General features: G+C 65.3%; 48 protein-coding genes (1 of these 48 running past the window's edge). 13 read left to right on the forward strand and 35 right to left on the reverse strand.

Features of this window, described 5'->3' with window-relative positions; genetic code table 11:
- From KF785_13650 to KF785_13690, 9 genes are all read right to left on the reverse strand, one after another.
- A partial coding sequence (locus KF785_13650) for a carbohydrate binding family 9 domain-containing protein (GenBank protein ID MBX3147806.1) occupies positions 1–1,259 on the reverse strand: 1,259 nt, incomplete at its 3' end.
- Positions 1,256–2,698: a DUF3526 domain-containing protein gene (locus KF785_13655; protein MBX3147807.1), complete on the reverse strand. Its 1,443-nt coding sequence runs from the start codon at positions 2,696–2,698 to the stop codon at positions 1,256–1,258. The genes KF785_13655 and KF785_13650, both read right to left, overlap by 4 nt.
- Positions 2,695–4,101: a DUF3526 domain-containing protein gene (locus KF785_13660; GenBank protein ID MBX3147808.1), complete on the reverse strand. Its 1,407-nt coding sequence runs from the start codon at positions 4,099–4,101 to the stop codon at positions 2,695–2,697. The genes KF785_13655 and KF785_13660 overlap by 4 nt, the downstream gene beginning before the upstream one ends.
- A 2-nt stretch (positions 4,102–4,103) precedes the next feature.
- Positions 4,104–4,808 (reverse strand): ABC transporter ATP-binding protein, encoded by a 705-nt coding sequence (locus tag KF785_13665; protein MBX3147809.1) that lies wholly within the window; start codon positions 4,806–4,808, stop codon positions 4,104–4,106.
- A 533-nt stretch (positions 4,809–5,341) separates the two neighbouring features.
- Positions 5,342–7,333, reverse strand: coding sequence for a hypothetical protein (locus KF785_13670; protein ID MBX3147810.1), 1,992 nt, complete (start codon positions 7,331–7,333; stop codon positions 5,342–5,344).
- Positions 7,333–8,058: a glycosyltransferase family 2 protein gene (locus KF785_13675; GenBank protein ID MBX3147811.1), complete on the reverse strand. Its 726-nt coding sequence runs from the start codon at positions 8,056–8,058 to the stop codon at positions 7,333–7,335. The genes KF785_13670 and KF785_13675 overlap by 1 nt, the downstream gene beginning before the upstream one ends.
- Positions 8,055–8,780: a class I SAM-dependent methyltransferase gene (locus tag KF785_13680; GenBank protein ID MBX3147812.1), complete on the reverse strand. Its 726-nt coding sequence runs from the start codon at positions 8,778–8,780 to the stop codon at positions 8,055–8,057. The genes KF785_13675 and KF785_13680 overlap by 4 nt, the downstream gene beginning before the upstream one ends.
- The gene (locus tag KF785_13685; protein MBX3147813.1) at positions 8,773–10,155 is read right to left on the reverse strand and encodes a sigma-54-dependent Fis family transcriptional regulator; all 1,383 of its coding nucleotides are present in this window, start codon (positions 10,153–10,155) and stop codon (positions 8,773–8,775) included. Before KF785_13685 ends, KF785_13680 begins: the two co-directional genes overlap by 8 nt.
- Positions 10,152–11,810 carry a PAS domain-containing protein gene (locus KF785_13690; protein ID MBX3147814.1) on the reverse strand — a complete coding sequence of 553 codons (1,659 nt, stop codon included), beginning with the start codon at positions 11,808–11,810 and terminating at the stop codon, positions 10,152–10,154. The genes KF785_13685 and KF785_13690 overlap by 4 nt, the downstream gene beginning before the upstream one ends.
- Before the next feature lie 150 nt (positions 11,811–11,960).
- Here KF785_13690 and KF785_13695 point away from each other — a divergent pair, with 150 nt between their 5' ends.
- Positions 11,961–12,389 (forward strand): RNA-binding S4 domain-containing protein, encoded by a 429-nt coding sequence (locus KF785_13695; GenBank protein MBX3147815.1) that lies wholly within the window; start codon positions 11,961–11,963, stop codon positions 12,387–12,389.
- Positions 12,390–12,403: 14 nt separating this feature from the next.
- Here the strand turns inward: KF785_13695 and KF785_13700 are convergent, their stop codons facing one another.
- The 5 genes from KF785_13700 to KF785_13720 all read right to left on the reverse strand — a co-directional run bounded on the left by KF785_13700 (position 12,404) and on the right by KF785_13720 (position 17,388).
- Positions 12,404–13,063 (reverse strand): hypothetical protein, encoded by a 660-nt coding sequence (locus KF785_13700; protein ID MBX3147816.1) that lies wholly within the window; start codon positions 13,061–13,063, stop codon positions 12,404–12,406.
- Positions 13,064–13,091: 28 nt separating this feature from the next.
- The gene (locus tag KF785_13705; GenBank protein ID MBX3147817.1) at positions 13,092–13,958 is read right to left on the reverse strand and encodes a c-type cytochrome; all 867 of its coding nucleotides are present in this window, start codon (positions 13,956–13,958) and stop codon (positions 13,092–13,094) included.
- Between the two features lie 43 nt (positions 13,959–14,001).
- Positions 14,002–14,256, reverse strand: a complete 255-nt coding sequence (locus tag KF785_13710; GenBank protein MBX3147818.1) for a metal-sensitive transcriptional regulator — start codon at positions 14,254–14,256, stop codon at positions 14,002–14,004.
- A gap of 86 nt (positions 14,257–14,342) precedes the next feature.
- A complete protein-coding gene (locus KF785_13715; protein ID MBX3147819.1) occupies positions 14,343–16,700 on the reverse strand; it encodes a copper-translocating P-type ATPase in 2,358 nt (785 codons plus the stop codon).
- Between the two features lie 85 nt (positions 16,701–16,785).
- Positions 16,786–17,388: a hypothetical protein gene (locus tag KF785_13720; GenBank protein ID MBX3147820.1), complete on the reverse strand. Its 603-nt coding sequence runs from the start codon at positions 17,386–17,388 to the stop codon at positions 16,786–16,788.
- 422 nt (positions 17,389–17,810) lie between these two features.
- Here KF785_13720 and KF785_13725 point away from each other — a divergent pair, with 422 nt between their 5' ends.
- The 3 genes from KF785_13725 (at position 17,811) to KF785_13735 (ending at position 19,588) form a co-directional block, all read left to right on the forward strand.
- Positions 17,811–18,137 carry a hypothetical protein gene (locus KF785_13725; protein MBX3147821.1) on the forward strand — a complete coding sequence of 109 codons (327 nt, stop codon included), beginning with the start codon at positions 17,811–17,813 and terminating at the stop codon, positions 18,135–18,137.
- 66 nt (positions 18,138–18,203) lie between these two features.
- Positions 18,204–18,368, forward strand: a complete 165-nt coding sequence (locus tag KF785_13730; GenBank protein MBX3147822.1) for a hypothetical protein — start codon at positions 18,204–18,206, stop codon at positions 18,366–18,368.
- 2 nt (positions 18,369–18,370) lie between these two features.
- Positions 18,371–19,588 carry an RtcB family protein gene (locus KF785_13735; GenBank protein MBX3147823.1) on the forward strand — a complete coding sequence of 406 codons (1,218 nt, stop codon included), beginning with the start codon at positions 18,371–18,373 and terminating at the stop codon, positions 19,586–19,588.
- Between the two features lie 32 nt (positions 19,589–19,620).
- Here KF785_13735 and KF785_13740 read toward each other — a convergent pair whose 3' ends face one another.
- The 7 genes from KF785_13740 to KF785_13770 all read right to left on the reverse strand — a co-directional run bounded on the left by KF785_13740 (position 19,621) and on the right by KF785_13770 (position 28,479).
- Positions 19,621–20,073, reverse strand: coding sequence for a DMT family transporter (locus tag KF785_13740; protein MBX3147824.1), 453 nt, complete (start codon positions 20,071–20,073; stop codon positions 19,621–19,623).
- A gap of 107 nt (positions 20,074–20,180) precedes the next feature.
- The gene (locus KF785_13745) at positions 20,181–20,738 is read right to left on the reverse strand and encodes a VOC family protein (GenBank protein ID MBX3147825.1); all 558 of its coding nucleotides are present in this window, start codon (positions 20,736–20,738) and stop codon (positions 20,181–20,183) included.
- A 42-nt stretch (positions 20,739–20,780) separates the two neighbouring features.
- Positions 20,781–22,079 carry an MFS transporter gene (locus KF785_13750; protein ID MBX3147826.1) on the reverse strand — a complete coding sequence of 433 codons (1,299 nt, stop codon included), beginning with the start codon at positions 22,077–22,079 and terminating at the stop codon, positions 20,781–20,783.
- Between the two features lie 27 nt (positions 22,080–22,106).
- Entirely contained in the window at positions 22,107–23,126 is a 1,020-nt protein-coding gene (locus KF785_13755) for an SDR family oxidoreductase (GenBank protein ID MBX3147827.1), read from the reverse strand.
- Positions 23,127–23,551: 425 nt separating this feature from the next.
- The gene (locus KF785_13760; GenBank protein ID MBX3147828.1) at positions 23,552–25,327 is read right to left on the reverse strand and encodes a Kef family K(+) transporter; all 1,776 of its coding nucleotides are present in this window, start codon (positions 25,325–25,327) and stop codon (positions 23,552–23,554) included.
- A 99-nt stretch (positions 25,328–25,426) separates the two neighbouring features.
- Positions 25,427–28,135, reverse strand: coding sequence for an ABC transporter permease (locus tag KF785_13765; GenBank protein MBX3147829.1), 2,709 nt, complete (start codon positions 28,133–28,135; stop codon positions 25,427–25,429).
- A complete protein-coding gene (locus KF785_13770; GenBank protein MBX3147830.1) occupies positions 28,135–28,479 on the reverse strand; it encodes a PadR family transcriptional regulator in 345 nt (114 codons plus the stop codon). The genes KF785_13765 and KF785_13770 overlap by 1 nt, the downstream gene beginning before the upstream one ends.
- 248 nt (positions 28,480–28,727) lie before the next feature.
- Between KF785_13770 and KF785_13775 the strand changes: the two genes are divergently transcribed.
- Positions 28,728–29,984 (forward strand): hypothetical protein, encoded by a 1,257-nt coding sequence (locus KF785_13775; GenBank protein ID MBX3147831.1) that lies wholly within the window; start codon positions 28,728–28,730, stop codon positions 29,982–29,984.
- 66 nt (positions 29,985–30,050) lie between these two features.
- Here the strand turns inward: KF785_13775 and KF785_13780 are convergent, their stop codons facing one another.
- From KF785_13780 to KF785_13795, 4 genes are all read right to left on the reverse strand, one after another.
- Positions 30,051–31,259: a type II secretion system F family protein gene (locus KF785_13780; GenBank protein ID MBX3147832.1), complete on the reverse strand. Its 1,209-nt coding sequence runs from the start codon at positions 31,257–31,259 to the stop codon at positions 30,051–30,053.
- Positions 31,260–31,277: 18 nt separating this feature from the next.
- Entirely contained in the window at positions 31,278–32,468 is a 1,191-nt protein-coding gene (locus tag KF785_13785) for a type IV pilus twitching motility protein PilT (protein ID MBX3147833.1), read from the reverse strand.
- Positions 32,465–34,201, reverse strand: coding sequence for a type IV-A pilus assembly ATPase PilB (gene pilB, locus KF785_13790; GenBank protein MBX3147834.1), 1,737 nt, complete (start codon positions 34,199–34,201; stop codon positions 32,465–32,467). Before pilB ends, KF785_13785 begins: the two co-directional genes overlap by 4 nt.
- Positions 34,202–34,319: 118 nt before the next feature.
- Positions 34,320–35,051, reverse strand: coding sequence for a helix-hairpin-helix domain-containing protein (locus KF785_13795; GenBank protein MBX3147835.1), 732 nt, complete (start codon positions 35,049–35,051; stop codon positions 34,320–34,322).
- Positions 35,052–35,242: 191 nt separating this feature from the next.
- Between KF785_13795 and KF785_13800 the strand changes: the two genes are divergently transcribed.
- Positions 35,243–37,147, forward strand: a complete 1,905-nt coding sequence (locus tag KF785_13800) for a hypothetical protein (protein MBX3147836.1) — start codon at positions 35,243–35,245, stop codon at positions 37,145–37,147.
- Positions 37,148–37,197: 50 nt separating this feature from the next.
- Here KF785_13800 and KF785_13805 read toward each other — a convergent pair whose 3' ends face one another.
- The gene (locus KF785_13805; protein ID MBX3147837.1) at positions 37,198–38,118 is read right to left on the reverse strand and encodes a M28 family peptidase; all 921 of its coding nucleotides are present in this window, start codon (positions 38,116–38,118) and stop codon (positions 37,198–37,200) included.
- Positions 38,119–38,244: 126 nt separating this feature from the next.
- On the opposite strand from KF785_13805, the gene KF785_13810 reads away from it, so the two are divergent.
- Complete coding sequence (locus KF785_13810; protein MBX3147838.1) at positions 38,245–39,780, forward strand: LptF/LptG family permease; 1,536 nt, start codon at positions 38,245–38,247, stop codon at positions 39,778–39,780.
- Positions 39,781–39,782: 2 nt separating this feature from the next.
- Positions 39,783–40,868, forward strand: coding sequence for an LptF/LptG family permease (locus KF785_13815; protein ID MBX3147839.1), 1,086 nt, complete (start codon positions 39,783–39,785; stop codon positions 40,866–40,868).
- A gap of 131 nt (positions 40,869–40,999) precedes the next feature.
- Here KF785_13815 and KF785_13820 read toward each other — a convergent pair whose 3' ends face one another.
- Both KF785_13820 and KF785_13825 read right to left on the reverse strand, forming a co-directional pair.
- Positions 41,000–44,164 carry a TonB-dependent receptor gene (locus KF785_13820; GenBank protein ID MBX3147840.1) on the reverse strand — a complete coding sequence of 1,055 codons (3,165 nt, stop codon included), beginning with the start codon at positions 44,162–44,164 and terminating at the stop codon, positions 41,000–41,002.
- Positions 44,165–44,364: 200 nt separating this feature from the next.
- Positions 44,365–45,693 (reverse strand): amino acid permease, encoded by a 1,329-nt coding sequence (locus KF785_13825; GenBank protein ID MBX3147841.1) that lies wholly within the window; start codon positions 45,691–45,693, stop codon positions 44,365–44,367.
- Positions 45,694–45,716: 23 nt separating this feature from the next.
- Here KF785_13825 and KF785_13830 point away from each other — a divergent pair, with 23 nt between their 5' ends.
- A complete protein-coding gene (locus tag KF785_13830) occupies positions 45,717–46,763 on the forward strand; it encodes a heme o synthase (protein ID MBX3147842.1) in 1,047 nt (348 codons plus the stop codon).
- A gap of 112 nt (positions 46,764–46,875) precedes the next feature.
- On the forward strand, positions 46,876–49,011 hold the full coding sequence (locus KF785_13835; GenBank protein ID MBX3147843.1) for a PBP1A family penicillin-binding protein: 2,136 nt from the start codon (positions 46,876–46,878) through the stop codon (positions 49,009–49,011).
- 10 nt (positions 49,012–49,021) lie between these two features.
- Here the strand turns inward: KF785_13835 and KF785_13840 are convergent, their stop codons facing one another.
- The 3 genes from KF785_13840 to KF785_13850 are packed head-to-tail and all read right to left on the reverse strand — an operon-like array spanning position 49,022 to position 52,241.
- Entirely contained in the window at positions 49,022–50,404 is a 1,383-nt protein-coding gene (locus KF785_13840) for a GWxTD domain-containing protein (protein ID MBX3147844.1), read from the reverse strand.
- 7 nt (positions 50,405–50,411) lie between these two features.
- Entirely contained in the window at positions 50,412–51,596 is a 1,185-nt protein-coding gene (locus tag KF785_13845; GenBank protein MBX3147845.1) for an aminopeptidase P family protein, read from the reverse strand.
- A gap of 12 nt (positions 51,597–51,608) precedes the next feature.
- On the reverse strand, positions 51,609–52,241 hold the full coding sequence (locus tag KF785_13850) for a hypothetical protein (protein ID MBX3147846.1): 633 nt from the start codon (positions 52,239–52,241) through the stop codon (positions 51,609–51,611).
- Positions 52,242–52,295: 54 nt separating this feature from the next.
- Here KF785_13850 and KF785_13855 point away from each other — a divergent pair, with 54 nt between their 5' ends.
- Both KF785_13855 and KF785_13860 read left to right on the forward strand, forming a co-directional pair.
- On the forward strand, positions 52,296–53,075 hold the full coding sequence (locus KF785_13855; GenBank protein ID MBX3147847.1) for a DUF92 domain-containing protein: 780 nt from the start codon (positions 52,296–52,298) through the stop codon (positions 53,073–53,075).
- Positions 53,076–53,172: 97 nt separating this feature from the next.
- Complete coding sequence (locus KF785_13860; GenBank protein MBX3147848.1) at positions 53,173–53,655, forward strand: flavin reductase family protein; 483 nt, start codon at positions 53,173–53,175, stop codon at positions 53,653–53,655.
- Between the two features lie 152 nt (positions 53,656–53,807).
- Here KF785_13860 and ccsA read toward each other — a convergent pair whose 3' ends face one another.
- Genes ccsA through KF785_13880 form a run of 4 tightly spaced genes read right to left on the reverse strand, consistent with a single transcriptional unit; the run spans position 53,808 to position 56,243 of the window.
- A complete protein-coding gene (gene ccsA, locus KF785_13865) occupies positions 53,808–54,491 on the reverse strand; it encodes a cytochrome c biogenesis protein CcsA (GenBank protein ID MBX3147849.1) in 684 nt (227 codons plus the stop codon).
- Entirely contained in the window at positions 54,488–55,165 is a 678-nt protein-coding gene (locus tag KF785_13870) for a heme exporter protein CcmB (protein ID MBX3147850.1), read from the reverse strand. The genes ccsA and KF785_13870 overlap by 4 nt, the downstream gene beginning before the upstream one ends.
- The gene (locus KF785_13875) at positions 55,162–55,908 is read right to left on the reverse strand and encodes an ABC transporter ATP-binding protein (protein MBX3147851.1); all 747 of its coding nucleotides are present in this window, start codon (positions 55,906–55,908) and stop codon (positions 55,162–55,164) included. Before KF785_13875 ends, KF785_13870 begins: the two co-directional genes overlap by 4 nt.
- Before the next feature lie 26 nt (positions 55,909–55,934).
- Positions 55,935–56,243 carry an STAS domain-containing protein gene (locus KF785_13880; GenBank protein ID MBX3147852.1) on the reverse strand — a complete coding sequence of 103 codons (309 nt, stop codon included), beginning with the start codon at positions 56,241–56,243 and terminating at the stop codon, positions 55,935–55,937.
- A gap of 373 nt (positions 56,244–56,616) precedes the next feature.
- On the opposite strand from KF785_13880, the gene acs reads away from it, so the two are divergent.
- Positions 56,617–57,671, forward strand: partial view of an acetate--CoA ligase gene (acs, locus tag KF785_13885; protein MBX3147853.1) — the 5' portion only. Its footprint extends 901 nt past the window's final position; 1,055 of the gene's 1,956 nt are visible here — the first part of the coding sequence; it begins with the start codon at positions 56,617–56,619; its stop codon lies off the right edge, out of view.

Below are 57,671 nucleotides of genomic sequence, written 5' to 3' on the forward strand. Positions count from 1 at the left end.
GCCGGCGACCCTGACACAGCGGCGTCATGTCGGTGAATGATCTGCGCACCAACCCGATTCCCCGACCCTACGTTCTGGCTGAACCTCGCCAATGCGAAGTGCGAGGGACCGCTCCGGTCCGTTCCAGCCTGACGCATCAGGAGCCCGCCGGCGCCGCGACGGCCAGAGCGGTGCACCAGCCGGATCCCCCCATCGATCGGGATCGGAAGCCCTGCCTCGTCCAAGCCGATGCGGCGCGAGTAGAACGGCCGAAGATTGCCGCTCTCTCGCCCCGTCTCGAACAGGCCGGCACCTTCGAGAAAGAACTGGCGGCGTTCGGGAAACAGCGTCGAGAATCGACTGAGATTTACGACCTGCCGGTCGACATCGGCCTCGGCAAAGTCCGTGTTAACCGTAAGATCGACCACCGTGTTCGGTGTGACCGCCCATTTGAGGTCGCCACCAAGCTCGGGGTCGGTGGCGTCGACCGCACCACTCGGCAGCTGGGTACGACGGTAACGACCTGTGGCGTATGGCTGCAGCCGAATGTTGCGAGAAGGTGGCGGCGGTTCGAGCCCCTCGAGCCGGCCGGCATACTCCATTCGCATGTTCGTTGCTGCCCGCGGCCAGGGAGACCACCCGGACTGTTCGTTGATCCGACGGGCGATCCGAACAAAGTTGACCCCCCAGGCATTCGCCTGCGGTCGGTAGCGCAGCGTCGACCAGGGAATCGCGAACTCCGCCGTCCAGCCGGAATCGCTCACCTCGGTTCTGACGCGCCACGACGCCGACCAGTCGCGGTCAAACAAGTTGTCGTCGAAGGCGAGCAAATCGCGCTGCACCCCGTGCGGGTTGGTCTGAAACCCAACCGCGTTACGCCGATCGAGAAACGGGTCGAGCGTGATTCCGAACAGGTCGTTCGAGAAGAAGTCGAAATCGCGATCGAGGCTGACGACCCGCACCCCCGCACGACCCATCGAATCGCGCGCAGTCGCGCCGACATAGAGGTATCGGTCGTCAAACAGAATCCGCACCTCAGTATCGAGGCTGGCCGGCGCACCGTGCGCCGGGTCGACCTGACGAAAGCCCGACACCGGGCTGGCAAGGTGCCAGGCCGCATCGTCCAAGCGACCATCGACCCGAATCGGAGTAGTCGCCCGCTCCGCACGAATGGTCATGGCTGCAGCCGAATCCGCACTCTGCGCCGCCGCAGCCCGACTGCCCGTCACCAGCAACCCGACAGCCAGCACCCCCACCCCGCACCGCGACCGCACGATCATCCCGCGACCTGATATCGCCTGAGTCGCGGCGCGGCATACAGCGCGAGCAGCACCGTCGGCAGAAGCAGGACGAGGAGCGCGACCCCCACTCGACCGAGAACGGCACTGTGGGATTCCTCCGTGTACGCAAAGCGCGGAATCGCCGGATAGATCGATGCATCCAGCCACTCACGCCGGAAGGCCCGCGGAATGAAGAACTCCTGCCACGTCTCGTGGTAGCTCGCCACCTGATCCCGCCAGTGCCGATACCGGGCCGGGCCGGTGCCGGCCAGGTCGGCAAGGGCAAAGGACGCCACCAGGGCCGGACTCGCAAGCTGGTACCGAGCGGCAAGCGCATGCTGCCGCCCGAGTTGCTCGTCGAATCGATCGGCCAGGGGCGCCAGCTGTCGGTCGACCTCCTCCTGAACAGCATAGGTGCGCGACATGAAATCGGCCGTCGTCACCGTTCCCGTCGGAGCGAGGTCTGGGTGGTCCCCGTATACCTGCGCCAAGAGCTGCGCGCCCCGGGCACTCGCGTCGTTCGACGCGGTCCGCATCGCACCGATCAGTTCGACCCGCGATGGCATCGGGTGCAGGGTGTTGACGAGGGTGCCTGCAACGGCGGGAACGACGACAACGAGCAGAAGCCAGACGCCGGCGAGAATGGTGGCGTTGGCCGCCGACGATCGCGGCACGGCATTAACGACGACGGACACCGCGAACCAGAACGCACCATACGCCGCGAGCACGAGAAACCAGAGCCCGAGTTTCGCGGGCGCCATGCCGGCCAGCGCACCAGTGAGTAGCAGGCCGAGCAGCGTCACGAGCATCGCCAGGCCGAGAATGAAGCCACCCCGGACCACCACCTTGGCGCCAAGGTGCGAGGCCAGCGACACCGGCTGCGCCGCGATCATTCCAAGCGTTCCGCTCTCCCGCTCAGCGGCAAGGAGATTGAAGCCGAGCGCCAGGATGAATAGCGGAAAGAGATAGACGACGACGAAGGCGAGGTCGAAGCGTCCTTCGAGCAGGTTGGAAGGATTTTCGAGCTCCTGAGCGGCCGCCAGCGTCAACTTGCTCCGCATTGTGACGCGGAGGTACTGCGGCAGCAGGTCGGTCTGGCCGACCGCGAGCGGAGCCAGCGCCTGCGGGCGCAGGGTCGCAAACTGAGCGCCATCGATATTGCCGACACTCGCGGGACTGCGGGGGTCGCGGCCAAAGGCAGCCGGCGGTGGCGCGTCGGCCGGAATCGAGTCGAGCGCACCAGCAAGCTGGGTCAGGCGGCGGTGGCTGTCCGTCTCCACGGAATCGAGCACCGTCCCCTGCGATCGAACCCAGCCCACCCCATTGCCCACCGCGTACAGGATCAGCAGCCCAAAGATGATCGATACCAGCCAGACGGTCCGATCCGCCGTGAGCGATCGCCATTCATGGCGAACCATTCGCCCGAAGACGCCCTTCATACCCGGACCCTCCGCGCGCCGACCAACGCGAGGCCGATTCCAAACACCAGCCACCCCCCGAGCGCCGCGAGGTCACGACCATGGTGCGCCAGCACGAAGCCGATCTGAGGAGTCTGATAGTCGAAGGGCTCGACCGATGCCCAGAGCGCGTGGTCACCGGTATACTGGAACCCGGCCGCTTTGCCGTGCTCAGCGAGATCCTCGTTCATCACCCGAACGAGGTGGCGGCGGTACTGCTCAGCCGCCGCGGCAAACTCTCGATGGTGGTAGAAGTCGGTGCCGGCGAATCCCTGCGATAAGGCACGCACCGCCACAAAGGGAAAGGCAAACCCGAAGGTGCTCCGCGCCCGATCCTGTCGGGTGTAGGTTGCCCACAGGCGGCCGTAGTTGCGATCGAAGACCGCGTCACTCCAGCGCTCGCTGGCATCGAGACTCATTCCAGCGAAGTTGACCGGAAGGTCCGCAATGCTGTCGACCCGATAGCGCGCCAACACCTCCCGCTGATACGCTTCCTGATACTCGGCATAGGTCCGGCCGGTCGAATCGGCGCGCTGCTCGGCAGCCAGCCTACGCTGGAACTCGAGCGCCGTCGGCGTCGGATGAAGCCGCCGTACGAGGTCCGTCGCTGCCCTCGGTGCCAGCAGGCTGTTGACCATCCAGAGACCGAGCAGCGTGATCAGCGCTGCCCGAGTTGTCGGCGCCCACGCCGACACCGCGAACGACAGGGTAATCCAGACGACGAAGTACCCGAGATACACGCCCGCCAGCAGGAGAAATCGGGTCCCGCTCCCCGCGCCATCCGTTCCGATCAGCAGGGCCGCGACGCCGATCAGCGTTGCCGGAACGAGCAACAGCATCAGCGCGGCACCCAAGCCGAGCATCTTGCCGATCGCCAGGTCGCGACTCCGAGCGCCGACGCTCAAGAGCTGTCGTAAGGTCCCCTGCTCCCGCTCGCCGGCAATCGTGCCAGCCGCGAGCACCACGATCAGGAGCGGAACGAGTACCTGCAACACGCCGGCCGCCGTCAGAGCCCCGAATCGCGAGAGAGCGGTTCCGTCGGCAGCCGGGCGGTGGGTGAAGTCGTTCTGAATGTGCGCCTCCAGGTACGCCAGCACACCCGCATACGGATCGATGCCGTCATCGACGAAGGCAAGCGGCGTCTTCGGCTTGAAAGCATAGACTCCGTAGTGTGCAGCCGAGTGTGGGTTTTTGGCCGGCTGATTGACCCAGTGCGACCGCGTCAGATCTGCCGCTGCTTTCCGCTCGGCCTGGGCAGACGATGCCGCCCGCCAGCCCACCGCCAGCGCAGCCAACAGGAGAATGAGCACAGTCGCTGCCGCCACACGGAAACGACCATCGCGAGCCATCTCACGGATCTCTTTCCTGACGATTGCTCCGATCATGGCTAGTCCCTCATGTGCTGGAGGTAGAGTTGCTCGAGGTCGGCGTGCCCGATCTCATTCGCAGCCACGGTGCTGACGAGCCGACCCTGTTTCATGATGCCCAGCCGATGACCCGACTCTTTCGCGCGGAAGAGATCGTGCGTTGCCATCAGGACCGCGACCCCCTGCCCGCTCAACAGGCCAAGCAGGGCCGAGAACTCGTTCGAGGCCTTGGGATCGAGCCCGCTGGTTGGCTCGTCGAGCAGCAGGGCCTTGGCCTTCTTGGCAATCGCGATGGCAATGCCGACCTTCTGCCGCATGCCCTTCGAGTACCCCCCGACCCGCCGCCGGGCCGCGTCCTCGTCCAGCCCCACGTGCTGGAGGAAGTTGAGAAGTTCCGTCTCCGTGTATCCGGATTGTCCGCCAAGCACCGAGAAGTACTCGAGATTCTCGAGGCCGCTCAGGTGCCGATACAGGGTGACCTGCTCCGGGATGTAGGCCAGCATTCGTTTCGTCTCGAGGGGTCGTTCCGAGGCGACGACACCATCGATCCGCGCAACTCCGCCCGAAGGTTCGACGAAGTTGAGAAACAGATTGATGGTCGTCGTCTTACCGGCGCCGTTGGCACCTAGGAGGCAGAAGATCTCACCAGGGCGAACCGTCAGGTTCAACGGGTGGAGTGCCACGGTGCCGTTGTACGACTTCGTGAGATTGATCGCTTCGAGCATGCGGTTGTTCCCCCCGGGTAGACCGGTGGATAGCGGAGGACACGCCACGATGCGAACAACGGGGCGCTGCGGCAGCTGGCCGCAATCTGCTGATGTGAAGAGGTGCTACAGAGTGGCGGGAGGACCGCGGGCAGGTGCAGCGAGCACACGGTACGAACGGCTGGACGTCGAACCCGTCAGCCCAACCTCAAACCGCTGGACCATGCCCTCAGTGAAGGCGTAGGAAGATCCTGGTAGTGCAACGCCCAGCGCATGACCAGCGACGCACACCGCACAGTGGTGGCCGGTCGACAGATCGTGAGCACGGTGCACAGATCCCGCAGTGGCCGACCAGCCGAACGCAACCAACAGGACGAGCCGAATCGCTAACGCGATTCGACGCAGCCTGGAGAGTCGCATCCGACGGTGGTACGCTGGAACCATGAAGCAAGCCTGCTTCGAGAATGATATTGCGTTATTGATACTGAAAAGAAAGGCCCGTGTCAATAGTGCGGGCGCGCAACCGCAGGTGGTGCCCTGTGGAGAGACGGGGACTACCGAAGAGAAGTCACCGAATCCCGGGAGACCGGCTCGAGCACCATTTGTCCAGAGTCTGGATGTCGCCGGAGGAGATACACCCCACCGGTGCCGCCCGATCGGACCGCCGCAGCACTCCGCTCCTGCAGATCGCGCACGAAGGTGAGGTCAGGTCGACGCGAGAGCAGCGCCGGCGGAAAGACGGCAAACCCCGCACGATCCTCGTTGAACCGCGCGATACACCGCGCCCCGTACTGCGCCCCGGGCAAGGCCCGCTCGGTCGTGTCCGGCGAAAGCGGCGACGCGATCAGACGCGCGGAGTCCGCCTGCAGCGGCGCCAGGCGCGCCAGCGCCACTGCTGGAGCGACCTGCGCCGCGTCGAGGTCCCGGATGACCCCGTCGAGTACGCAGGTATCGATGTTGCGATACAGCCGCTCCGCATCCGGACGGGATACGCCAAGCGCCCAGAGCCGAGCCAGAGTCTGCGCGCCCCAGCTCTCCCGAACGAGAATCGTGGCGTTGCTGACTCCGGCCGCCGCCGCCAGCGCATCCGGATTCCAGCGCATCGACTGCATCGCATGGCTGTGCTGCGTTGCCCGCACCGGTACCCCGGTCAGCCCGGCTAGAATCACCGCCAGGCCGAGACCGAACCCAACCCCTCGCACGGCGCGCCCCTGGCCGACCCACCCCTCGATCAGGCCAGGCAGCCGGGCGGTCCAGAGCGCCGCCACAGGGGCGAGGGTGGCCATGAAGCGCGGGCCGAGATAGAAACCGTCGAACCAGTAGGCAAAGTAGAGCACGAGAACCCCGCTCACTGCCGCGAGCAGATACCGGTCTGGCGACGCGAGCCGAGGCGCCAGCGCCAGCGCAACGAGCGCCGGCAACAGCGAGGGAATCGGAAACTCGAAGAGGTAGACGTTGAGTCGGTAGAGATAGACCGACAGCAGCTCGAACCCGCGCAGCACCGTATGGTCAGGACCCCACGGCGCCGGATGAAAGCCCAGCCCGACGTTCGGACCCCACATGAGCGCATACGCCGACCGAAACGGCGATCCGGTGGTCTCGAGCTGCACCCAGCCGGCCACGAGCAGCGGCACGAGCCCCGCCACAATGGCAACCCCGATACTGCGTACCAGGCGTCGGTCGGACCGCGCTTTGATCAGAAGCCAGATGCCGGCAGGTGCGCCCCAAGCCAGCGCATCAGCAGGACGCACGATCGCGGCAAAACCGAACGCAGCCCCTGCCAGCAAGCCCGGCATGACCCTGCCCGGCGCCGCCAGCATTCCAAAGAGACCGACCGCGCCGAACAGCACCGCCATCAGCACTGTCGTATGGTTCATGTGGGAGCCGGCGAGAAACGCCGGCATCGGCGCAAAGGCAAAGAGGAGGAGTGCGCCGGCGCGAACCGATGGCCGGGACTCGACCTGTCGCAGGAGCAGGCCCCAGGCCGTCACCGCCATACCACCCGCAATCGGTACCGCCAGCCAGGGCGCCCGCACCAGCTCACCAAGCACGAGCCAGAGCGGTCCGCCCGGCGGAAAGTGCCCGAACCGACGGCCCTCGTGCTCGACGAGATGCATGATGCTCGTCAGCGCGGCATCATCGGGCACCGGTAACCAGGTGCGCCCAGCGATGTACATGCGCGCCTGGTACGCCTGCACGACCTCATCGATATGGAGCGGCAGGCCATCGAACACGACGCGGGCGATCACCACATAAACGACCGTTGCCACAGCACCAACGCCCAGCAGGACCGGGGCCGAGACCGGATCGAGCTGCCGAAGGGCACGGCCCAGGGCCCCAGGGTTCCAGAGCCAGGGCAGGCGCTCCGACAGCATTGCGAGAACGATCCCACCGCCAACAACGATGGCCCCTCCGGACAGCCAACCGCCCGCAGTGTCGGCGTACCCGGCATTGGCCGGACCGCCCGACACGAGGTCGGCAATCGGGAGCAGGCTGGCCACCCCGATCAGCACGACGACGACGCGCCGGATCGAGGCGGCAGACATCACGGCGTGTCCGCCGGCCGTTTTCTGGGAGGAAAGAGATTGAAGCGAACGATATGAAAGAAGGCGGCAACCCCGTCTTTCCAGCCGATCTTCTTGCCTTCTTCATAGGTGCGGCCGGAGTACGAGATCTGAATCTCCCAGATCCGCGCCTTGGCCTGTGCCAACCGCGCCGTGAGCTCCGGCTCGAACCCGAAGCGATCGGTCGTCAGGATCAACGACTTCATGATCGGCGCCCGCACCATCTTATAGCAGGTCTCCATGTCCGTAAGATTGAGATTCGTGAACATGTTGGAGACCAACGTGAGCAACTGGTTGCCGATCGAGTGCCAGAAGTACAAGACGCGCCGCTCGCCGCCCAGGAAGCGGGACCCGAACACCGCATCCGCCTTTCCCTCCAGGATCGGGCTCAACAGTCGACCAAACTCGGCCGGGTCGTACTCGAGGTCGGCATCCTGGATCACAATGACGTCGCCCGTCGCATGCTTGATGCCGGTGCGAATCGCGTAGCCCTTGCCACGGTTGACCGGCTGGTGCACCAGCACGTCGACCAACCCCTGCGCTTTGAGCTCATCGAGGATTTCGCTGCTGCCGTCGGTGGAGCGATCGTTGACGGCAATGATCTCCATCGGCAGGGGAATGGCGTGGAGTCGATCGATGATGATACGCAGCGTGGCCTTCTCGTTGTAGACCGGAACGATCACGCTGAGCTTCGGCAGTTCGTTCATGCCGGACTCCCGATTGCAATCAATGACTGACCGAACGGAAGCGGCAGGTACCGCTCCAGCCGGAGCAACGGTACCAGCCGGTCGAAGCGCTCCAGCTGACCGAGCGGAATCCGACTCACCTTGCGGATCCGACCGTTGAACCACCAGCCCGCCACCCCGACCCGATTCCACCACGCCATGTGGTCCACGCGAAAACCGGCCCGTCGAAAGACCTCGGCCAAACCTCGCTTGCCGTAGCGGCGGAAGTGCCCCAGCTCGCGATCCATCTCGCCGTATATGGCTTGGAGCGCAGGCACCAGGATGACGATCCGACCCCCGGGCACCAGCATGCCGCGCATAGTCTGGAGTGCGCCGATGTCGTCTTCGATGTGCTCGACGACGTTGAGCGCCACGATCGTGTCGAGTCGATCATCGCGAAAGCGTGCTGCCGCGTCGGGATCAGGCAGCATCAGCGAGTCGACCCGCACCTCCGGTCGGTCCGCAAACCTGGACGCCAACTGCTCGCGATACCACGGGTCCATGTCGGTCAGCACCAGGCGATCGACGCCGCGCTTGAGCATCTGCTCCGACATGTTCCCGATCCCCGAACCAACCTCGAGCACGCTCCGACCCAGGTACGGCGCAATCGCGTCGTACATCCAGGTGTTGTAGTTCGGAGCCGCCGCCATGATCTCGAGCGTCTCCGCACCGGCCTGGTCGCCGGGTGCAAGCCGCTCAGGCACTGGCGCTCTGCTCCTCATAGCGCGATAGCTTGCGATAGAGCGTCGACGGGTCGATCCCCAATACCTCAGCAGCGCGAGTCTTGTTGCCGCCCTCGGACTGCAGCACCCACATGATATAGGCGCGCTCCACGATCTCGAGCGACGGATTGGGCGAGGAACGCTCCGCAATCAGCGGCTCACGGCGCCGGCGGGTGATCCGCTCGGGCAGAGCCGTCGGATCGATCACATCTCCCTTGGACAACACCACGGCATGTTCGAGTGCGTTCTGCAACTCCCGAACGTTGCCAGGCCAGTCGTAGACCATCACGGCATCCAGCGCTTCAGAGGACAAGGCTCTCGGGTTGTCGCTCCGCTCGACGCTCAAATCCTGGAGGAAGGCGTCGATCAGCAGGATCAGATCGTCACGCCGCTCCCGCAAGGCGGGCAAGTCGAGCGCAATCACGTTGAGGCGATAGAACAGGTCCGATCGAAAGTGACCGCGCCGGACCTCTTCCTCGAGATCCCGATTGGTGGCGGCCACAATCCGGACGTCGACCGGGATTGCCTCGGTGGCGCCGACAGGAATGACCTCCCGCTCCTGCAGCACGCGCAGCAACTTGATCTGGAGTGAGGGCGGCATTTCGCCGACTTCGTCCATGAAGAACGTTCCACCCCTCGCCGCGGCAAAGAGGCCCTGCTTGTCACGCACCGCGCCGGTAAATGAGCCCTTCACATGGCCGAACAGTTCGCTCTCGAGCAGGTTCTCCGGCAAGGCGCCGCAGTTGATCGAGAGGAATGGCCCATCGGCACGAGTCGACAGGTTGTGGATGTAGCGGGCCAGCACCTCTTTACCCGTGCCGCTCTCACCCTGGATCAGCACCGTCGAATCCGTTGGCGCCACCACCTCGGCCAAACGCAGCACGTCGAGAAACCGGCGCGACTTGCCGATCGGGCGCGACACCGACGGGCGGTCGTTGCCGCGACGCCGGATGTCCTGACGGAGCAGGCGGTTCTCGACACGCACCTGGCGGAACTCACACGCGCGTCGCAAGATGGCCAACAGCTCGTCGTTGGAAAACGGCTTCTGGATATAGTAGAACGCCCCGGCATTGACTGCCGCGACTGCCGTCTGCAGCGATGCCTGCGCGGTCATCAGGATGACCGGTGTCATGGCATCCTGATCCTTGGCGGCCTGCAGGATGTCGAGCCCGCTGACCTGAGGCATCCGGACGTCCGTCAGGACGATGTCATGATTGCCGGCCCGGATCTGCTCCAGGCCAGCCTTACCGCCCTGCGCCGTGGTAATCTCGAATCCCTCTTTGCGAAGCAGAATCCGAAGAGTGTCCAGGATTCCGGATTCGTCGTCCACAATCAGGATCGAGGGTTGCTGACTCATGCCGCGTCCTCCATCGTCATCTTCGCGTGCAGCAAAATGGTAAATGTGGTGCCCTGTCCAGACTCCGAGTCGACCAGCACGAGACCACGATGCGATTCGACGGCGCGCTGAACGATTGCTAGGCCGAGTCCGCTGCCGCCCGGACGCCCCGAGGCAAAGGGCTCGAACAGGCGATCCCGAATTTCCGGATCGATCCCGGGCCCGTTGTCCGACACCCGAAGTCGTACCGCCTGCTCGAACTCCGACCCGCTGGGCAATTCCCCCGAGGGCGGTACATCGATCGTCACCTCGACCCGACCGGGCCCGTGCAATGCCTGGACGGCATTTAGCATCAGGTTCCAGACGATCCGATGCACCAGGTCTTCGTCCGCTTGCACCAGCACCGGTCCGCCAGTGACGATCAGCTCGACGCCGGAACCGAAGTCGGGATGCTCCCGAACCAACCGCGCCGCATCCGTCGTAACCGCAAGTAAGTTGACCATTCGAAAATGGCTGGCCCGCACCCGGGAAAAGTCCAGAAACTCGCCCAGCAACCGACTCAGGCGATCGCTCTCCCGCAACACCAGATCACCGAGGATCCGCTCGTCCGGGTCGGCGCTCCCGGACCGAACCAGCTGCTCGACAGCGCTCCGGATCGATGCCAGCGGATTCCGAATCTCGTGCGCCAGCGATGCCGACAACGCGGCCACCGCCTCCAACCGCTCGGCCCGCAGGTGGAGCTCACGGAGGTGCTGCGCATCCGAGATGTCCGTAAAAATCGCCGTCACCGACGGAACTGTCTCGGACTCACGCCGGAACGTGGTGGTGCTCAGCCCGATCGGAAACGCCCGGCCACTCGGCCGCCGAACCTGGCCCTCCGCACGCGGCACCCGCCGCCCGGTCTCGATCCCTGCCGTCACCGCCTGGTGAAGCTCGGGGGCACGCTCTTCCAACGTCTCCAGTATCGGCCGGCCCAGCCAATCTTCTGAGAGATCGAGAATCGCCTCCGCCGTCGGGTTAATGAAGGCCAGTTCGCCCCGCCCGTTCACGGTCAGCACCCCGGACCGGATGTTCCGGAGAATCTCGTCGGCCTGAAACCGAACCTGCTCCAGCTCACTCTCGAGCTGGGTCTGCTCTTCGGCCACTCGGCGGAGCCGCTGGCCGAGGAACGTGACGAAGACGAAGACGAGGGTGAAAACCAGGACCTGGCCCCAGAGCCCGGGGGCGGTGGCGCGCTCCGGATAGGCCCAGCTCGCGTTGGCCAGGAACAGGACCGACCCGAACACCGCCATCACGATCCCGGACCTGAGCGGCATCATCAGGCCGTACATCGCGATCACCAGCACATAAAGGGCTGCCCAGCCGCTCTGCTCCGCACCGGCAAAGTGAACCAGCGCCGTAACCAGGAGCAGATCCATCGCGGCCTGCGTCTGCAGGAACCCGAGCCCGGGCCGGCCTCGCCTAACGAAAACCACATACGCGGCATAGCCGGTTACCGCCAACGCCAGCAGCACCGTAATGACGGCAAGGAACGCAACGTATCGCGCGGCATCCCCGTCGACCGACTCGGGCGCTCGCGAAAAGGCGAGTGCCGCCTGAACCAGCGTCAGCACCGCCAGCACGGTCCGCCCAACCAGCAGCCAGCGCACCAGAACCGGAAAGCCGGGCAGGCTCACGCGAGCGTCGACCAGAACCTCGTCGGACCGGTCAGACGCGCGTGTCTGGAAGACTGGCTCCGAAGGTCCCCGTTGGGTCATATCCGCATTCGGATTCGGTGGCAACCTGCTAAGTTAATAGGAACGCCAGGGCGGGCACGAGGCAGCAAGGTGACAAAACGGCCGACAACGAGCGCACTAGAACCCGAACCCCCTGCGCCAGGCGGGGTCCGGCTCGACCTCTGGCTCTGGGCCGCACGATTCTACAAGACCAGGACGCTCGCAGCCGCAGCCGTGGATGGTGGCAAGGTCGAGCTCAACGAGTCTCCGGCAAAGCGCAGCAAGCTGGTCCGCGTCGGCGATCGGATCAGTCTCCGCAACGGCCCCTATCGCCACGACCTCGAGGTCAAAGGGCTGGCCGAACGCCGCGGATCTGCCAGCGTGGCGGCCACCCTGTATCTCGAAACGCCGGAAAGCCTGGCCGCGCGCCAGACCGTTGCCGACCGGCTCCGCCTGCAGAACCCCATTTTCTACGACGGAGCCGGGCGGCCAACCAAGAAGCAGCGTCGTGCCATCGAACGATGGAAGGGGCGGGAATAGCTCCCGCCCGACCGCTAGGTCCGCGAGTACGTCAAACCGTGGCGATGAGCCACCTCGAACGCCACCACCATCGCCGGCACGACGACCACCCCGGGGAGCAGGTTCGCACGCAACTCCGCGTCGATGGCAGCGGCGTTCCCGCCGCTGCCCGCCAAGCGGCTTACCCAGACCCGCAGCGCGTTGTTGCACAAGAGGAAGGTCGCCCCGCGGCTGTGCAGGCTCGCAATGTTGGCGTCCCTGAAGTAGCCGTTCATGAAGACCGGATCACCCTCGGCGGGTCGGTTGAACCAGTTCCGGACCAGCGGTTGCTTGGTAGCCGGATCCTCGATCCCAAGCGCGGCCCCGGCGTTGTACTTGGCCCACATGGCATCGTTCCAAGCCAGCGGGACCGTCCCCCCATAGAACGTCCCGACCACGCTGATGTCGGAGCCCGGCACCTGGTAGACCGATTTGAGGGTCTCGATGAAGTTGTGCATGTGGATCAGCGGCAAGCCCCCGCCATGGGCATTGAAGTCGAAGAGCTGCCGATGGCTGCCTTTGACACCGAGAACCCAGCGATCCGCCTCATGCACCTTCGGCTGCTGCGCGCCGACCGGGTCGGCCGCTACCGCCCCCGCAGCGAGAGTACCCAGTCCGGCCAGAAACCCTCGTCGCTTGATCCGTTCGAACAGCATCGGTTCCTCCTTCGCGCCGCGGCGCGTGCTAACGACCGGCCGGCGCTCTGCCGGCCTTGGTCGGATATGCTACATCCGGGGGAGGATCTCCCTTGGGCCAGTCCTCGGCCTTACGCGCAAAGTCGGGCCGAGATCGGGACACCATGTACCCCGCAATGTCGAACGCCTCCTGGTCGCTCAGCGACCCCTTGGCGTCAAAAGGCATATTAGCCCGAAGGAAGGCGGCTGCCGTGCGAAGCCGCGCCATACCCGCGCCGATCGAATAGGACTCGGCACCCCAGAGCGGCGGATAGTACGCCGGGAAGCTGTCTGGATGCGGGTTGACCATGCCCTCCCCATTGGCCCCGTGACAGCGGGCGCACTGCTGGACATACAACAGGCGGCCGCGTACGGTATCGGGTACCAGTGGCTCCAATTGACGGAACCCCTGCCCCGGAACCTCCCCCGGCGGAGCAACGTCGCGTGAGAGGAATGCCATATATGCGATGATATCGGTCATATCCCGACCATCCCGAGGTAGACCCTTCCCCACCAGGCTTCGCTCGAAGCAGTCGTTGATCCGGTCCTCGATCAGATTGACCTTGGCGTTCCGAGACCGGTACTGGGGGAACCTGCTGTAGATCCCGACCCAGGGCGCTGCATGGGGAAGCGTCCCGTTCTCGAGGTGGCAGCTGGTGCAGTTGAGGCGGTTCCCGACGTAGTCGGGGAGGCTGTCGCGCGTCGAGGCCAGGATGGCCCGGCCCCGCCGAATCGAGACGCCAACCGGTCCCTCGGGAATCTCGGCATCGGTGGGGACCCGGAAGGCGAGCGCCTCCGCTACCGGTGGAGCCGCTTCGGGAGGCGACCCGCACGCCGCCAGCCCCGCCAGGACGAGACAGAATGTGGTTCGGCGCATGCATTCAAGCTACGGACCGCTCGAGGACCGCACAACTGCGGCGTCAGCGAGAATGACTGTAGATCAGATCGATCAGCTCGTCGTACATCGCATCGGCTTTGGCGCCGTCGGCGCGGATCGCATGCGTGGCGCAGTGCCGGAGATGGTTCCGCATCAGCTCGCGACCCACCGACCGGAGCGCCTCATGCACCGACGCAATCTGCGTCATGATGTCGGCGCAGTATCGCTCCTCCTCGACCATCCGGGCCAAACCGCGGACCTGCCCTTCGATCCGCCGCAGCCGCTTGAGGTTGCGCATCTTGCGTTCGGGGTCGACCGCGATGGCCTTGCGCCCGTCGCCGGGCTGCGCCGCACAGCCGCATTCGGCTGCCTCGATTGGTTCCGTCATGCCACCGCTCCTTCAGGTACCCTCCGGCTGCGCGGCCACCAGCCCCGCAGCCGGAGGGAATTGGACACCACGCTCACCGACGACAATGCCATCGCGGCACTCGCAATGATCGGACTGAGCTGCAGCCCGAATACCGGGTAGAGGACTCCGGCCGCAATCGGAATACCGACCACATTGTAGATGAACGCCCAGAACAGGTTCTCACGCATCGTCCGCACCGTCCGCCGCGACAACGCCACCGCATCCGCAACGGCGTCGAGGTCGGCGCGCATCAGAGTCATGTCGCCGGCCTCGATGGCAATGTCGGTTCCCGACCCCATCACGAGCCCGACATCGGCCTGGACCAGCGCGGGCGCATCGTTGATGCCGTCGCCCACCATGGCCACCACCCGACCCGCCCGCTGACGCCGCGAGACCTCCTCGATCTTCTGATCCGGCAAACGATCGGCCATCACGTCGTCGATCCCAACCTGAGCGGCTACCGCACGCGCCGTTCGCTCCGCATCGCCCGTCAGCATCACGACCTCGAGGCCCATGCCCCGAAGCCGCTCAACCGCAGCGCGTGAGCTCTCGCGCGGTCGATCGGCGACGGCAATCAGCCCCACCAACTGCCCGTCGACGGCGACATAGCTCACCGTGGCGCCCTGCCCGGCCAGGAGGGCCGCATCCTCACCGAGCGGGGCGACCCGCAAGCCGTAGTCGTCCATCAGCTTCGCATTCCCCACCGCCACGGCGCGACCATCGACCAGCCCCACCGCGCCCTTCCCGGCAATCGCCTCGAACTGCTCCGCACCTGCGAGCACCCGACCGCCAGCCTCGGCGTGGCGAACGATCGCCTCGCCCAGCGGATGCTCGGATCCCTTCTCGAGCGCAGCCGCCATGGTCAGGACCTCATCCTCGCTCCCGGCCTCGGCCGCCACCACCGCCGCGACATCGGGACGGCCCTGCGTAATCGTCCCGGTCTTGTCGAGAATCACCGTGTCGAGCGCCTGCGCCCGTTCGAGCGCCTCGCCCCCTTTGATGAGCACCCCAAGCTCAGCACCCTTGCCGGTAGCAACCATCACGGCTGTCGGAACCGCCAGTCCCATGGCGCAGGGGCAGGCAATGATCAGCACCGAGATGGCTGCAGTCATGGCCCGCACAAATGCCGCGTCGTCGACCAGTACGAACCAGGCGACGAAGGTGACGACGGCAATTGCCACGACAACAGGTACGAAGACGGCACTGATCCGGTCGGCCAAACGCTGAATCGGGGCCCGCGTTGCCTGCGCATCCCGCATCAGCTTGACGATTCGCGCCAGCACCGTGGCCGATCCGATCGCCGTCGTTTCGAGGGTGACACTGCCCGTCCGGTTGATGGTTCCCCCGATCATCGACTCGCCCGGACCGCGCGACACCGGCAACGGTTCACCCGTGACCATCGACTCGTCGACCGCAGTCGTGCCCGATCGAATCACACCATCGACCGGCACCCGCTCGCCGGGACGAATGACGACCCGATCGCCGACGACGACCTGATCGAGAGGAACTTCGATTTCGAGCCCATTGCGAATTACCCGGGCCTGCTTGGGACTGAGATCGATCAGGCTGCGAATGGCGCGACCGGTTTGCCGCTTGGCGCGCGCTTCGAGCGCCTGCCCGGCCAGCAGAAAGCCGAGAATCAGGATCACGGCTTCGTAGTAGACGTCGGCCATCAGGCCGCGCGTCAGGTAGACGTCGGGGGCCACCGTCGCAACCAGACTGAGCAGAAACGCCGCCCCGGTGCCCAGCGCCACCAGGGTGTTCATGTTGGCGGTCCGGTGGCGCAGTGCCGTCCAGGCTCGGGTGTAGAAGTGACGTCCTGCCCAGGCCACTACCGGCACGGTCATGCCCAGCAGGCTCCAGCGAAGCAGGTCGGCCGGGGCGGCATAAAGCGCCGGAAACCACGCCGCCAGCGGCCCCCCGATGACCCGGTCGGCCCACGCCATGATCGGGTCGACGGCGCCGTGGTGCCCGCCCGTCGCCATCAACGGCATCGATACCAGCATCGCAATTGCGCCAAGCGCGAGACTGATCAGTGCCTTGGTGCGGTAGGACCGGTACTCGCGGTCCTGGGCATGGTCGAGCGCCCGTTCGGCCGCCTCTGCCGTCTCGTCGACCGCCGGCAGCGTCGCGCCATAGCCGGAAGCCTCGATGACCTCGATCAACCGGTTCGGGGAGACGGCGGCCGGGTCGAACTGCACGGTCGCGGCGTGGGTCATCAGGTTGACCGAGGCCGATTCGACCCCAGGAGTCCGGTCGAGCGACCGCTGAACCCGCCCCTGACAGGCCGCGCAGGTCATGCCTTGAACGGAAAGAGTGACAGTGTCAGACATGATCGAACGATAGCATACCCCCCTACCCTATACAACCCCTGGCAAAACGAAGGGCGGGCTCGCAAGGAACCCGCCCATAGGACGACTAAAACTGAATCGAAATGCCGCCGCTCAACAGAATGTCATGACGCAACTTCTTGCCGAGCCCGAAATCCGCGCTGTACAGAAAGTCTTCCGCGTCGCCACGGAGGGCGACATTCTGCCCGACGTTGAGACGAAGGGTGGCTCCGGCCACGCCGCCCACGTAGGAGTCTTTCTCATTGGCCGCGGTGACCGACTTCCCGAACATCACGAGAGCCGGCCCGCCCCCGATGGCCAGACCGAGCAGCGAACTCTTCGGCGTCAGGTTGAGCATCAACTTGCCGCCACCTGCCCCGAAATAGGTGCCCCGGGCAAACTGCCCCCCATTGTTGAGGGTCACCCGCATCCGGGCCTGCGAGAACGCCCCAACCGCCTCAAAACCGAGGAGGCCGCCGGACCAGTAGCCCAGGCGCCCACCAAAGGCGAGCGAGCCGCGCCGTACCGCCTCCCGAGACCCTTCGCGACCGTTCACGTCCAGCGGCGCATAGAGCCCGGCAAAGCCGTTGAGTTCGACACCCTTGTTCTGCGCGGCGGCCGGCGCCGCCATGACCAGTCCGATCACGATTGCGAGACTGGCCCGCACGGATCGGTTGTTGCTCGCCCCCATGGACTCTCCCCCTCTGACTGTTTCGATGACCCGCCGTTTTCCCCGGCTGGAAGATAAGACCCGCGCTACCCGGCGCGCACTGCCAGCGTACGCCTACTTCGCAGGCAAGAAGGCGGCCAGATGCCTCAGTGGCACCCGTTGACAAACGGGGCGTCGGATCGTATCGTGTGCCTCCCCGTGAAACCAGCCCCGATGGTCGGGCGCACGGACAACGAGGTTTGACTTGTGACGCAGATCACCATGTCGAGAGACAGCTTCAACCCAGACGCTCGCCGGACCCGGATACCGGGCAGCTTGGCGCGTTTGGAATCCCGGTGGAGGCCTCGTCACAGTTAGCATTGCCATCGCTACGCTGTGTTCGATGCCCCACCTCGCATCCCGATCGAGGTGGGGCGTTTCGTTATTGCGGAGGAGGAGACTCGATGAGCGAGTCCAACGAGAAGATCGACCATGAGGTATCCGACTCGTCCGATCTCGACCACTTCGAGGTCGAGACCCGGGGACCGAGCTGGTTGGTGAGCACGGCCATGGCGCGGCACATCGAAACGCAGCTCGATGCCACCCCGCCGGCTGACTGGATCACCTTCGTCGATCTTTCGGGCGCCCGGATCCGAGTCCGAGCCCGGGCCATCTGGTCGATCAGCCAGAGTACGGAAGCACAACGCGCCGACAGCCACGCCCGCTGGAAGCGCTTGCGAGAGGAACAACGGGCGCGGGGCGAAGACGGCGACGACCGGCTCGATCTCTGATCGGATGGCAGTGCCGAACGTCGGCTGCGCACCGACGCCCGAACAGCACAGGAAGTGAGCTGCATCATGTTGAAGCCAACCATCTATCTCCCGTCCCGCCGGCTGATCCTGAGCCCGGCCCCGACGGCTGGGAACGCCGCACCGGCGCCGGTGCGGGAATCCGGCGATGGTGGACACCGGACCGCGGGGGAGCCCACCTCCCCCGCCACGGCCGCACTGACCGAGGTCTGACGATGCAGATTTTTGGTGCCCACGACGAAAGGACGCTGGCCCAGATCGCGGATGTCGCCTCCCGCGCGGAGCGGGTTGCCCTGATGGCTGACGGACACGTCGGCTATGTGATGCCGATCGGCGGTGTCGCAGCGTACCAGAACCAGGTGTCGGTGGTCGGCGTGGGGTTCGACATCGCCTGCGGCAACGCAGCAATCCGTACCGACCGCCGCCTGGAAGATCTCGATCCGGACTCGGCCCGCCAGCCGGCAGTGCTTGCTGCGCTGGCGGACGCCATCGCGGAGACGGTGAGTTTCGGGGTCGGCCGCAAGAATCGGGCGGACGATGCGCCGGTGGACCATCCGCTCTTCGAGGACGAAGGATGGGAGGCCGTCCCCGCCCAGCATCGTGACGCCCTGCGCGAGAAGGCCAGGCGCCAGCTCGGCACCGTGGGCAGCGGCAACCACTACGTCGACGTCTTCGTCGACGAAAGCGATGCCATCTGGGTTGGGGTCCACTTCGGCAGCCGAGGCTTCGGCCATACCGTAGCGTCCGGGTTCCTGGCATTGGGACAGAACGAGGCATGGGGTGCGCGGGTCCCCGAACGCGAAGTCCTGCTCGACCTGTCGAGCCCGATCGGCCACGACTACTGGGCCCTGATGACGTTGGCAGGCCGGTACGCCTATGCCGGCCGCGAGTGGGTGGCACGCAAGGTCGTGTCCCTGCTCGGTGGGCAGGAGCTGGAGCTGGTCCACAACCACCACAACTTTGCCTGGCGCGAGGAACATGGCGGGCGGGCGCTGGTGGTGATCCGAAAGGGCGCAACCCCGGCGTTCCCGGGTCAGGCCGGCTTCGTCGGCGGCTCGATGGGCGACAATGCCGTGATCGTTCGCGGGCGAGCCACCGACGATGAACGGGTCCAGGCGTTGCAGGCCGCCGCCCTCTTTTCGACCGTCCACGGCGCAGGGCGGGTCATGTCACGGTCTCAGGCAGCAGGCAAGCGCGACCGAAAGGGGAAAGTCCTTCGCCCCGGACTGGTCACGCCGTCGATGCTGCACGGCTGGGTGCGCGAGAAAGGGGTGGTCCTGCGAGGAGGCGGCCTGGACGAGAGCCCGCACGCCTATCGGCGCCTGCCTGAAGTGCTCGCTGCGCAAGGAGAGACGATCGACATCCGGCACGAACTCCGACCCCTGATCGTCGTGATGGCCGGCGCCGACGAGGTCGATCCCTACAAAGACTGACCCGAATCCGGCCGGCCGACGAGCATACCTCGCTAGCCGCGCCGGATCAGCACCACGCCAACCACCAGGAGCAGCGCCCCGGCAATCCGCATCGGCGAGACCTGTGCCACCGGAAACCCGAGCCACCCGAAGTGATCGAGTGCCAGGGCCGCCAGGAGCTGCCCCGTGACGACCAGTGCCATCAACGTGGCTGCACCAAGTCTGGGCGCCAGCACGATCATCCCGAGCACATAGACGGCACCGATCACCCCGCCCATGAACATCCATGAAGGGGTTCGGCCCAGCGCGGCCAGCGTCGGGGCGCGGGCCCCCGACAGTAACGACGCCCCCGCCACGGCAAAGACGACGGCCGTACCGATGACAAAGTTGACGACCGTCGCATGCAGCGGACTGCCAAGCGCCGTCCGCAGGGAGGTATTGACCCCGGTCTGCACGGACAGGCCAATCCCGAGCAAGAGGGCCACAATGATGCCGAGGACGACCATTGATGACTCGTGGCGGAGGACACCCCGAAGCTGGGAGACCAGGCCGCGAAGCGCAACAGCCGCCCCCCAACCCGCCGGGCGACCTGCGGAGTTCGCGGTGCCGCGTGCTAGCTGGATCCTTGCGCCTCGGCCGACCCGCCGAGGACGGGAGCCGGCTCCGCCAGAAGACCCTCGAGATCGAGCGGGCGGGAGTACATGCCTAACGCACCGTCCGGACCGCGCGGCCAGGCCTCCTGCGCCCGGTCCCAGTAGAGTTCGATACCGTTCTGATCCGGATCGCGCAGGTAGAGAGCCTCGCTGACACCGTGATCGCTGGCGCCGTCGAGCTCGATCCGCGCCGCGATGAGACGCCGCAGCGCATCGGCCAGCGCGGCACGGGTCGGGTAGCGGATTGCCACATGAAAGAGTCCGGTCGTCCCTGCTGCCGGCGGAGGGCCGCCCCGGCTTTCCCAGGTATTGAGGCCGATATGGTGGTGGTACCCGCCCGCCGAGACGAATGCGGCCTGGCTGCCATAGCGCTGCGTCAGCTCGAAGCCGAGCACCCCGATGTAGAATCCGAGTGCTCGTTCGAGATCAGCAACTTTGAGATGGACGTGCCCGATGTCGGTGCCAGGTGGAATCGGACCGAAGGCGGGGTTCGAGACAGGATCGGATGCAGGTGCCATCCCAAATTGTACCCGAACCCCTCAGGGCCGGAAAGACGTGCTTTACGCGCCGGTCTGGGCGGACCGTTCCGCAGCGAGCTGACCCTGCCGCCGCCCGAGCCAGAGCGCCAGGCTGCCCCAGACCAGCGCCAGCGGCACCGCCACCGACGCGAGGCCGGCCAGGCCCATGCCCAGCTTGCCCAGGAAACTCTCGGTCCAGGCGCCAATCACGTCACCACCGCGATAGACGAAGGTGTCGGTAAAGGCCTTCGACTTGTACTTCTCCTCCCGGCTCACGACCGTAAACAGTGTCTCACGACCAGGACGGGCCACCGCCCGCTGCAGCGCCTTGAAGATGGCGTCGAAGATCGCGATGGCCGCAAGCGAGCCGATGATTGCCAACCCGATGAAGCCCATCGCAACGACGAACGGCAGGAGCGCGAGCGCCGTGGCTACGCCGAGACGCTTCATGAGATGACCGGCAACGACTGCCTGGAGCACCAGCGTCGTCACCTGGGTCAGGAGGTCGAGCTGGGCGAACAGCCCTGTACGGGTATCCAGGTCCGTTCCCATTGCCGCCACCATCTGCAGGCGGGTGACGTAAATGAAGGTGCTCAGAATCGTCATCATCAGGACGAACCCGGAGATGCCGAGCAGATACTTCGAGCGGAAGACGGCACGGACACCCTCCCACGCCTTTCCGCCGATGACCGTCTGCTCATCTACCGGGGGCGCGACGCGCTCGCCAGGTGCGGCCTCCGACTTGAGGCGGGCCACCACGCCCGCCGCCCCGATGGCAAGAATCAGGAAACCGGCCGAGACGAGCAGCAGAGCCGGCGTGCCGAGGGGCTTGGCCAGCAGGCTCGCGAGCCAGGGGCCGAAGATGGCCCCGAGCGTGCCGCCGACCGCAATGACACCGAAGATCCGCTTGCTCTGCTCGAGCGAGAAGCGGTCGGCCATCAGCGCCCAGAACACCATCGTCGCGAACAGATTGAAGACGCTGAACCAGACGTAGAATACCTGGCCCGAACGCTCGCCGACCGCCTGCGGTGTCAGAGTGAGGAGGAGATAAAACCCGACCAGACTGAGCGCGAAGAATCCGTAAGTGATGCCAACGAAGACGAGGCGGCGGAACCGACTGACCAGGAAGCCGAATGCCGGCGTCACGAAGAAGGTGACCACCGCGGTCCCGATGAAGAGCCAGCGGATGGCATCCATGCCGCGCTGCATGCCCAGCGCGTCCCGCGCCGGCCGCAGCAGCATCAGCGCTGTCAGAACACAGAAGAAATAGAAGGCCGCCGCCAGAATCGGCGCGACTTCCTCCCGGCGGACATTGAAAAACCGCTGCAATAATCCTGTCATGCCCCCGCCTCGTAGAGAGTACGCTGCTTACTTCTTCGTCGATCGTGCATGCGCGGCTGCCAGAAGCTTCTGCTCCTGCTCGGCGGTCAGGCCGGCCAAGAGCTTCGCTTGCCGAGCAGCCGGCAGCGTTTTGAACCAGTGGAGCGTGTCCCGCGCGGTGTCGGCAAAGGGCCGGAAGGTGAGCCCCGCCGCAAAAGCGCGATCCCGCTTGAAGTGTGACGCCTGTGCAAAAGGACCCTCGGTCCAGAACCAGGGAAAGAGCCCGAGCGGGTTGATGCCCTGCTGATTGACGATGGCGCCATCGACCCACGTAAGCTTGACCGCCGAACTCGTGACGGCGCGGCAGCCATAGATCATCTCGGCCATGGTAAACGTCTCGAGCGGACCGAGCGCGTTGTAGGGTCCCGTCACCTTGTTCTCGACCAGCCGAACACACCACTCCGAGAGATCGCGCGCGTCGATGTACAGCACCGGATCGCTCGGCGTGCCCGGCACCGGCACCTCGCCTCCGCGGTCGATCCGCACCGGGAAATAGGTAAAGCGGTCGGTCGGATCGCCAGGCCCGACGATCAGGCCGGGGCGGACCAGAGTCGCGTTGCCCGGATAGGATTCGAGCACCGCCTTCTCACAGAGAGCTTTCAGCGGCCCGTAGTGCTTCCGAGTGTCCTCACTGCCCGGCTCCGTGAGGGGCGACTGAGGGGCATCTTCGCCCACTCCGCCGGCGGGCCACTTGCCCGAGTACCACGCGTCGTAGATCCCGGCCGTGGACACGAAGAGGTACTGACCGACATTGCCCTTCAGCAACTGCGCCGAGTCGCGAACGTGGCGCGGGACGTAGCCGGAATTGTCGATCACCGCGTCCCACGACTTGCCCTTGAGCGCGTCGAGCTTGCCATCCCGGTCGCCGATCAGTTGCTCGACCCCGGGAAAGAGATCGGGATTGGTTCGGCCACGGTTGAAGATGGTAACTCGATGACCCCGCTCGACTGCATAACGGACCTGATAGGGGCCGATGAACCCGGTGCCGCCGAGAATCAGGATGCGCATCGGGGCTCCACTCGGGGAGGCCGACGGCAGCGGGCGAGGGGCAGAACCCGCCGCGGGCGACGCCGACCCGACCATCGGCAACGCACCGAGCCCGACAGCCCCCAGAGCAGCGCTCTGAAGGAACTCACGACGATTGGTCATTAATACCCTCGCTACGACAATTGATCCGCCCCAGAGGGCGTCCGGCCGAATGCCGAGACTTCGAACCCTACGGAAAAGGCTCCGTGCGGGATACAAATTTGTCGTCGGAATTGTGGCCAAATTACCTGAGACATGACGAACGGTGCGTTCGAACCCACGAACGGAACCGCCAGACCCCGCCAATAGTACGGGCGAGCGACCGTTATCGTTACTCCGGGTGGCGGGGAGCCATCGGGTCGACCCCGCCGGGCGGTCTTACTTGTGAAGCCGAGCGGTCGTGATGGTTACTCTGTGTGGCCGGAGGGCGAGGCGACCACATCTCCGGCAGTGCGGAGGGCCCGAACCAGCAATTCGGCACGCTCAGGGACACAGCCCGTGCTCGTGAGGACGTGCCGTGCCATGCTGAGCGCGAGTTCCCGTTCGCCCATGACCGCGAGCCCCACACCCTGCCGCTCCAGGAACTGCTGCTCGCCCTCGCTGTGCGACCGGGCCACGATATCGATACTCGGATTGACCCGCCGCGCCAGCTCGACGATCTGCCGAACCTGGTACGCCCCGGGTGCCGCGACAACCAGCACCTTGGCGTCTTCGAGGTGCACGTGGTCGAGCAGGCCCGGCCGGGAGGCGTCACCGTACAGGGCCGGCACGTCGCGCGCTCGGAGGTCCTCGACGACTTCGCGATTCTGCTCGACCACGACGTAGGGCGTCCCCTCGCGATCGAGCGCCTGCCCGATGGTGCTCCCGACCCGACCGAACCCGATGATGACCGCGTGTCCGTGGAGGCGGCTTTCGGTCGCCGGGTCGGGCGACTCGAGCGCATCGCCGCGCGGCCGGTCGAAGAGGCGCGTGAGCAACGGCCGCTTCATGATGTACCGCTCGATTGCCGGTACGGCCTGGAACGCGACGGGATTGAGCGTAATCGAGAGAATCGCCCCTGCCAGGATCAGGCTGTTGCCCTCAGCGGGCAGCAAACCAAGCGACATGCCGAGCCCGGCCAGGATGAACGAGAACTCACCGATCTGCGCCAGACTGGCCGAGACGATGAGCGCCGTCCTGATGGGGTAGCGGAACAGCACGACGATGAGAAACGCGGCGACCGATTTACCGACCACGATGATCAGTACGACTTTGAGCACTGCCAGTGGGTTCCGAATCAGCACCGATGGATCGAAGAGCATGCCAACCGACACGAAGAACAGCACCGCGAACGCATCCTGCAGCGGAAGCGCCTCAGCGGCGGCCTGGTGACTCAGGTCGGACTCGGAAATCACGACACCGGCAAAGAAGGCGCCCAGGGCATAGGAGACCCCGAACAGCGCACCGGCGCCGAAGGCAATGCCGAGCGCGGCGGCCAGGACCGCCAGGGTAAACAGCTCGCGAAAGCCCGTCCGCGCCACCTGCGCAAGCAGCCACGGGATCAACCGGATGCCGACAAAGAGCATCAACCCAATGAAGAGCGACACCTTGAGCAGTGTCGTCGTTATCGCCGTCCCGATACTGGTGGCCGCATTCGGATCGGTCGATGCGGTTCCGCCCAGCGGCACCGCCAGCGCAGGTAGCAGCACCAGCGCCAGGACCATCGCCAGGTCTTCGACGATCAACCAGCCGACTGCGATTCGTCCGTTGATCGAATCGAGCAGCCCGCGTTCCTCGAGCGCACGCAGGAGGACGACCGTGCTGGCGACCGAAAGCGACAGACCGAACACGATGCCCTGACCCCAGGTCCAGCCCCACCAGACGGCGACGGTCGCCCCAAGCGCGGTCGCGACCGCGATCTGTGCCACGGCCCCGGGTACGGCGATTTTGCGGACCGCCATCAGGTCCCGCATGGAGAAATGGAGGCCAACACCGAACATCAGCAGCATCACGCCAATCTCAGCGAGCTGATTGGCTAGACCAGAATCTGCCACGAATCCTGGCGTGAAGGGACCGACGACAACGCCGGCGATGAGGTAGCCGACCAGCGGAGGAAGCTTGAACCGCGAGGCAACGAAGCCGAAGATGAATGCGAGGCCAAGACCAATGGATATTGTCGCAATCAACTCGGTATGATGCGGCATAGAGCTCGTCCCGATGGTGAATCCCGGCTGCTGTCGGCAGGCCGGCAATGTCCACGGTCGGGCAGCCTCGGTCAACCCTCCAATGTCGTTGCCCCGTGCTTATTCGCCCTTGAGCACTTCGACCGGATCGAGGCGCGCGGCGTGGCGGGCCGGCCCGTACGTTGCCAGCGCGGCAACCACGAGCATGATCAGGGGGGCCAGCACGAACGCGAGGGGATCCCGAACACCAACGCCGTACACGAGGTTCCGCAGCAGGGAAGCCGCGAACCAGCCCCCGATCAGGCCGATTCCCGCGCCGGCCAGCGCGAGCGCGAGACCTCCCCGCATGACGAGGCCCAGCACGGCGCTGGCATCCGCGCCGAGCGCAGTTCGCACCCCGATCTCACGACGCCTGAGGCCAACCAGGTAGGCCACCACCCCGTACAGTCCGACGATCGCGAGAATGAAGGCTGTCGCGGCAACACTGATTGCCGCCACTGTCATGGCTCGACGTGGCCCCCGATCGATCGCCAGCCGCTGCGCAAAGGTCGTGACGTTCGGCTGACCGCCGCTCGCTCGCGGCAGATCAGGATCGATGGCTGCGATGGTGCGCCAGAGCGGCTCGACCAGGGCATCCGGGGCGCCGCTCGCGCGGGCAACGACGTTCGTGAATAGCCAGGGGTTCCAGGTATATGGGAGATAGACCTCCTCCGATGGAGTCGATTCTGCCCCGAAGTGGCGAACATCCCCGACCACGCCGATCACCACACCGGTGATCGGAGTGCCGGCATCGGGGAGCCAGCGGGCGGACCGGAAAACCGTGATCCGTCTCCCCAGCGGATCCGTGCCGCCAAAGTGGCGGCGGGCCAGTGCGTCGTTGATGATCAGGCCGTCGTTCGGCCCCGCCAGGTCGGCATCGGAGTAGCCCCGCCCCCGGAGAATCGGAATACCCATCGTTGCGAAATACTCGGGCGAGATGAGGCGAAAGGCGGCCTGCGGCGGCGAGACCCCGGGTTGCTCGGCCTCACCATCGACCACCAGTCGCGTCACGATGCCAGCCCGGCCGATCGGCGCGTGGTTGATCAGCGCTGCGGCCGTCACCCCGGGGGTGCGCTGCACCTCGTCGAGGACGCGGCGGTAGAGGGCCAGCGTCGCGTCGGGGCCGGGGTACCGAGCTTGATCCGGATAGAGGGAGAGCGCAAGCAGTCGGTCGGGATTAAAGCCGATCGGGGTGTTCGCCACCTGGATCAGGCTCCGGGTGAGAACCGCGGCGCCGACGAGCAGAGTGACCGCGAGCCCAACCTGGCCAACCACGAGGGCCTGCTGAGCACGGGTCCGCCCACCCGAGCCACGACCGGACCTGACGAGCTCCGCAACGGGACCGCGGGTGGCGCGGAGTGCGGGGAGCAGGCCGCTGAGCAACGCCGCGGCCCCGGCCAGAGCAACGGCGGCGAGACCGAGCCGCGGCTCGACTCGCACCTCTTCGAGACGGGGCAGCAGGTTCGGGACAGCGCGCTGCAGTGCGCGGAGCATCGTGCCTGCCAGCAGTAGCCCCAGCGCGGAGCCGAGCAGTGCTACGACGCTGCTCTCGAGCAGACGCAACCGAATCAGGGATCCGCGACTCGCGCCAAGCGCGGCGCGCACCGCGAGCTCGCGCTCGACCGCCTGGGCCCGGACCATCGCCAGCCCGGCGACGTTGGCACAGGCAATGAGGAGCACCAGCGCAACCCCGCTCCCAAACAACAGGACGGTCCGCACCGGGCTGGGCACACCACGGTTGCCATATGCCAGGGGATCATAGAGGAAGTCGCGAACCGGGATCAGCGCCACCCGGGTCCAGCCCTGCTGCTCGACGGGATGCGCCTCCGCCAGCCGGCTGGCCACCACACCCAGCGCAGCCTCGGCGCCGGCCCGTGTGGCCCCTGCGGCAATCCGGCCGACCACCAGCCCGTCGGCATGGTTACCCCGGTATGCTACCGCTGCCTGGTCCGCAGCAGGGAGCGCCCGAAACGGCAGATAGATCTGCGCCCACGACGGCAACTGGAAGCCGGGCGGCATCACCCCGACGATCGTGACAGGGCCGTCGACCAGCGACAAGGTAGCCCCTATCGCGCTCCGATCACTGCCGAAGTAGCGCCGCCAGAAGTCGTATCCCAGCACGGCGACCCGCGCGGCAGCGAGGTCGTCCTCGCGGGTCAGAACCCGACCCAGCATGGGCGGCGTGCCTAACGCCTCGAAGAACGCCGAGGTGGGAAAGGCCACCAGAATCGCCTCCGCCGCCTCGCTCCGCCGCCAGATCATCTGGGTTCCCGGAACGTAGGCGATCCGGTCAAACCCCTCGGCCTGCGCCTCCCAGTCCTGCACGGTGGGATACGAGGGCAAGCGGATTCCGCCCGCGCGATGCGATTCGAACATCACCATGACACGATCGGGGTCGGCAAACGGCAGCGGCGTCAGCAGCAGACGGTCGGCGATGGCGACCACCGCCAGGGTAGCGCCGATCCCCAATGCGAGGATCATCGAGGCAGCCATGGTATATCCCGGCGCACGCCGGAGCCCGCGGAGAACCAGCCTGAGGTCGAGCATCCAGGCCGCCCACCGTTCGCTCAAGCGACTCCGACGACGATGAGCCACCGCCTCAGCCCTGGTGCGACGGTGTGTCTCGGCCATCGACCCCAGCTGCCGGCGCGCCTCCGACTCGGCATCCTCGCGGGACATTCCGGACTGGATCAGCGCATCCACTTTATGGGCCAGGTGGCTTTCGAGCTCATCCCGGACCTCGTCGTCGACACCCGGTTCACGACCGGCAAGGCGGAAGATCCTGCGCATCAGCCCGCCGATCGCTCGACGGGGCGAAGCACCTTGGCCACGGCCTCGACATAGCGGTCCCAAGCCGCCGTGGCCGCCCGAAGCTCGCGCCGCCCCTTTGCCGTCAAGCGATAGTACTTGGCGCGCCGATTGTTCTCAGACAGGCCCCATTCCGACTCCAGTAAGCCCCGCTTCTCGAGGCGGTGCAGCGCCGGATAGAGTGCCCCCTCTTCGACCAGAAGCGCCTGATCCGTGCGTTCCTTGATCCAGGTCGTGATCGCATACCCGTGCAACGCCCGGCCCCACGACAGCGTTCGAAGGATCAGAATGTCGAGAGTGCCCTGCAGAAGATCGAGGCCTGCCATGCTCTTCCCCTAATTTGCTTATGGATAACATCGCACGCTTCCCCTAAACCCGCAATGGGGCAGCCGATTCCGGCCAGTAATCGGATGACAACTCGCCGCACCAGCTTGCGGTTACCGGGAACGGACCCTACCTTCGCCTTCCCGCCTTGTTACCGGATGCGCCTCCTGCAGCTCCGAATCTGGGGCTCGCAGAGCCTCCCGTTCTCGGCACGCCAGCGGAACCGGAGCATACGCGCCTGGAGATTTCCGTGACAGCTCTACAAACGCGGCTTGGCCCTTCAGGTCGTCTTGGCCGAATCCTGCAATACGCTGGCAAGTTGCTGCGCGATGGCTGGCTGATCGTAGGTGGCGTTCTGGTGCTGCTGCTGGCGCTCGAGTTCACCTATCGGGCGCAGGCGGGCGTGCGGCGGGCCGTCCTGAGCAACAATCTCAGTGAGACCCTCTTTCCCGCCTCCGCCCCCGACTGGGTCGACGCCTACCTGAGGGAGGAACTCGCCACGTACGACCTCAACTGGCGCCCCTATGTGTACTTCCGCAGAGCGCCGTTCGCCGGGCGGTACATCAACATTGATTCGACTGGAAAGCGGGTAACGTTTCCTGCGGCGTCATCCGACCGACCCGTGGTGTGGCTTTTCGGCGGCTCGACGATGTTCGGGACGTTCCAGCGAGACAGCCAGACTATCGCGTCGGTCCTTGCTGCGCAGCTTCGCGATCGAGGCAACTCGAGCCAAGTGGTCAACTGGGGCGAAACCGGGTACGTCTTCACGCAGGAAGTCATCGAGTTGCTGCTCCAGCTGCGCGACGGCGCCCGCCCCGACGTCGTGGTGTTCTACGACGGTATCAATGAGGTCGTCGCGGCAATTCAGCACCGTGCCGGCGTGCCTCAGAACGAGCAACAGCGGGCGCGCGACTTCGCGTTTGGCCGAACGGTGTTTTCCTGGAATCGAGACCTGGCGGCCGATGGCCGGGCACTCGGCGCCCTTGCTGGGGTGGCTATGACCCGGTCGCAGTTGTTCGCTCGGCTCGTGAACTTGCGCGCTGAGTCAGCGCCACTGCGAGAGCCCTCAGCTGTGACCCGTGAAGTTGTCCGAACCTACGTCGAAACCGTGCGCTTGGTTGAGGCCGCCGCCGAGCGCTACGGGTTTGAGCCGATCTATCTCTGGCAACCGACCCTTCATGCCAGCGATAAGGCCCTCAGTCCCGAGGAGAGCGAGCTGATGGATCGAGTCGAGGCCAGCCCCTTCCATAGTCTGGTGCGACAGGTTCACGTCAACATTGCTGCGGCAATCGATTCGGCCATGACCGGGGTGGCCGACAGCCGATTCCTCAATCTTGCCCGCGTGTTTGCCGGGAATCCCGAACCGATCTTCGTCGATATCGTCGGCCACACAGTCGAAGCTGCCAATCCGCTCATCGTGGATCGAATAGCGCCCCTCGTCGCGGCCGCGCTGGCAACGCCGCGAGCGCGCGGACCGGCGAGGTCGGCAGGGTCGAGTCTGCCCTGAAACGGACGAGGCGCGGCGGCCCCAGTTCGGACCGCCGCGCCTCCCCCTCAGCCACAACGCTTCGGGTTACTGAACCGCGTTGACCATGTCGAAGATCGGCAGGTACATCGCCACCACCATGCCGCCGACGATGACGCCGAGCACCACGATCATGATCGGCTCCATCAGCGAGAGCAGTGCGCTCACCGCCACGTCCACCTCTGCATCATAGAAGTCCGCGATCTTGGACAACATGTCGTCGAGGCCGCCGGTTTGCTCACCGACCGCGATCATCGAGATCACCATCGGCGGAAAGACATTGGACGCCTGGAGCGGCCCGGCTATCGTATCACCACCGGCAATCGAGGCCCGGGACTGCATCACGGCGTCGTGAATGACCCGGTTGCCCGCGGTCTTGGCGGTGATCTCGAGCCCATCGAGGATCGACACACCAGAGGAAATCAGGGTGCCGAGCGTCCGGGTGAACCGGGACACTGCCGACTTGCGGAGCAAGTCACCAATGACTGGTGCTCGCAGGAGGGCACCGTCGACGGTACGGCGTCCGTTCGGCGTCAGGTAGTATTGTCGGCCGAGGAAGATGGCCGCCGCGATGCTGCCGAGGATAACCCACCACCATTGGATCAATCCGCTCGACAGGGCGATCACGATCCGGGTCGGCAGCGGGAGTTCCATCGCGACCGTCGCGAACATCGCCTCGAACGTCGGAATTACGAAGATCAGCAGGACCGCGATGGCAATCACGGCCACCGAGATGATCACGGCCGGGTAGACCATCGCGCCTTTGACCTTGCGGATCAGGGCGTCGTTCTTTTCGAGGAAGGTCGCCAGGCGGAGGAGGATCGTGTCGAGAATACCGCCCGCCTCGCCGGCCGCCACCATGTTGACGTAGAGATCCGGAAATGCCTTCGGATGCTTGCGGAACGCATCGGCGAGCGTGTTACCGGCTTCGACGTCGAAGACGACCTGCTTGACGATGTCCTTGAGCGCCTTGTTCTCGGTTTGCTGGGCCAGAATGGTGAGGGACTGCACCAGTGGCAGACCCGCATTGATCATGGTGGCAAACTGTCGCGTGAAGATGACGAGGTCGCGGGTGGTTACGCGGCCCGCTCCTGGCAGCTTGAACGCGTACTGTTTCGGTTGCTCTCGAACCGTGACGAGCAGCAGCCGGTTCTTCTTGAGGTACGCCATGACGTCGTCCTTGGACGGGACGTCGAGGGTACCCTTCATGATCTGTCCGCTCGTCGTGTTCTTCGCGGTATACTCGAATACGGCCATGTCTTGGTCCTCGCCTCGCTATCGCCGAGCCAGCACGCGGTCGCTCTTTTCCTTGGGCAGTTCGGCAATGGCCTGCTCGTCCATGGGCTTCTCGCCGATCATGCGCAGGAACTCGTTGGGCTCCTGAGCAACCCGAAGGCATTCTTCCTTGACTACTTCTCGTGTCATGTACAGCTGGTACAGAGAATCCGTCATGGTCTGCATTCCATGCTTCTTGCCGGACTGCAGCGCCGAGTAGATCTGATGGATTTTGTCGTCGCGAATCAGGGCGCGGATCGCCGGAGTGGCGACCATGATTTCGCAGGCCATGACCCGCCCGCGGCCCCTGGCTCTCTGCAACAGGGTCTGGGTTACGACCCCCTCGAGCACAAAGGCGAGCTGGGCCCGAATCTGCGACTGCTGATTATGGGGAAAGACGTCGATGATGCGGTTGATCGACTCTGCGGCAGAATTGGTGTGCAATGTGGCCAGCACCAGATGGCCGGTTTCCGCGATCGTCAGCGCGGCGGCCACCGTTTCCAGGTCGCGCATTTCGCCTACCAGAATCACGTCCGGGTCTTCGCGAAGCGCATACTTGAGCGCCGCCGAGAACGACTTGGTATCCGTCCCAACCTCGCGCTGGTTGACGATACAGCTCTGGTGGCGATGGATGAACTCGATGGGATCTTCGACCGTAATGATGTGACCCTTACGATCCTTGTTGATCTTGTCGATCACCGCAGCAAGCGTCGTCGACTTTCCGGAACCGGTCGGGCCAGTCACCAGGATCAGCCCCCGCGGCCGCTCGGAAAGGCGAGCCATGACAGGAGGAAGACCAAGTTCGTCGAAGGTGCGGACGCTGAAAGGAATCATCCGAAGCACCATGGCCACACAGCCGCGCTGTTTGAACACGTTGCCGCGGAAGCGGGCCAGATTCTGGATCCCGAACGAGAAGTCGAGTTCGTCGTCGAGTTCGAACCGCTTCTTCTGCGACTCGGTCAGGACCGAGTACGCCAGCTGGATGGTGTCCTTTGGTGTCAGCACATGATCGACGGAACAGTCGCCAATGTCGCCGTCGATCCGCAGCTTGGGCCGCTCACCGGCCGTGATGTGCAGATCGGACGCATCCTTGTCGATCATCTCCTGGAGGAGTGACCGGAGATTGAGCCGGTTCTGCCCTGCGGCCCCGCCCGCCGCACCATCCTGAACCCGCAGGTCGCTCTCGCTCATGCCGACGTCTCCTTGACCACTTCTTCCAGGGTCGTCACGCCTCGCTCGATCTTCTTGTAGCCGTCCATCCGCAAGGTCAGCATACCTTCTTTGACGGCCTGATCCCGCAGCTCCGCCACCGATGCGCCACGCAGCACCATCCGCCGCAGCTCATGACTCATGGTCATGACTTCGTACAGGCCCGCTCGGCCCTTGTAGCCCGTGCCGCCGCAGGCGTCACAACCGGTACCTTTCTGGAACGCCATGCCACGCACAGCTTCGACATTATCGTTGAGCGCCCGGAGTTCCTCTTCCTTGTACTTCGCTGGCGCCTTGCAATTGGAGCAGATCCGCCGTACCAGTCGCTGCGCCACGACCAGGTTGACGGCCGCCGCGACGTTGAAGGGCTCGATTCCCATGTCGATCATACGGGTAATCGTGCTCGGCGCATCGTTGGTATGGAGCGTCGAGAGCACCAGGTGACCTGTCAAGGCAGCCTTGATACCGATGCCGCCCGTCTCGAGATCTCGGATTTCACCGATCATGACGACGTTGGGATCCTGCCGCAGGAAGGCGCGAAGTGCGGCGGCAAAGGTCAGCCCGATTTCCGGCCGCACCTGCACCTGGTTGATCCCCATCAAATTGTACTCGACCGGATCCTCGGCCGTCATGATGTTGGTTTCGATCGTGTTGATCCGCTGCAGCGCCGAGTAGAGCGTCGTCGTCTTGCCCGAGCCGGTCGGGCCGGTGACCAGCACCATCCCGTACGGATTGAGGATGTTACGCAGCAGGTCCGCTTCCGCCTTGGGTTCGAACCCGAAGGTGCTGAGGTCGAGCGTCAGGTTCCCCTTGTCGAGGATTCGGAGCACGATCTTCTCTCCGAAGAGACACGGCAGGGTCGAGACGCGGAAGTCGATGACCTTGGGGCCCATCTTGAGCTTGAGCCGACCGTCCTGCGGAATCCGGCGCTCGGCAATGTTCAGCTGCGAAAGAATCTTGATCCGGGAAATCAGCGCTGCGCGCAGTTTGATCGGCGGCTTCATCACTTCCTGGAGCACACCGTCAACGCGGTAGCGAACCCGCATTTCGTGTTCGAAACACTCGACATGGATGTCCGAGGCGCCGCGCTTGACCGCGTCGGTCAGGATGCCGTTGATCAGCTTGACGACCGGCGCGTCATTGATCTGGGCCTGACTGACGTTCTCGTCCTCCTGGTCCTCGACCAGTTCGAGATCATCGGTCAGCCCAAGGCCCTCCATATCCTTGAGAATTTCCTGCAGCTGGGCCTGCTGCGCACCTTCGCCGACGTCGTAATACTTGTCGATCAGTCCCCGGAGCGTGTACTCGCCGGCCAGCACGGGGAACAGATCAAATCGGGTAATGAACTTGAGATCCTGCAACAGACCGTGATCGGTCGGGTCGGCCATCGCGACCGTGAGCGTGCGACCCTCCCGCTTGAGCGGCAGCACGCAGTGCTTCCGAGCCACATCGGTCGGAATCAGTTTGAGAATCTTGGAGTCGACTTCGAACCGGGACAGATCGACGGCAGGCACCCGGTGCTGGCGCGCCAGGATCTTGGTTACGTCGACCTCGGACAGGAGACCGAGCTTGACAAGCACATAGCCCAGGCGATGACCGGAACTCTTCTGTTCCGTCAACGCCTGGCTCAGCTGCTCGCGGGTCAGCAGGTTCTCCGAAAGGAGAATCTCACCCAAACGATCACCGACGCCGGGGGGGGCCGCCACCATTGCCATCGTGCCTTCGGAACCTCTTTCCCGCCCAGGGACCCGTTCAAACTGCAAGATCTTGCATTGACCGACCAGGGGTCAGGCAGCCTTCTACTACGAATCTGGTGCCAGTTGAGCTATCGGATCACGGGATCGCAACTTGAGGCGCCATTTGAGTTACCAGCCGCCTGGTGATTCCCGGGACCTTGGCCAGGTCCGCCACCGACGCGAATGGCCCGTGCCTTTGGCGATATGCCACTATGGCTTTTGCACGACTTGGGCCGATCCCCGGGAGGCGTTCCAGCTCCGCCTGGCTGGCCGAGTTGACGCGGACCCGCGGCCCGGTCCGGGGCCTCTCACTACCGCCGCGCAACCCCTCAGGACCGGCGACCACGTTCGGTGGCAGCGGCACCGGCGGCGGGATCGCGACCCCCCGCAGTGCCGGGCGGCGGCCCTGGATCCGAAGAGTATCGCCGAGCGCGAGATGGGGCCCGATGGCCCGGAAGAGGGCCGGCCCGACCCCGGGAACCGCGTCGACCTCGCCAAGAGAGGCGAAACCGCCAAGACTGTCCCGAATTCTGACCATCCGGCGAGCCAGCCCTGGCCCGACCTTGGGCAGTCTCGTCAGCTCGGCGACCGTGGCTCGATTGAGATCGATCTGCTCATCCGCCCGAAGCGGGCGCCCGAGCCGCGCCGACGCGGCCCGATGCCCTGCGGGATCCCCAGGCACTACGCCCGACAGGAGTTGCAACCCGCCCGGGGCATCGGACGAGCCCAGCGCGACGGCGCGGAGCGCGTGGCCAAGCGCGGCAACTGCCAGCAATGAGGCGATTGCGAGACGTTCTTTGGGCGACATCGTGCCAAAATGCGCTTCCACCAGCCCATCAACTCACCCGTTTTACGCAATGAGTTGCCTCGTATTGCGATTCGGGTCTGGAGGGGACCGACCTGGAGCAACCCCGACCAAATCTGACGGGTTTCGTCGCAGTTTTTCGTAACGGTCGGCAAGACCGGACGTGGGCTCACCCCGCTTCGGTACAGCTCTTCATTTTCGCAGGGAGAACCACGATGAAGCTCTTCCTCAGCCAGCTCAACCGAGCGGCTGGCCAGTTGGCATTGGTCGTTTTGGCCGCCTGCAGTTCGGGCGACGACACCGGCACCAACCCCCCGGGGCCCAACCCGGCGATTGCGCTCTCGTTGAGCGGGACAAGCGCTACCGTGACGGCGGGGAGCACTCATGAGGTAACCGCGACGCTGGCGCGCAGCGGCGGCTACTCAGGCACTGTCACGTTCAGCGTCGACGGGGTCCCCGCCGGCGTGAGCGGCACCCTGAGCACGCCGTCGACATCCGGAACGACCACGACGGCCACCGTCACCATCGGCGTCGCGGGCACGACGTCACCCGGTACCTACAATCTGACCGTTCGTGCGATGGGCAGCGGAGTCTCCGATGCCACGGCCTCTTTTGCCCTGACCGTGCAGGCTGCCCCAGCCGGCGGGTTCACGCTCGCGGTCTCGCCGGCGGCCGTTTCGGTGACCCAGGGAAGCAGCGCAAGCACCGCAGTTGCGATCACCCGTTCCGGCGGCTTCGCAGGCTCAGTGGCGCTGACGGTCACCGGCGCACCGTCTGGTCTGACAGCTACGCTGAATCCCGCCAGCACAACGGGGTCGTCGAGTACCCTGACGCTCTCCGCGGCAGCGAGCCTCGGCGTCGGCACCCATACGCTGACGGTCCGCGGCAACGCCAGCGGTCAGGCCGAGCGCACGGCGACCGTTCAGGTCTCGATCAGCGCGGCCAGCGGAAGCAGCGACGAGGTCACGCTCGACCTCTCCGCTTGCGGCCTGCGACCGAGCTGGCTTGCCGTGCAGGACGGCACCGGTCCCTGGACGGTGGTGACACCCGCCAGCAACGTCTATCGGTTTACCATTGCCTCGGGGCGCGGAGCGCTGGCATTTCCGTTCGCCACCACCTTCAACGTGCACCATCTGTCTCGAGCCGAGCTGCAGCATGCCGACGGGTATTTCTGCGGAACGGCCGAACAGACCAAGGTCGTCGTCGGGACCGTTGCCGGCCTGGGTAATAACGACTTCGCCCAGATCTGGCTCGGGGGTGGCGCGGGCAATGTCTCGCACCCCAACACGTCGTTCTCGATCCTCCAGGTCCGCCCGGGCAGCCATGCACTGACCGGCTGGCGTCACAATACGCTCGCCGAGATCCTTGGCACGCCGGGCAACCCCGACCGCGGCTACGTTCGGCGCGGGCTCGACATTGCCAACAACGCTTCGGTGGGCGTGGTCGACTTCGAAGGCCCCGATTCGTTCACGCCAGCGAGCGCGACGATCAGCGTGACCGGACAGCGAACCGGATCCACCATGAATCATTCGATGGCGTATTTCACCGGCGCGGCATGCCACATTGCGGCCCTGTACACCTCGTCGGCCCCGACGACCACGAGCATGACGGCCTTCGGCTTTCCGACCAGCCTGCAGGAGGCCAGTGACTTCCACATGCTGACCGTGACGGAACTGCGGGACGCCGGGACCGTGCCAACCGGCTATTCAGGGGGTCGGGTGATTCAGCAAGTCTTTCATCAGCTCACCAACCGGACCGTCGCGCTGCCAGCCCAGCTGTCACGGCCCACCGTGACGACCCTGACCGGACCCTATCGCCGCTTGCAGGCCGTCATCACGGTGCCCGACGAGTACCAGCGGCTCATCAGCCTCTCGTATAACCAGACGGGTAGTGCGCGTACCGTCAACCTGACGGCAACACCGGGCTGGTTCGGCAGCGACACGGCAACACTCGCGATGCCGGACCTGAGCGGCTTGCCCGGCTGGAACCCCGTCTGGGCGCCACCAGCAGAGGCCACGGGTACCTGGGCAGTTCAGGCCACCGGCAACAACCTGACGAGTTCGACCGTGTGCATCGAAGGGGCGTACATCATCCAGGCTTCGGAACTGGGGACCTTCTGAGGGGCTGGGGTGGGAGGCGCTACAAACGGCCCCCACCCTGCTCTACCCGCCTACCGAGATGGGCGCGCCTCTCGAATCATCGCCATCATCACATTGCCGACCGCCTCGAGCGTGGCGGCACTCAGCTTGTCGACCGTGTCATCGACCGTATGCCAGTACGGGAACCCGGTGCCCGCCCCGAAGTCGGCAATCACATCGATGGCGCGGATGCCCACCTGCTGCAGCGGAATATGGTCATCCGTAATGGCCGGCCCGATCTGGTCGACGAACAGGGCGTCGTATCCCATTCGTTTTGCCATAGCCCAAACCGCGTCGACCAGCGCGGGGGCTGCGGTCACGGAATAGCCCTCTTTCCGAAAGCGTGAGTTCGCAGCGCCGACCATGTCGAGCAGGATGGCGTACTCCGGTTTCGGGCCGATCTGGTGCTTGGCATAGTAGCGCGACCCGATCAGCACATCAGCGTCTTCGCTGAAGTCACCGTAGTCCTCACCGTCAACCATCAGCAAGTCGACTCCGACCTCCGGCGGCCGAGCGGACAGCACATCCGCCATGGCCAGGAGGACGGCGACCCCCGAGGCCCCGTCATTGGCGCCCGGAACCGGTTGCTTGGCACGGGCCCCCGTGTCCGCATCGGCCACCGGTCGGGTGTCCCAATGGGCCAGGAAGAGTATCCGGTGTGCGGCGTCCGGCCGGAACCGTGCGACCAGGTTCCGCATCGGCAGGGAGTCTCCCTGAAGGGTCACATGGGTCCATTCCTGCGTGATCACGGTGTCGGCGCGCATCCGCAGCAGACTGTCGAGCCACTGCCCGGTGCGGCGATGACCCTCTGACCCCGGAATACGGGGCCCCATTTCGACTTGCGCCCTGGCGTAGGCAAGCGCAGCCTGGCCGTCGATCTCGGGTACCGGCGGCTGGCTCGACTGACAGCCAACCACCCCAAGGGCGAGCACCAGCAGTGCTGAACGTACCATCAGATCTCGCGTGCGGTGTGAGGGCAGGACGATACGGACGGTGTCCCCCGTTCGGAAGGGGCAGTGACGGAATCTCAGCCACGAAGAGGGCCTCCAACTGCCCAGGTCGATTAGTTTTCAGAGCTTATGCGCCTGCTCCGCGGTCACATCCTCCGTTCGATCATCGGCCCGTTCGTTTTTTCGCTCGGGGCCTGCACCGGCCTCCTGCTCGTCAACCAGCTTGCCAAGCAGTTCGGGAACCTGGTCGGTAAGGACCTTCCCTGGCAGGTCATCGTCGAAGTCCTGACACTGAGCATTCCGTTTATCGTCGCGCTGACGCTGCCGATGGCGGTTCTGGTGGCCGTGCTGTACGGCTACAGTCAGCTTGGCGCCGACAACGAGATTACTGCCATGCGTGCGAGTGGCCTCAGCGTGATGCAGATGCTCAGACCGGCTCTCGTCGCTGGCATCCTGATGATGCTGATCAGCTTCGTCTTCGTCGATCAGGTGCTGCCCCGCACCAATGCGCGGCTCGGTAACCTGCAGACGGACATCGGCCAGAAGAAGCCTGCCTTCCAGATGCGGGAGCAGGCCATCAATCAGCTGCCGCCGTACTTCGTCCGAGCCGGACGGGTGTATCCGGGCTCCGGTCGCCTGACCGACGTCGAAATCTTCGACTTGAGCCTGGCAACCGGTCGGCGGGTGGTGTACGCCGACAGCGGCGTGATGGCCTTCGACGAGCGGGGGGTCGACCTCGCCCTGACGCTCTACACCGGGAAGGTGCACGAGTACATCACAGCGGAGCCCTCCAAGATCCGGATCACCCATTTCGATCGCAACCTGATCCGGGTCAAGAACGTCCAGAACATGTTCGACCGCGACACCGCCAATTTCCATCGTGGCGACCGCGAGATGACGACCTGCGAGATGATGGACCAGGTCAGCTACGCCGACCGGCGCGCCCTGGTCTCCGACGATCAGCGGTACTCCCTTGCCGTGCATGACCTTCGCAACCTGATGCGACTCAAGCTCCCGATCGTGGAGCCGGGGCCGGTCCCCGATGTCGTCCGGCACTGCGGGCGGTGGCGGGTCATCGAGCGCGCCATTGGGCGCGTCATTCTGCCCCAAGTGGCCACCGCGCAAGAACCAGCTCCGGTGCCCGCAACCACACCGGCAGGTCAGGACACGGCAGCGATCGACTCGACCAGCCCGGGTGTGGTGGCCGCTCCGATTCCGGACCAGACGGCGCCGCCCTCCATCAGTACGCTTGGTGAAGTGACCTCGGCCGCCTATGACGGCCGTCAGGCGCGGGTCACCTCCGCCAAGTTCAAGGTCGAGATCCACAAGAAGTACGCCATCAGTGTTGCCTGCCTGACGTTCGTGCTGATCGGGGTGGCCCTGGCGCTGCGCTTCCCGCGGGGCGGCATGGGCCTGGTCATCGGCGGCGGGCTCTCGATCTTTGCCGTCTTTTATGTCGGGCTGGTCGGCGGCGAGGCGCTGGCCGATCGCGGTTACGTCAAGCCAGCACTCGTCATGTGGGCTCCCAATGCCGTTGTCTTGCTGGTCGGCCTGATCGGCCTCTTCCGGGTCAACCGTGAGTTCGGATCGACCCGCGGTGGAGACTTTGCAGATCTGCTCGATACGTTGACGCGGCCGTTCCGCCGCAAGCCGAAAGCGGCCTGACCGTGGTCATCATCCGACGTCTGAGCCGCTACGTCCTCGGCCAATGGCTCAAGATCTTCTTCCTGGCCGGACTCGGTCTGCCGGTCGTGTCGGTCCTGGTCTACCTGACCGAGCGCCTCAACCGACTGCTCGACCGCGATCTGAGCGCCGCCGTGATTGCGCAGATCGGGCTGTTCGCGATTCCCGGGAACACCGCCAACATGATTCCGGCGGCAACCCTGTTCGCCACGGTGTTTACCGTCGGGCCGTTGGCGCGAAATTCAGAGATTACCGCCGCCAAGGCTGGCGGCGTCAGCTTCTATCGTCTGGTGTTTCCGATCCTGGTCGCAGCAGCGCTCGCGGGCCTGTTCTGTTTCTGGGTTACGGAAATCGCGCCGCAAACCACCGCCAGACAGCTCGAACTCGAGCGGGAGCGCACCAACCGAAACCAGACCACGCGGTACGATTTCGTGTACCTCGCGGACAATGGCTGGACCTACTCGATCCGCTATCTCGATACCCAGAACAACGGGATGCAGACCCTGCTGCTCGAGCACGCCGGCCGCGCAGAGAACTACCCCAACATTGCCATCACCGCCGACAGCGCCAAATGGGTCGATTCGACCGGTCGCTGGCGCCTCGAAAGCGGCATGCTCCACATCCTGGGCGACTCGAGCGCCAGGATGACGGCCCAGTTTGCCACCCTGGAGATGGCGACGCTCAACGAGCAGCCAACCTCCCTGCTGAGCGAGCCCAAGCGCCCAGAGGAGATGACCTATCAGGAGCTGGCGAGCTTCATCACCACGCTTTCGCGCTCCGGCAACGACACCAAGAAACTCGAAGTCGACCTTGCGGTGAAGCTGGCGCTGCCGGCCGCATGCCTGGTTATCGCGCTGTTCGGTGCGCCACTGGCCATGAGCAACCCACGCGCCGGGGCGGCGTGGGGCATCGCAGCCAGTCTGGGTACCACAGTGGTCTACCTGCTGCTGATCAACCTCGCCAAGGCCGTTGGGGCCACGGGTGTGATCTCACCCACGCTCTCTGCCTGGCTGCCCAACGCATTCTTTTTGACACTTGGCCTTTGGCTCTTTGCCAGGGTGCGGACCTGAGCTGCACCGCACTCGTGGTGCGCAGGCAGCAGTGAACCATTGGGCACCAAGCCCCACATGAACGGTCACAACGAAGAGCGGGGGTGGGACAGCTGTCCCACCCCCGCTCCGCTTTGCAGTATGTCCGGATCTCAGAAGAGATACTTCGCGCCCACCTGAATCCGCCAGCGGGAGCTGTTGACCAGCGCACGGTTCCGCGACGGCATCGTGTTCGGAATCGTGTAGACGCCGCGGTCGTCGCTCTGGGTCGCGGTGCCGCGAGTGTCGTAACCGGCCATCGTCAGGAAGTTGCTGACCTGCTCGAACGGGGCGGTTTCGCGATTGATGCCCCAGTTCTTGTTGACCAGGTTGAGGAAGTTGAAGAAGTCGACACCAAGCAACAGCGACTGCCCGCTCAACGTCCGGATCGGCTTGGCCACCCGAACATCGAGGAACTTGATCCACGGATTACGGCAGGAATTGCGCTCCATGATCTGTCCCCGCTGCTCATCGAGGCACTTCTCGCTCGAGATGAACTCGTCGAGCCGGCTCCAGGCAGTCGGGTTGGTGAGCGAAATGTCGTTGGCATCGCGCGGCACGTAGAACAAGTCGTTGGCCGCATTGCCGTCGCCGTTGGCGTCGTTGCTGTACACGTAGGCGTACGGAGTACCCGCCCGCGCCGTGTAAATCGCCGAGAGCTCGATGTTCAACGGAAGCGTTGCCGTGCCGCTCAAGGTGACCTTGTGCGGAACGTCATAGGAGGCCCGGCGGAGGTTTCGATCCGCCAGGGTGCCATCGAGCGCCGTGTTTCTCAGGTTCGACCCGGCAGTACTCGAGCCCAGGCTCATCAGATCCTCGGTCCTGGCGTGCGTGTATGCTGCCGAGAAACCGTAGCCACCTGCAAAGGACTTCTGAAGCTGAACCGTCGCCATCGTCGAGCGGTCGGCGTTCCGGTTCGCATGCCGGATGACCTGTCCCAGCAGAGCGGTGGGGCGCAACCGCACCAGCGCGGTACCGGCCGGATTCGGCGCCGCATACAGCTGGCGCCCTTCGCCGTTGATCTCGCCAGCAGTGACGTTATCGTCGGTCTGGTACATCTGATTGCGGGCCCGGGTATGAATGAAATCGAGCGTGGCCACGAATCCGCTGCCCAGCTGCTTGTCGAGTCCGACCGCCAGCTTCAGGGCCTGCTGGAACTTGAAGCTTTCCTCGAAGTAGTTGACCGACGGCGTCGAAGCAGCCGCGCTGCCGCCCGTGGCGCAGCTGGTGGGCATGTTGTTGATGTCGACAGTGAATGCCGGCGGCGTCAAGCCGTTGCCAGTGGTCGGGGTCAGGTCGCACCGAAGCGTCGCCTGTTCGAGACCGGTGTTGGTGAACGCGTTCGACATCCAGACGTAGGGCGGACGACCCGAGAAGAGGCCGACGCCACCACGCAGGACGGTGTTCGCCTCGCCGCCGATATCCCAGTTGAACCCGAGCCGGGGTGAGAAGAGCACGTTGCCCGTGGGGAACCGCCCGGTGTTGACGCCGAGTGCGAGCAGATTCGGGTTGTCGTTCTGGAAGGGCTTGTCGCTGAACGGAACGTCGAACCGGACGCCGCCCGTGACCGTCAGGTCCCGGGTCGGGCGCCAGGTATCCTGGATGTATCCGCCCAGCTGGCGTACGCCGAAGTCGGCCGTAAAGCCGCCCGGACGGGTCTCGAGCGCAATCTCGTAGCGACGGGCCAATCCCATATCGAGGGAGTCGGCGCTACCGAAGGTCCAGGTTCCGAAGCGGTTGTTGGCAAAGACGTTGCGGAAGCTGAAAATCTCGTTATGCGTGCCAATCGTGATCTGGTGGTTGCCACCGACGTCGAACGTAAGATTGGCTGTCAGCTCGAGGATGTTCTGATCCAGCTCGTTGCCGTGCGAGAAGCGCTCGCCACCGGCCGCCATGTAGTTGCCGAGGACGTCCTGCACCATGATGAGTGGCGTCTGATTGGCAATTTCGCGGGCATCGCGGACCGTCTGATACCCCGCGAGGACCTCGAGGCTGGCCCGGCCGAGCACGGTGGTGAACTTGGAGCGGATCGAGTTGGTCGTGTTGCCGATCTTGTAGCCGCTGTTCGACAACTGCCAGCCGTCACGATCGGCCAGGTTCCGGGTGCCGCGGCTGAAGGCATCGCGGCTGGCCCGAATGTAGTTGTAGGAAACCTCGAGCTGCGACGAGCCGCCAAGCTGCGCATTGATCTTGCCGAAGAAGTTCTTGTCGGGCTGATTGAGGTTTTGTGGCGCCTCGACACCACCCGGATCAAATCCATAGCGATCCCGCAGAATCTGCCGCACCTGATTCACCGCCCCCGACGTGATCCCGGTGGTCGGGTCGTCGGCAGCCGCGCCGACGAACGGCGTCGTCGAGCCCTGGAGATCGGCACTCATGAAGAAGTGAAGCCGATCGCGAATGATCGGTCCGCCAAGGGTCCCGCCGTACTGCTTGATATCGAACTGGGAAATCTCGACACCGGCGGTGTCCTTCCCTACCAGGTCCGGGCGCTGCAGATAGCCGAAGAGCGAGCCATGAAACTGGTTGGTGCCCGAACGCGTGATGCCGTTGACGAGACCGCCGGAGAAACTGCCCTGCCGAACGTCGAACGGCGCCACCAGAACCTGGTACTCCTGAATCGCTTCGAGCGAGATCGGCTTGGCGCCGGCAGACCCGCCCGGCGTGCCGCCGGAGGACAACCCGAAGATGTCGTTGTTCACGCCACCGTCGATTTGGATGGCGTTGAACCGCCCGTTTTGCCCACCGACCGATGAACCCAGCAAAACCTGCGGACTGGTCCGGATCAGGTCCGTGAAGTTGCGACCAAGGCTCGGCATCCGACGAATGGTTTCACCCGAGACGGTCTGGGCTGCTCCGGTGCGTCCGGCGTTGATCAACGGGTTGGTCGCCGCCGTTACCGCAAGCTCTTCCAGCATGATGACTTGCTGCTGCAGCTCGAAGTTCTCGACCTGCCGCTGACCGAGACTCAGCCGGATGCCGGTCTTGGTCACCGGCTGAAATCCGATGCCACGCACGTCAATGGTATAGGGTCCGCCCGGGGGGACGTTCTCGAAGTTGTACCGGCCGTTGGCACCGGTCGTGGTCGAGAGCCGAGCGCCCGTACTGGTGTTGGTCAGGGCAACGTTGGCGGCCTCGACCGGCTGCCCGCCCTCCCGGGTGATCACCCCGGTCAGCGCAGCGCTGGTCAGACCCTGAGCCCAGGCAGCGCCCGTCGAAAATGTGCTAACTAAAATGGCTACAACGAGATAGCTGCTAAGCCTCCGCAACGACCGCATCAGTTACTCCGCAGGCAAGGTATCAATGACATCGACCTGGACGATGCCCAGGCGCGGACAAACATCGCGATCAGCATGGGTGCGGTCAAGCGAGACCAGTATCGGTTCGGCAACAATGCGCCGGACCCTGCATCAGCAAGGCCCGGCGCAGCGATTTCCTCGGGGACAGACGATCTGATGCGGTGCGCAATCCTCCCTGCTCAGGAAGCCGAGCGATTCCGGAAGCCGAAGTAGTAGACAGGCAGTCCGGCGCCGATGATCGCAAAGGTCACACCGGTGTTGAGCGGATCGGTCACGAAGGCGTTGATGACCATGCCCGTTGCCGCCAGCAGGAAAATGATCGGCACGATCGGATAGCCGAAGGTCTTGTAGGGCCGCTCGAGATCCGGCGACCGTTTCCGAAGGATGAAGACAGAAATGATCGCCATGATGTAGAAGGGCCAGATGCCCAGCACGAAGCGGTCGGCCAACTGCTGGAAGTCGTTGAGCAAGACGTAAATGCAGCCCAGCACAGCCGCGAGCCAGATGGCGACCGACGGCGTCTGACGCTTGGGCGACACCCGCGCGACACCCTTGAAGAAGAGGCCCCGGTCGGCCATCGCGAAGAAAACCCTCGGGTTGGTGAGCATCGAGCCGTTGAGACTGCCGAAGCAGGAAATCATCACGACAGCTGCGATGATGCCGGCCCCCGCCCCACCCAGCAGTGGAATTCGTGAGGCCGCCGTCGAGGCGATCAGTCGATCACCCGCCATCTCGGGCACGGGAACGAGATACACATACGCCGCGTTCATCAGCAAGTAGACGACGATGATCATCGTCGTCCCGATGACGAGCGCGAGCGGGATGTTGCGACCGGGATTCTTGATTTCGCCGCCGATATACGACAGATCGGCCCAGCCATCATAGGCCCACATGATCGATACCAGCGCCGACGCCACCATCGACATGCTGAAAGCCGTCGACCCGGTACCGCTGAAATGGCTGAAACTGCCATCGCCAGCCGTGAAGGCCAGCACGATCAGCGCGACCATGGCCACGTACTTGGCGATCATGAAGTTGCTCACCACCTTGGCCGCCGCCGTGGTGCTGAGATAGTTGATCAGCGCCACAAAGAGGATTGTCCCCGCCGCAACGTATCGGACCTGACTCGGGGTGAACTTGAGGAAGTACCCGAGATACTCGGCAAAGATGGTCGAAATCCCCCCCAAGGCGGACGCCCGGATCACCGCCAGTTGCGACCAGCCGAACAGGAAGGCTGGCATCCGGCCGAGGCCCTCTTCGATATAGGCAAAGACGCCCCCCGACCGGGGGAACATCGCCGCCAACTCCGCCAGGGTCAGCGCGCCGAAGAGCGCCAGGACACCACCCAGGACCCACGCCAGCAGCACCGGCCCTGGTTCGCCCAGCTGAGCAGCCACGGACGCCGGAACCCGGAAGATTCCGGAACCGATGGTCGTGCCAACGATGATGGCGACGGCCGAGAACAAACCGATGGTACGGGGCAGACGATCAGAAACCGCGGTAGCCATAGGGGTCGTCGTGATTTGGGGGAATGCGCACGAGACGATGTCTCGGAGGGCCAGGTAGAGTATATTTCGAGGTTGGAACAGATGACAGTCTTTGCTCCCAATCTGGAACGACCCACGCCTTGACGAGCCTTCTCCGGGACCTGGTTGCGCTGACCAAGCCGCGTATCATTTCGCTGCTCCTGGTCACGACCATTGCCCCAATGTTCATTACCCCGATGGGCTTGCCTTCATTGGAGCTGGTCCTCTGGGTCAGTCTGGCGGGCTATCTGATGTCGGGCGGAGCCAACGCCGTGAACATGTGGTTCGACCGGGATATCGACGTCAAAATGGTCCGAACCCGGACTCGGCCGATTCCCTCAGGCCGGATTCCGGCAGGGGCAGCCTTGTTCTTCGGCATCGCGCTGGGCGTGGTGGCATTTGCCCTGTTCTGGAACCTGGTCAATCCGTTGTCGGCCTGGCTCGCCCTCGCCGGCTTCCTGTTCTACGTCTTCATCTACACTGTCTGGCTCAAGCGAAACACGCCGCAAAACATCGTGATCGGCGGTGCCGCCGGCGCCTTCCCGCCCCTGGTGGGGTGGGCCGCCATGACCGGCTCGATCGACCTCGGCGCCATTTTCCTCTTCGCCATCGTGTTCTACTGGACCCCGCCCCACTTCTGGGCGCTGGCCCTGGTCAAGAGCAAAGACTACGCGACCGTCGGGGTGCCGATGCTGCCCGTGGTGCGGGGAGTACACCATACCAAACGGCAGATGCTGGGTTACACCCTGCTCCTGCTTCCGCTCACGGTGCTGCCGACGCTGGCCGGCACCCAGGGCGTTGTCTATGGCGTGATTGCGCTCGCCCTGGGCAGCCGCCTGGTCTGGTACTGCGTCAAGCTGCTGCGCGAACAAGGCGTCACCCCGACGGCTTGGTCGATGTACCGCTATTCGCTGCTGTACCTGGCCCTGCTCTTCGTCGCCATGGGCGTCGACCACCTGCTGCCGTTCGGCCACGCCGAAGGACCGGCGGTGGAACTCGAGCTGAGCCGGGCTGACGCCCCGTCCCCCCACCAGAACCACCTGGACCACTGACGACACCGGGCGCATTCCGCCCTTAGCCTCCGTCCGTCACAGTCCGTTGCAGCATGAAACCATTTCGAGGTTTCGTGCGTCCAATGGATTTACGACCACTGGAGGGCCGCCCATGTCCTGGCAGGAAATCCGGACCCGCTTGGGCGCGGGGCTTACTTGGACCCGCGCTCGGATCAACGGCAGGCTGCTCGTCGGGGTCGCATTTGCGACTCTGGTCATTGGTACCACTGTCATTGCTGTCGAGGCGGCGATTCGAGCGCGGCTCGAGGCGCCAGCGACCCGGCTTCCCTCCGGCCTGTACAGTCGACCCCACGCCTGGCGCGGTTCCGGCGGCCGCCCGAGCCCAACGTTGATTGCCCCGGCACCAGGCGCCCCGGATGAGATCCGCCTGCCAGTCGACCTCGACGTGCTTCCTCGCCATCTGGTGGACGCCGTGCTGGCAATCGAGGACCAGCGCTTCTACGACCACCACGGGCTCGACCCCCGCCGCATCGGTGGCGCGCTGGTGGCCAACCTCAAGGCCGGCGGGATCGCTCAAGGGGGCAGCACCATCACGCAGCAGCTGGCCAAGAATCTCTTTCTTTCGGCAGAGCGGACCCCGCTCCGGAAGGCCCGTGAGGCCGCCATGGCCATCGCGCTCGAACTTCGGTACGACAAGGCCACCATCCTCGAGGCCTACCTGAACGAGATCTACCTCGGTCAGGACCGCGGCCGAGCCATGCATGGGGTCGGCGCCGCCGCGCGCTACTACTTCGGCAAGGATGCTCGCAAGATCTCGCTGGCAGAGAGTGCGCTGCTGGCCGCCATGATCCACGCGCCGAACCGTCTGGCCCCGACCCGCAATGCGGAGCTGGCCCGGCGCCGGCGCAACCTGGTCCTCGGCCTGATGGTCGAGCAGGATCGGATCGGCAGCGAGCGCGCCGCGGCGGCCCGCCGCAGCAAAGTGGCCACCCGCGCCTACCCGGCCACGCGCCTCGATGCTCGCCACTTTCGGGATCACGCGGTGCGCGGCTTGCCAGGTCGAGTCTCGTCGCGCGGTGTGGCGATCTACACCACGCTGGACGCCGAACTCCAGCGGGCCGCCGTCGGCGCCGTCAAGGACGGTCTGGCCCGGCACCGAGCCCCGGACGCCCAGGCGGCGCTGATTGCGATCGACCCGCGGAGCGGCGACATCCTCGCCATGGTCGGCGGGCGCGACTATGGAACCTCGCAGTTCAACCGCGCGGTCGATGCGCGCCGCCAGCCGGGCAGCACCTTCAAACCGATCGTGGCGCTCGCTGCGCTTCGGCGCGCCGGCGCCAGTCAGCCGGCCTTTACCCTGGCGTCGCGCATCGATGATGAGCCGATCCGGGTCACCACCGGATCAGAATCGTGGGAGCCGGCCAACTACGACGGAAACTTCCGGGGCGCGGTCACGATGCGACAGGCGCTGGAGCAATCGCTCAACATCCCATTTGTCCGGATCGGCCTGGCCGTCGGCCCGGAGAGGATTGCCGCGACGGCGCGCCAGCTGGGCATTACCAGCCCGCTCGTTCCGGTTCCGAGCCTGGCCCTGGGCTCCTCGGAAATCAGCCTGCTGGAACTGACCCGCGCCTACGGGGTCTTTGCCACTGGCGGACAGCTGGCCTCGAGCCGGATCCTGCTGGGCGCCGCACGCCAGCGAGGCGAGTATCCCGACGGCGGGCCGCCGGACGTCTCGACCGTGGTTGCCCCGGCCGAAGCGTACCTGATCACTTCCGCGTTGACCGGAGCGGTCGAGCGCGGTACGTCACGAGCCCTCGGCACTCCCGAGCGACAGGGGCGCATGGCGGGCAAGACCGGCACCTCGAACGACTGGCGCGACGCCTGGTTCGTGGCCTACTCACCAACCTTGGTCGTCGGGGTCTGGATGGGGTACGACGACGGCCGCAGCCTCAAGCTCACAGGCGCGGACGCGGCCCTCCCGATCGTGGCTCGTTTCCTCGAGCGGGCCAATCCGGCCCCGGGCCGATTCCAGGTCCCTGACGGTATCGAGGTAGCGCGGATTGCCGACGGTTGGAGCTGGCACTGCACCGGCGAAGAAGTCTTTCTGGAAGGGACGGCTCCGGCGGGCCGCTGCGTCGATGAGCCGATGCCGCTCCCGGAATGGAACCCGGACCGGGGCGAATGGCGCGACCGGGTGCGGGGACGGACCGGCCGTCTCGTTGCTCAGCTGCTGGAGCGGCTGATCGAACGGCAACTGGACAACCGGCGCGGCGCCGGTCACTGACACCAACACCTCAGTCGGGCGAGAGCACCATCCGTCCCAGGAAGTCGACCACTTCCTGCACCCCGGTTGGCGTGAGCCATTCCCGCCAGCGCTCGACCTGGGCTTCCCGCTCGTCGCTGGACCGCGCCAGGAGAAACCCGCCCGCGGCGCCCCGATCGACGAACAGGTAGTAGCGACTGACCGGCTCGAAGTAGCGCCACACCTCGTACGCAGGTACGGCGCCGCGCTGCTGACGCCGGAGCACCTGAGTCGGCAATCCTTCGCGGAGGAAGACCCGACCGCGATCGGACTGCCAGCCGGGCAGTCGCCGCCGAGCATCGCCGTAAAAGGCGTTGGCATAGGTGACACCGTCGTAGAACTGCGCCCGCCGCTCGTTGCCGGCCGTGCGCGGGGTCGGATCGCGCGGTCGCCAGAATGCGGCGAGAAACTCCCGCTTCTCGGCGTCGGAGCCGCGAGCCGGCCAGGCCGCCAAATCACGCGGCGGCGCGAGCGCGGCAAGCGGCGCAAACGCCTGATCCAGCAGCGGCCCGGACAGCGCGGCAAAATATGCCTCATCGGAAAGCGCCGAGGGTGCATTCCCCACCACTGCGTCGAAGAGGAAGGGCGCCTCACGCGCCGTGATTCTGCCCCCGACATCGATGTCGGTCCGCAACCGGTAGCGTCCTTCGGGCAACTCACCCAGCTCGACCTGCCCGGTAATCTGACCGATCCCGGCCGCGACGCGAATCGGTGTCGGACCGATCCGCCGGCGGTCGACGCCATCCTGATCGGTCACGACAACCGTCAGCGTGCCGTCGCGACTGGTACCCTCGTAGGTTTCCAGCAGGTACGCAATCGATGCGTCGGCCCCTCCGACCACGACCTCCGGCGCAATCGCCACGATCAGGTTGCCCCGGCGGAACTCACCCGGTTGCGGCACGGTATCGACCGATGCGACCGGCCGCACCCAGGGACTGACCAGCAGGTCCGACGCTGACGGCTGCACCGCATATCCCTGAATCGCAACCGAGGCGGCTGCTCGAACCCCCGAAACAGAGTCGGTCACTGAGCTCTCCAGCACGAAGGTGCCGGGTCCGAGAGAAAAACGAATCAGGTCGAGGCGCTCGGCCTCGCCGCGGGGAAAGGGTATGGCGGTTCGACGGCGCCAGCTCTGTTCGTGGAGGACGGTACCACTCGAATCCCGGATTCGCACCGAGAAGGTCAGGCTGACCTGGCCATCGGGACCGGGCTGTGGCAGCTGCGCAGGAATGCGAAGAAAGGTGGTTACCTGCGTGACGCCCGGCGACTGTCCTGGATCGGCGCGATAGAATCGGACCGGCCGGACCACCAGGCCTGTATCCGGTTGCGGCGCCCAGGCGGCCAGCACGGCAAGAAGGCCCAACCAACTACTCATGAATCTCCTACGCGGATGACAGAATCAGCGTACGCTGCACGTCCTCGGGTGTTACGACGGCCCCGTCGGCGCCCCAGTACATGTTCACCTCGCTTCGGACGCCAAAGCGACCGGTCAGGTACACGCCCGGCTCGACCGAGAAGCCGACCCCCGGAACCAGGATCCGGTCGTCGTGCGTTTCGTAGTCGTCGCAATGCGGCCCGGAGCCGTGCAGATCGCGATCGATCGCGTGGCCGGTCCGGTGCACGAAATACCCGCCGTACCCGGCCGATTCGATGACCCCGCGCGCCGCCCGATCGATCTCGAATCCCTTGAGGGGACGTTTCTCCCCGACGGCCTGCCACACAGCGGCGATTGCGGCATCACGCGCATCTCGCACCGTGGTCCAGACCGCGAGCACATCGTCAGGAGGAACCGGACCACTGAAACCCATCCAGGTCTGATCGGCAAAGACAGTCTCGAGCGTCCGACCGGCAAAGAGATCAATCAGGACGACCTCGTTGGGTTCGAGGGCCCGGTCCCGACCCGCAACCGGCTCGTAGTGCGGATTGGCGGAGTTTGGTCCAAAGCCGATGATCGGCAGGTGGCCGGGATCGACCCGCAAGCCGTGCCCCTCGAGGAGCGCAACCACCCGCGCCTGAACCGCCGACTCGGTGATTCCCGTCCCAGCCGCCGCGATCGTCTCGGCCATCACGCGTTTGGCCACCTGCGCCAGAATCTCGGCGGCAAAGCGGTGATCTTCCGTTTCTTCGGCGCTCCACCGCGCGGTGAACTGGGTTACCAGGGGGGCGCTCGACACGACCCGCCCACCCGCCGCTTCGATCAGTTGTACCACACCGAGCGGCACCCGATCGAGGTAGGGAACCGCGTCGCGCATCGACACCTCCATCGCCACGGTTCGACCGCGCACCACCCGGTCGATGGCCGCATCGAGCTCTTCCCAGCGAGCATAGGCGATGACTTCGCCGGGGAAGCCTTCGACCGCGTGGAGTTCGATCTTGTGCGCTATGGCAACCGGAGCGCCCTCACGGGGGAGATAGACAAAGATCCGCCGGGTCCCAGGTTTGATGCGCAGCATACGGAGCGCAATCGGATTGAGCCCCTTGAAGTCGAAGAGCAGCCACCCGTCCGCACCTGCCGTTTCGAGCCCGACCCGCAGGGCGTCCCGATCGAGGCTGGCAAGATGATGCATCGCGTCGTCCTTTCACCACGGTCCGTCAGTATCGGCGACCGTCCAGCGACATTCCAGCGCACCGCTTCCTTCGCACTCAGGATGGTGCAGCGCTCCCTCGAAACCGCTGCTGAGCCGCAACAGTTCCATGGCAAGCGACCGATAGAACTCACACCCCGAGCCGGCAAACCCGGCCCGCACCGCCAGGCTGCGGTCGACGCGCATGATCAGCGCCCCGCCGTCGGGGGCGAGCCGCACGCCGAAGACCTGCTCGAGGGTGCGGGCCGCCCGGCGCCGGCCGGCCCGCCGCTTCGACGCCCCCGGAAGCACCGCATTCAACATTCCCGGGCGAGCGACCCGAAGCCGCGCCGCATGGCGAGCCGCGCGACGGCCGGCATCGGCGTAGACCAGGTCCGCGTCGGAGCGCCGGCCGGCGAGACGAAACACCTGGACCCCCTCGGCGTCCGAAATCAGGGTACCGTGCTCGAGCGCGTCCCGGTATCGCTCGATCTGGGCAGCGACGGTAGGGCTCAGTCCCAGCCGCTTGGCAAAGGCCTCCTCGGACAGTTCAGCGGGCAGGCCGTCGTTGGGTGGCGTGTCGAGGTTCCGGATCGCTTCGAGAAGCGATAGCGGAACGATCGCGTGGACGGTCGTGGGAACACTCACGGGACTGTAGCGTGGAGCATGCTGGCCGAAGAAAATAATCGTTTACTTTCCCCAATGCCCGTCTTCATTGCCATCGGCGTGTCCGCCGCCGCGGCCCTGCTTGCCTTCCTGCTCCGGTCCCTGAGCCCGACCGGCGCCATCGCAGCCACTGCCATCGGCTCGGCGATCCTCTGGGCCACCGGCTGGCTCGGCGCCGCCGTGCTGGGGACCTATTTCGTCGCGGCATCGGTCGCCTCGCGCCTCTCGGTCCAGGCCCGAGGCGATGCGGAGGAAGCGAAGAGCGAGACCCGCAATCACCGCCAGGTACTGGCCAACGGCGGCTTTGCAGCGCTGGGAGCACTGGCCGAGCCAGCCGTGCCCGGGCTGGGCCTCTGGTTGCTGACGGTCGGTCTGGCCGCCGCGTGCGGCGATACCTGGGCCACCGCCCTGGGCAGCCTGAGCCCCCGCACACCCCGAGATCTGCTGACACGGCAGCCCGTGGTCCGAGGCACCAGCGGCGGCGTGACCGGCCTCGGAATTTCCGCAGGGATCCTGGGTGCCGGTCTGATCGGGCTGGTGGGCACGAGCGTCACCGGACGAGGCAGCCTGATGCTCGTCGCCGCCGGAATCGGAACGACCGCCATGCTGCTTGACTCAGCGCTGGGGTCGCGCCTGCAGGTGCGTTACCACTGCGCCAGGTGCGACCAAGCGACCGAACGGTCGCCGCACGGCTGCGGCACGATGCCAACCCCGGTGCGCGGCATCCGCTGGCTCGACAACGACGGCGTCAATGCCGCCGTCACCGCCCTTGCGGTGGCGAGCGGCGCCCTGCTCTGGCCGCTCGTCGGCGGCTGACGTCGCCGGCTACCGCGGGCCTGGCACGCGCCCTGCTCGTCAATCAACGCTTTCCCGCGCCACCGGGCCCGGGACCGTTTGCGACCGGAGGCACCCCATGTCCGATGTCGATTCCGCCCACTTTCGCGCCCTCTGCGGTCGCTTTGCCACCGGCGTCGTCGTTGTCACGGCCATCGACCCGACCGGCCGGCCCATCGGAATGACCGCCAACAGTTTTGCGTCGGTGTCACTCGACCCGCCCCTGATCAGCCTCAATGTGGAGCATCGCGCCGAGTTCCACGCCACCATTGCAGTGACCGATCGGTTCACGGTCAACGTGCTGAGCCACGAGCAGGAAGCCCTGTCACGGCGATTTGCCGGAACGCCAGCTCCGGACCGGCTCGACGGGGTCGGTTACCGGACGACCGATGATGGCCGGATTGCGCTCGATGGTACGATTGCCACGATCGAATGCGAGATCTTCGACCGCTACGCCGTTGGCGATCACACCATCGTGATCGGTCGGGTGGTCGGCGGCACGGCTCGTGACGGCCGACCACTGCTGTACTTCCGAGGAGGCTACCGGGCACTAGCGGGATAGGACCGAGCGGCCGACGCTGCTCGGCAAGCGAGGTCAGTCGTCGCTTTCGCTGCGTCGACCGCTGCGGATCAGCGCCACAGCGTACCCCAGCACGATCACGGCCGTGACAACATAGGCCGCCACCATGTAGGAGGCGTTGTCGGGAGGTCCGCTCATGATGACCTCGCAATCCGGCGTCGGCCGAGTGCATATCGCAGGGTGACCAGTCCGATATACAGGAACGTGAATACGGCGATCGAGAACAGCAGAGTGCGCAGCATCTCGGGCGGCATATCGGGTCGGCTCGGCTTGAGCAGCACCGGCTGCGGATGGATGGTCCGAAACAGGTAGACGCTCAGGTGAACGAACGGGACCATGGCAAGCGCCATGATTCCGACCACGGCGCTGTAGCGGGCCCGCTCGTCTGGATCGTCGATCGCATTGCGCAAGGCACGATAACCCACGAACAGCAGGACCAGGAGCAGGGTCAGCGTGAGCCGCGGCTCCCACTGCCACCAGGCGCCCCAGATCGGCTTGGCCCAGAGCGGCCCGGTCGTCAGCATCACCGCCCCAAAAACCAGACCGACCTCGGAGGTGGCCTCGGCAAAGGTGTCGAGCCGCCGATCGCGCAGGAAGAGGTAGGCCGCACTGGCCAGGCCCGCCAGCATGAACGCGGAGAGCGTCATGTAGGCAACCGGGGCATGGAGATAGAGGATCTTATGGGCCTGCCCCTGCCATCGCTCGAGCGGGGTAAACCCGATGGCCTGCACGTAGACGAGGGCCAGCAACAGCAACCCGATGACAGTAAGGACGGTACCCCGACGGATCAGGGGATCTTGCGCAGCGGGAATCGTCATTCGTCCATCGTTGCCGGGAAGAGCAGAAAGCCGAGAGTGATGAACACCACGTCGTAGAGCGCCAGAAACCGGAACCAGCCCGCAATTTCGCCCGGAGGACGCCCCGCGAGCAACCGCGTCGTCGCCTGAACGCCGACCAGCACCGGTGGCACCAGAAACCCGAGCAGCAGCACCGGGAGCATCAATTCGGCAAACCGCGTCCGGACCGTCATGGCAGCGAGCACGGTACCGATCGCCACGTAACCTGCGGCAGCCAGCGCCAGCGCGAGCGCAACCCAACCGAGTGCTGGCGTCAGATCGATGTTGAAGAACAAAATGAACAGCGGGAGAATGACCGCGTTGACGACCAGCACGAACGCGAGGTTGGCCAGATACTTCCCGCCGAAGATGGCGCTCCGCCCGACCGGCGCCAACAGCAACCCGTCGATCGCGCCCCGATGTCGCTCCATTGCGAACGACCGGTTGAGCGCCACCACCCCCGCAAAGGCGGAGGTGACCCACAGGACGCTCGGCGCCAGGGTGGCCAGCGTCACCTCAGCGGGGTCGCGGGCAAAGTTGAAGATGACGAGCACCAGGGCGGCGAAAGTGACGGCTGTGGCCAGCGCGGTCTTTCCGGCCAGCTCGACCTGCACGTCTTTGCCGGCAATCACCAGCATCGCACGCCAGAAGGTCACGCGACCAGTTCCCCGTATGCGGTGCGGAACGCTTCGAGCGGCCTGCCCCCGTCCTCCGAGAGGCGGATTTCGCCGTCGACGACAACGTGCACGTGCGTAGCAAGCTGCCAGAGATCCGGCAGGTCGTGCGAGACCAGCAGCACCGCCGTGCCGCGGCGGCGCTCCTCCGCCAGCACCTCGACCACCCGATCGATGCTGGGCGTGTCGAGCCCGGTCATCGGCTCGTCCCAGACGACGAGCTTCGGACGGTGGACCAGAGAACGGGCCAGGGCCACCCGCTGCATGAAGCCTCGGCTCAAGCGCCGGACCGGGGTGCGCCGCTCACTGGCTGCGCCGAAGCGCTCCAGGGCCTCGCGCGCCAAGCCGGCCGGATCAGGATGACCCGTCAGACGCGCCGCGAACCGGAGGTTGTCTTCAGCAGAGAGATCGTCGTAGAGCTGGGCCTCGTGGCCGGCAAACCCGACGCCAGCCCGAACCGACGCGACCGTCCTCGGGTCGGCCCCAGCGACGGCAACCCGGCCGGTGTGGGGCCGCAGCAGCCCGACTGCCAGCCGCGCCAGGGTGGACTTTCCCGACCCGTTGGGACCGACGAGCAGGTGAATCTCGCCACCGCTCACCGCAAGCGTGACTCGGTTGACGACCATGCGCGACCCGAAGCGCCGGGATACGTCGTCGACGGTCAGGAAGGAGGGAGATGCAGTCAGGATCAGTCCCGGAATCGGAGCCAGGCAGCGGTACCGCACACCCCGAAAATATAGGCTGGATCCCGCTATTTGGCTTCGATTTCGAACAGATCGTCGAGCTTGGTGAGAACGAGGAGAAAGCGGAACTCATCACGAAGATTGCGCAGGACCACCCGCTGCTCCCGCTCAGCAGCCTTTCGCTGGACCAGCATCAGGGCGCCCAACCCCGCGGAGTCGATCCGCTTGGTCTCGGCAAAGTCGATCATCAGGGCGCCACCATTGGTCGTCATTTCACCAAGCAGCGCAATCGCCGCGTCGCGGAAAACACTGCGGACTTCGAGTCCGAAGATTTCCGGAGCTTTGATAACACGCGCGTTGGTTTCCGTCGTGGGCATGCAGTCCTTCAATGTGTTATGGCCGAGATCACGTCTGGCCCTGCCACTGTTGTCGCCAGTCCGGTGCCATGCGACCGCCGCCAGTAACCCAACCCGAATCAACGAGTTATCTCACACCCAGTCGGCCTGATCGCATCGATGCCACACTGCAGTCCGCTCGGACTCTCTTGGATTGCAACGTGAAGGCTGTCTCGCAACTCCCTGCGGGACTGCAGCTTGGCTCGGGCGACCATGACACGCCGCTGCACTCGGCGAGCAAGAACGTGCACCTCGGAGCGCTCCGACCCGGCCAAGCCTGGCAACGGACCAGCCCCGGGTTATGTTGGAGAAGCCGGCAGACCCGCCGTTACGCTCACCTCTTCCGCGATCTCCGATGTCCGACCAAATCGAGACCCTCCTCGACGAGCAGCGGCGTTTCGTTCCCGATGCCGCATTCGCCGCCCAGGCCAACGCCGGACCGACCTTGTATCAGCAGGCCGAACGCGACCGACTGGCGTTCTGGGCCGAACAGGCCGACCAGCTCGAGTGGATCGAGCGCTGGCACACGACGCTCGAATGGAAAGCTCCCCACGCCAAGTGGTTTGTCGGGGGCAAGCTCAACCTCGCGGCGAACTGCCTCGACCGACACCTGGGCGGCCCTCGCCGCAACCAGGCCGCGCTGATCTGGGAAGGCGAACCGGGTGATCGCCGAGTCCTGACCTACTGGGATCTGGCCCGGGAAGTCGGCCGGGCGGCCAACGCGCTCAAGAGCCTCGGCATCGAGAAAGGCGACCGCGTCGCGATCTACCTCCCGATGATCCCTGAGGCAGCCATCGCGATGCTTGCCTGCGCACGTATCGGTGCGGTCCACTCGGTGGTCTTTGGCGGCTTTTCGGCGGAATCACTGCGCGATCGGATCAACGACGCGCAGGCCGTTGCCGTGATCACCGCCGATGGCGGTTATCGGCGCGGTGGGATCGTGCCGCTCAAGCGGTTCACCGACGAGGCCGTCTCCGGCTGTCCGTCCGTCAAGCACGTCGTGGTCGTCCAGCGCTTGATGGGCACAGCGTCGGCGGAGGCGGGCGCGCGAATGAAGCCTGGCCGTGACATCTGGTGGAACGACCTCCTGAGCGGCCAGTCGGCAGTCTGCCCCGCCGAGCCGATGGACGCGGAGGACATGCTCTTCATCCTGTACACGTCGGGCACCACCGGCAAACCGAAGGGCATCGTTCACACCACGGGCGGCTACCTGACGCAGGTCGCGGCAACCACCCGCTGGGTCTTCGACCTCAAAGACACCGACGTGTTCTGGTGTACGGCAGATATCGGTTGGGTTACCGGACATTCGTACGTCGTCTACGGACCGCTGGCCAACGGCGCCACGGTCGTGATGTACGAGGGCGCGCCCGACTGGCCCGAGCGCGACCGGCTCTGGGAGATCATCGCGCG

The sequence above is a fragment of the Gemmatimonadales bacterium genome (genome assembly GCA_019637315.1).
Classification (GTDB): Bacteria; Gemmatimonadota; Gemmatimonadetes; order Gemmatimonadales; family GWC2-71-9; genus SHZU01.

What these genes read in the sequence shown, in the direction of transcription:
- KF785_13655 (MBX3147807.1), bottom strand. Translation starts at nt 2,698, where the DNA reads ATGAAGGGCGTCTTCGGGCGAATGGTTCGCCATGAATGGCGATCGCTC.
- KF785_13660 (MBX3147808.1), bottom strand. Translation starts at nt 4,101, where the DNA reads ATGATCGGAGCAATCGTCAGGAAAGAGATCCGTGAGATGGCTCGCGAT.
- KF785_13665 (MBX3147809.1), bottom strand. Translation starts at nt 4,808, where the DNA reads ATGCTCGAAGCGATCAATCTCACGAAGTCGTACAACGGCACCGTGGCA.
- KF785_13670 (MBX3147810.1), bottom strand. Translation starts at nt 7,333, where the DNA reads ATGTCTGCCGCCTCGATCCGGCGCGTCGTCGTCGTGCTGATCGGGGTG.
- KF785_13675 (MBX3147811.1), bottom strand. Translation starts at nt 8,058, where the DNA reads ATGAACGAACTGCCGAAGCTCAGCGTGATCGTTCCGGTCTACAACGAG.
- KF785_13685 (MBX3147813.1), bottom strand. Translation starts at nt 10,155, where the DNA reads ATGAGTCAGCAACCCTCGATCCTGATTGTGGACGACGAATCCGGAATC.
- KF785_13700 (MBX3147816.1), bottom strand. Translation starts at nt 13,063, where the DNA reads ATGCTGTTCGAACGGATCAAGCGACGAGGGTTTCTGGCCGGACTGGGT.
- KF785_13705 (MBX3147817.1), bottom strand. Translation starts at nt 13,958, where the DNA reads ATGCGCCGAACCACATTCTGTCTCGTCCTGGCGGGGCTGGCGGCGTGC.
- KF785_13710 (MBX3147818.1), bottom strand. Translation starts at nt 14,256, where the DNA reads ATGCGCAACCTCAAGCGGCTGCGGCGGATCGAAGGGCAGGTCCGCGGT.
- KF785_13715 (MBX3147819.1), bottom strand. Translation starts at nt 16,700, where the DNA reads ATGTCTGACACTGTCACTCTTTCCGTTCAAGGCATGACCTGCGCGGCC.
- KF785_13720 (MBX3147820.1), bottom strand. Translation starts at nt 17,388, where the DNA reads ATGGGGGCGAGCAACAACCGATCCGTGCGGGCCAGTCTCGCAATCGTG.
- KF785_13725 (MBX3147821.1), top strand. Translation starts at nt 17,811, where the DNA reads ATGAGCGAGTCCAACGAGAAGATCGACCATGAGGTATCCGACTCGTCC.
- KF785_13730 (MBX3147822.1), top strand. Translation starts at nt 18,204, where the DNA reads ATGTTGAAGCCAACCATCTATCTCCCGTCCCGCCGGCTGATCCTGAGC.
- KF785_13735 (MBX3147823.1), top strand. Translation starts at nt 18,371, where the DNA reads ATGCAGATTTTTGGTGCCCACGACGAAAGGACGCTGGCCCAGATCGCG.
- KF785_13740 (MBX3147824.1), bottom strand. Translation starts at nt 20,073, where the DNA reads ATGGTCGTCCTCGGCATCATTGTGGCCCTCTTGCTCGGGATTGGCCTG.
- KF785_13745 (MBX3147825.1), bottom strand. Translation starts at nt 20,738, where the DNA reads ATGGCACCTGCATCCGATCCTGTCTCGAACCCCGCCTTCGGTCCGATT.
- KF785_13750 (MBX3147826.1), bottom strand. Translation starts at nt 22,079, where the DNA reads ATGACAGGATTATTGCAGCGGTTTTTCAATGTCCGCCGGGAGGAAGTC.
- KF785_13755 (MBX3147827.1), bottom strand. Translation starts at nt 23,126, where the DNA reads ATGCGCATCCTGATTCTCGGCGGCACCGGGTTCATCGGCCCCTATCAG.
- KF785_13760 (MBX3147828.1), bottom strand. Translation starts at nt 25,327, where the DNA reads ATGCCGCATCATACCGAGTTGATTGCGACAATATCCATTGGTCTTGGC.
- KF785_13765 (MBX3147829.1), bottom strand. Translation starts at nt 28,135, where the DNA reads ATGCGCAGGATCTTCCGCCTTGCCGGTCGTGAACCGGGTGTCGACGAC.
- KF785_13770 (MBX3147830.1), bottom strand. Translation starts at nt 28,479, where the DNA reads ATGGCAGGCCTCGATCTTCTGCAGGGCACTCTCGACATTCTGATCCTT.
- KF785_13780 (MBX3147832.1), bottom strand. Translation starts at nt 31,259, where the DNA reads ATGGCCGTATTCGAGTATACCGCGAAGAACACGACGAGCGGACAGATC.
- KF785_13785 (MBX3147833.1), bottom strand. Translation starts at nt 32,468, where the DNA reads ATGAGCGAGAGCGACCTGCGGGTTCAGGATGGTGCGGCGGGCGGGGCC.
- pilB (MBX3147834.1), bottom strand. Translation starts at nt 34,201, where the DNA reads ATGGCAATGGTGGCGGCCCCCCCCGGCGTCGGTGATCGTTTGGGTGAG.
- KF785_13800 (MBX3147836.1), top strand. Translation starts at nt 35,243, where the DNA reads ATGAAGCTCTTCCTCAGCCAGCTCAACCGAGCGGCTGGCCAGTTGGCA.
- KF785_13805 (MBX3147837.1), bottom strand. Translation starts at nt 38,118, where the DNA reads ATGGTACGTTCAGCACTGCTGGTGCTCGCCCTTGGGGTGGTTGGCTGT.
- KF785_13810 (MBX3147838.1), top strand. Translation starts at nt 38,245, where the DNA reads ATGCGCCTGCTCCGCGGTCACATCCTCCGTTCGATCATCGGCCCGTTC.
- KF785_13820 (MBX3147840.1), bottom strand. Translation starts at nt 44,164, where the DNA reads ATGCGGTCGTTGCGGAGGCTTAGCAGCTATCTCGTTGTAGCCATTTTA.
- KF785_13825 (MBX3147841.1), bottom strand. Translation starts at nt 45,693, where the DNA reads ATGGCTACCGCGGTTTCTGATCGTCTGCCCCGTACCATCGGTTTGTTC.
- KF785_13830 (MBX3147842.1), top strand. Translation starts at nt 45,717, where the DNA reads ATGCGCACGAGACGATGTCTCGGAGGGCCAGGTAGAGTATATTTCGAG.
- KF785_13835 (MBX3147843.1), top strand. Translation starts at nt 46,876, where the DNA reads ATGTCCTGGCAGGAAATCCGGACCCGCTTGGGCGCGGGGCTTACTTGG.
- KF785_13840 (MBX3147844.1), bottom strand. Translation starts at nt 50,404, where the DNA reads ATGAGTAGTTGGTTGGGCCTTCTTGCCGTGCTGGCCGCCTGGGCGCCG.
- KF785_13845 (MBX3147845.1), bottom strand. Translation starts at nt 51,596, where the DNA reads ATGCATCATCTTGCCAGCCTCGATCGGGACGCCCTGCGGGTCGGGCTC.
- KF785_13855 (MBX3147847.1), top strand. Translation starts at nt 52,296, where the DNA reads ATGCCCGTCTTCATTGCCATCGGCGTGTCCGCCGCCGCGGCCCTGCTT.
- KF785_13860 (MBX3147848.1), top strand. Translation starts at nt 53,173, where the DNA reads ATGTCCGATGTCGATTCCGCCCACTTTCGCGCCCTCTGCGGTCGCTTT.
- ccsA (MBX3147849.1), bottom strand. Translation starts at nt 54,491, where the DNA reads ATGACGATTCCCGCTGCGCAAGATCCCCTGATCCGTCGGGGTACCGTC.
- KF785_13880 (MBX3147852.1), bottom strand. Translation starts at nt 56,243, where the DNA reads ATGCCCACGACGGAAACCAACGCGCGTGTTATCAAAGCTCCGGAAATC.